The organism is Pseudoalteromonas sp. KS88 (genome assembly GCF_004766475.1).
GTDB lineage: Bacteria > Pseudomonadota > Gammaproteobacteria > Enterobacterales > Alteromonadaceae > Pseudoalteromonas.
In genome coordinates, this window is the sequence record NZ_PYHV01000020.1 from 1 (window position 1) to 57,671 (window position 57,671).

The 57,671-nt window shown below is 41.0% G+C and carries 52 protein-coding genes (1 of these 52 running past the window's edge); 16 read left to right on the forward strand and 36 right to left on the reverse strand.

Annotated elements, in window-relative coordinates; all coding sequences use genetic code 11:
• Positions 1 to 245 precede the first annotated feature (245 nt).
• Complete coding sequence (gene envZ, locus C7Y70_RS13910) at positions 246 to 1,544, reverse strand: two-component system sensor histidine kinase EnvZ (RefSeq protein WP_099295576.1); 1,299 nt, start codon at positions 1,542 to 1,544, stop codon at positions 246 to 248.
• A 6-nt stretch (positions 1,545 to 1,550) separates the two neighbouring features.
• The gene (gene ompR / locus C7Y70_RS13915) at positions 1,551 to 2,270 is read right to left on the reverse strand and encodes a two-component system response regulator OmpR (RefSeq protein ID WP_058561494.1); all 720 of its coding nucleotides are present in this window, start codon (positions 2,268 to 2,270) and stop codon (positions 1,551 to 1,553) included.
• Positions 2,271 to 2,434: 164 nt separating this feature from the next.
• Here ompR and greB point away from each other — a divergent pair, with 164 nt between their 5' ends.
• The 4 genes from greB to C7Y70_RS13935 all read left to right on the forward strand — a co-directional run bounded on the left by greB (position 2,435) and on the right by C7Y70_RS13935 (position 6,491).
• Entirely contained in the window at positions 2,435 to 2,914 is a 480-nt protein-coding gene (gene greB / locus C7Y70_RS13920; RefSeq protein WP_099295575.1) for a transcription elongation factor GreB, read from the forward strand.
• A gap of 143 nt (positions 2,915 to 3,057) precedes the next feature.
• Entirely contained in the window at positions 3,058 to 3,369 is a 312-nt protein-coding gene (locus C7Y70_RS13925) for a hypothetical protein (RefSeq protein ID WP_135475349.1), read from the forward strand.
• A gap of 50 nt (positions 3,370 to 3,419) precedes the next feature.
• Complete coding sequence (locus C7Y70_RS13930; protein ID WP_099295573.1) at positions 3,420 to 4,001, forward strand: CBS domain-containing protein; 582 nt, start codon at positions 3,420 to 3,422, stop codon at positions 3,999 to 4,001.
• 156 nt (positions 4,002 to 4,157) lie between these two features.
• On the forward strand, positions 4,158 to 6,491 hold the full coding sequence (locus tag C7Y70_RS13935) for a Tex family protein (protein ID WP_135475350.1): 2,334 nt from the start codon (positions 4,158 to 4,160) through the stop codon (positions 6,489 to 6,491).
• Positions 6,492 to 6,552: 61 nt separating this feature from the next.
• Here C7Y70_RS13935 and C7Y70_RS13940 read toward each other — a convergent pair whose 3' ends face one another.
• From C7Y70_RS13940 to bioH, 4 genes are all read right to left on the reverse strand, one after another.
• Positions 6,553 to 7,281 (reverse strand): outer membrane beta-barrel protein, encoded by a 729-nt coding sequence (locus tag C7Y70_RS13940; protein ID WP_135475351.1) that lies wholly within the window; start codon positions 7,279 to 7,281, stop codon positions 6,553 to 6,555.
• Between the two features lie 134 nt (positions 7,282 to 7,415).
• On the reverse strand, positions 7,416 to 8,273 hold the full coding sequence (locus C7Y70_RS13945; RefSeq protein WP_135475352.1) for a putative metalloprotease CJM1_0395 family protein: 858 nt from the start codon (positions 8,271 to 8,273) through the stop codon (positions 7,416 to 7,418).
• 6 nt (positions 8,274 to 8,279) lie between these two features.
• Entirely contained in the window at positions 8,280 to 8,588 is a 309-nt protein-coding gene (locus C7Y70_RS13950) for a hypothetical protein (protein WP_087532549.1), read from the reverse strand.
• A gap of 102 nt (positions 8,589 to 8,690) precedes the next feature.
• Positions 8,691 to 9,428, reverse strand: a complete 738-nt coding sequence (bioH, locus tag C7Y70_RS13955; protein WP_135475353.1) for a pimeloyl-ACP methyl ester esterase BioH — start codon at positions 9,426 to 9,428, stop codon at positions 8,691 to 8,693.
• 58 nt (positions 9,429 to 9,486) lie between these two features.
• On the opposite strand from bioH, the gene C7Y70_RS13960 reads away from it, so the two are divergent.
• On the forward strand, positions 9,487 to 10,188 hold the full coding sequence (locus tag C7Y70_RS13960; protein WP_135475354.1) for a phosphoribosyltransferase family protein: 702 nt from the start codon (positions 9,487 to 9,489) through the stop codon (positions 10,186 to 10,188).
• A gap of 1 nt (position 10,189) precedes the next feature.
• Here the strand turns inward: C7Y70_RS13960 and C7Y70_RS13965 are convergent, their stop codons facing one another.
• Positions 10,190 to 12,739, reverse strand: a complete 2,550-nt coding sequence (locus C7Y70_RS13965) for a M14 metallopeptidase family protein (RefSeq protein WP_135475355.1) — start codon at positions 12,737 to 12,739, stop codon at positions 10,190 to 10,192.
• Positions 12,740 to 13,152: 413 nt separating this feature from the next.
• On the opposite strand from C7Y70_RS13965, the gene nfuA reads away from it, so the two are divergent.
• The 3 genes from nfuA to C7Y70_RS13980 all read left to right on the forward strand — a co-directional run bounded on the left by nfuA (position 13,153) and on the right by C7Y70_RS13980 (position 15,774).
• Positions 13,153 to 13,728, forward strand: a complete 576-nt coding sequence (gene nfuA / locus C7Y70_RS13970) for a Fe-S biogenesis protein NfuA (RefSeq protein WP_099295567.1) — start codon at positions 13,153 to 13,155, stop codon at positions 13,726 to 13,728.
• Positions 13,729 to 13,733: 5 nt separating this feature from the next.
• Entirely contained in the window at positions 13,734 to 14,003 is a 270-nt protein-coding gene (locus C7Y70_RS13975) for a hypothetical protein (protein ID WP_135475356.1), read from the forward strand.
• A 145-nt stretch (positions 14,004 to 14,148) separates the two neighbouring features.
• Positions 14,149 to 15,774 carry an endonuclease gene (locus C7Y70_RS13980; RefSeq protein WP_135475357.1) on the forward strand — a complete coding sequence of 542 codons (1,626 nt, stop codon included), beginning with the start codon at positions 14,149 to 14,151 and terminating at the stop codon, positions 15,772 to 15,774.
• Positions 15,775 to 15,864: 90 nt separating this feature from the next.
• On the opposite strand, the gene C7Y70_RS13985 is transcribed toward C7Y70_RS13980, so the two are convergent.
• The 12 genes from C7Y70_RS13985 to rpsJ all read right to left on the reverse strand — a co-directional run bounded on the left by C7Y70_RS13985 (position 15,865) and on the right by rpsJ (position 21,874).
• Positions 15,865 to 16,629: a hypothetical protein gene (locus tag C7Y70_RS13985; protein ID WP_135475358.1), complete on the reverse strand. Its 765-nt coding sequence runs from the start codon at positions 16,627 to 16,629 to the stop codon at positions 15,865 to 15,867.
• Between the two features lie 278 nt (positions 16,630 to 16,907).
• Positions 16,908 to 17,165 carry a 30S ribosomal protein S17 gene (rpsQ, locus tag C7Y70_RS13990; RefSeq protein WP_135475359.1) on the reverse strand — a complete coding sequence of 86 codons (258 nt, stop codon included), beginning with the start codon at positions 17,163 to 17,165 and terminating at the stop codon, positions 16,908 to 16,910.
• A complete protein-coding gene (rpmC, locus tag C7Y70_RS13995; protein WP_004588692.1) occupies positions 17,165 to 17,356 on the reverse strand; it encodes a 50S ribosomal protein L29 in 192 nt (63 codons plus the stop codon). Before rpmC ends, rpsQ begins: the two co-directional genes overlap by 1 nt.
• Complete coding sequence (gene rplP, locus C7Y70_RS14000) at positions 17,356 to 17,769, reverse strand: 50S ribosomal protein L16 (protein ID WP_054206129.1); 414 nt, start codon at positions 17,767 to 17,769, stop codon at positions 17,356 to 17,358. The genes rpmC and rplP overlap by 1 nt, the downstream gene beginning before the upstream one ends.
• 12 nt (positions 17,770 to 17,781) lie before the next feature.
• Complete coding sequence (gene rpsC, locus C7Y70_RS14005) at positions 17,782 to 18,483, reverse strand: 30S ribosomal protein S3 (protein ID WP_004588691.1); 702 nt, start codon at positions 18,481 to 18,483, stop codon at positions 17,782 to 17,784.
• Positions 18,484 to 18,494: 11 nt separating this feature from the next.
• The gene (gene rplV, locus C7Y70_RS14010; protein ID WP_087532558.1) at positions 18,495 to 18,827 is read right to left on the reverse strand and encodes a 50S ribosomal protein L22; all 333 of its coding nucleotides are present in this window, start codon (positions 18,825 to 18,827) and stop codon (positions 18,495 to 18,497) included.
• A 14-nt stretch (positions 18,828 to 18,841) separates the two neighbouring features.
• Positions 18,842 to 19,120, reverse strand: a complete 279-nt coding sequence (gene rpsS, locus C7Y70_RS14015; RefSeq protein ID WP_004588689.1) for a 30S ribosomal protein S19 — start codon at positions 19,118 to 19,120, stop codon at positions 18,842 to 18,844.
• 15 nt (positions 19,121 to 19,135) lie between these two features.
• Positions 19,136 to 19,960: a 50S ribosomal protein L2 gene (gene rplB / locus C7Y70_RS14020; RefSeq protein ID WP_004588688.1), complete on the reverse strand. Its 825-nt coding sequence runs from the start codon at positions 19,958 to 19,960 to the stop codon at positions 19,136 to 19,138.
• Between the two features lie 17 nt (positions 19,961 to 19,977).
• Positions 19,978 to 20,280, reverse strand: coding sequence for a 50S ribosomal protein L23 (rplW, locus tag C7Y70_RS14025; protein ID WP_099295563.1), 303 nt, complete (start codon positions 20,278 to 20,280; stop codon positions 19,978 to 19,980).
• A complete protein-coding gene (gene rplD / locus C7Y70_RS14030; protein ID WP_058561416.1) occupies positions 20,277 to 20,882 on the reverse strand; it encodes a 50S ribosomal protein L4 in 606 nt (201 codons plus the stop codon). Before rplD ends, rplW begins: the two co-directional genes overlap by 4 nt.
• Before the next feature lie 17 nt (positions 20,883 to 20,899).
• Positions 20,900 to 21,535 carry a 50S ribosomal protein L3 gene (rplC, locus tag C7Y70_RS14035; RefSeq protein WP_058561417.1) on the reverse strand — a complete coding sequence of 212 codons (636 nt, stop codon included), beginning with the start codon at positions 21,533 to 21,535 and terminating at the stop codon, positions 20,900 to 20,902.
• Between the two features lie 27 nt (positions 21,536 to 21,562).
• Positions 21,563 to 21,874, reverse strand: coding sequence for a 30S ribosomal protein S10 (gene rpsJ, locus C7Y70_RS14040; protein ID WP_002957900.1), 312 nt, complete (start codon positions 21,872 to 21,874; stop codon positions 21,563 to 21,565).
• A 389-nt stretch (positions 21,875 to 22,263) separates the two neighbouring features.
• Here rpsJ and plsB point away from each other — a divergent pair, with 389 nt between their 5' ends.
• Positions 22,264 to 24,702 (forward strand): glycerol-3-phosphate 1-O-acyltransferase PlsB, encoded by a 2,439-nt coding sequence (gene plsB / locus C7Y70_RS14045; RefSeq protein ID WP_135475360.1) that lies wholly within the window; start codon positions 22,264 to 22,266, stop codon positions 24,700 to 24,702.
• A 61-nt stretch (positions 24,703 to 24,763) separates the two neighbouring features.
• Here plsB and tesB read toward each other — a convergent pair whose 3' ends face one another.
• Entirely contained in the window at positions 24,764 to 25,621 is an 858-nt protein-coding gene (gene tesB / locus C7Y70_RS14050) for an acyl-CoA thioesterase II (RefSeq protein ID WP_135475361.1), read from the reverse strand.
• A gap of 74 nt (positions 25,622 to 25,695) precedes the next feature.
• On the opposite strand from tesB, the gene C7Y70_RS14055 reads away from it, so the two are divergent.
• The gene (locus tag C7Y70_RS14055; protein WP_135475362.1) at positions 25,696 to 26,193 is read left to right on the forward strand and encodes an EVE domain-containing protein; all 498 of its coding nucleotides are present in this window, start codon (positions 25,696 to 25,698) and stop codon (positions 26,191 to 26,193) included.
• A gap of 16 nt (positions 26,194 to 26,209) precedes the next feature.
• On the opposite strand, the gene C7Y70_RS14060 is transcribed toward C7Y70_RS14055, so the two are convergent.
• Together C7Y70_RS14060 and C7Y70_RS14065 are read right to left on the reverse strand one after the other, a co-directional pair.
• Positions 26,210 to 26,425: a hypothetical protein gene (locus tag C7Y70_RS14060; RefSeq protein WP_099295560.1), complete on the reverse strand. Its 216-nt coding sequence runs from the start codon at positions 26,423 to 26,425 to the stop codon at positions 26,210 to 26,212.
• Positions 26,425 to 27,492, reverse strand: coding sequence for a potassium channel family protein (locus C7Y70_RS14065; protein ID WP_099295559.1), 1,068 nt, complete (start codon positions 27,490 to 27,492; stop codon positions 26,425 to 26,427). Before C7Y70_RS14065 ends, C7Y70_RS14060 begins: the two co-directional genes overlap by 1 nt.
• Positions 27,493 to 27,661: 169 nt before the next feature.
• Here C7Y70_RS14065 and C7Y70_RS14070 point away from each other — a divergent pair, with 169 nt between their 5' ends.
• Both C7Y70_RS14070 and C7Y70_RS14075 read left to right on the forward strand, forming a co-directional pair.
• On the forward strand, positions 27,662 to 28,612 hold the full coding sequence (locus C7Y70_RS14070; RefSeq protein ID WP_135475363.1) for a chemotaxis protein CheV: 951 nt from the start codon (positions 27,662 to 27,664) through the stop codon (positions 28,610 to 28,612).
• 78 nt (positions 28,613 to 28,690) lie between these two features.
• Positions 28,691 to 30,004, forward strand: a complete 1,314-nt coding sequence (locus C7Y70_RS14075; protein ID WP_135475364.1) for a TIGR00366 family protein — start codon at positions 28,691 to 28,693, stop codon at positions 30,002 to 30,004.
• A gap of 58 nt (positions 30,005 to 30,062) precedes the next feature.
• Here the strand turns inward: C7Y70_RS14075 and C7Y70_RS14080 are convergent, their stop codons facing one another.
• Entirely contained in the window at positions 30,063 to 31,079 is a 1,017-nt protein-coding gene (locus C7Y70_RS14080; protein ID WP_135475365.1) for a site-2 protease family protein, read from the reverse strand.
• Positions 31,080 to 31,223: 144 nt separating this feature from the next.
• Here C7Y70_RS14080 and C7Y70_RS14085 point away from each other — a divergent pair, with 144 nt between their 5' ends.
• Positions 31,224 to 32,435, forward strand: coding sequence for an EAL domain-containing response regulator (locus C7Y70_RS14085; RefSeq protein WP_099295555.1), 1,212 nt, complete (start codon positions 31,224 to 31,226; stop codon positions 32,433 to 32,435).
• A 2-nt stretch (positions 32,436 to 32,437) separates the two neighbouring features.
• Here the strand turns inward: C7Y70_RS14085 and C7Y70_RS14090 are convergent, their stop codons facing one another.
• Positions 32,438 to 33,508, reverse strand: coding sequence for a hemolysin family protein (locus C7Y70_RS14090; RefSeq protein WP_135475366.1), 1,071 nt, complete (start codon positions 33,506 to 33,508; stop codon positions 32,438 to 32,440).
• A gap of 82 nt (positions 33,509 to 33,590) precedes the next feature.
• On the opposite strand from C7Y70_RS14090, the gene C7Y70_RS14095 reads away from it, so the two are divergent.
• Both C7Y70_RS14095 and C7Y70_RS14100 read left to right on the forward strand, forming a co-directional pair.
• The gene (locus C7Y70_RS14095; protein WP_135475367.1) at positions 33,591 to 36,086 is read left to right on the forward strand and encodes a S9 family peptidase; all 2,496 of its coding nucleotides are present in this window, start codon (positions 33,591 to 33,593) and stop codon (positions 36,084 to 36,086) included.
• Between the two features lie 148 nt (positions 36,087 to 36,234).
• Positions 36,235 to 36,939: a response regulator transcription factor gene (locus tag C7Y70_RS14100; protein WP_099295552.1), complete on the forward strand. Its 705-nt coding sequence runs from the start codon at positions 36,235 to 36,237 to the stop codon at positions 36,937 to 36,939.
• 16 nt (positions 36,940 to 36,955) lie between these two features.
• Here the strand turns inward: C7Y70_RS14100 and C7Y70_RS14105 are convergent, their stop codons facing one another.
• From C7Y70_RS14105 to dinF, 6 genes are all read right to left on the reverse strand, one after another.
• Positions 36,956 to 38,467 (reverse strand): YifB family Mg chelatase-like AAA ATPase, encoded by a 1,512-nt coding sequence (locus C7Y70_RS14105; RefSeq protein ID WP_099295551.1) that lies wholly within the window; start codon positions 38,465 to 38,467, stop codon positions 36,956 to 36,958.
• Between the two features lie 35 nt (positions 38,468 to 38,502).
• The gene (locus C7Y70_RS14110; RefSeq protein WP_135475368.1) at positions 38,503 to 39,117 is read right to left on the reverse strand and encodes a trimeric intracellular cation channel family protein; all 615 of its coding nucleotides are present in this window, start codon (positions 39,115 to 39,117) and stop codon (positions 38,503 to 38,505) included.
• Between the two features lie 72 nt (positions 39,118 to 39,189).
• Positions 39,190 to 39,561, reverse strand: coding sequence for a hypothetical protein (locus tag C7Y70_RS14115; RefSeq protein ID WP_135475369.1), 372 nt, complete (start codon positions 39,559 to 39,561; stop codon positions 39,190 to 39,192).
• Between the two features lie 47 nt (positions 39,562 to 39,608).
• Positions 39,609 to 43,115 carry a hypothetical protein gene (locus C7Y70_RS14120; protein ID WP_135475370.1) on the reverse strand — a complete coding sequence of 1,169 codons (3,507 nt, stop codon included), beginning with the start codon at positions 43,113 to 43,115 and terminating at the stop codon, positions 39,609 to 39,611.
• A gap of 578 nt (positions 43,116 to 43,693) precedes the next feature.
• The gene (locus tag C7Y70_RS14125; RefSeq protein ID WP_135475371.1) at positions 43,694 to 47,707 is read right to left on the reverse strand and encodes a two-component regulator propeller domain-containing protein; all 4,014 of its coding nucleotides are present in this window, start codon (positions 47,705 to 47,707) and stop codon (positions 43,694 to 43,696) included.
• A 107-nt stretch (positions 47,708 to 47,814) separates the two neighbouring features.
• Positions 47,815 to 49,149 (reverse strand): MATE family efflux transporter DinF, encoded by a 1,335-nt coding sequence (dinF, locus tag C7Y70_RS14130; protein WP_135475372.1) that lies wholly within the window; start codon positions 49,147 to 49,149, stop codon positions 47,815 to 47,817.
• On the opposite strand from dinF, the gene C7Y70_RS14135 reads away from it, so the two are divergent.
• Positions 49,126 to 50,157: a polysaccharide deacetylase family protein gene (locus tag C7Y70_RS14135; RefSeq protein ID WP_099295545.1), complete on the forward strand. Its 1,032-nt coding sequence runs from the start codon at positions 49,126 to 49,128 to the stop codon at positions 50,155 to 50,157. The genes dinF and C7Y70_RS14135 overlap by 24 nt on opposite strands.
• 44 nt (positions 50,158 to 50,201) lie before the next feature.
• Here the strand turns inward: C7Y70_RS14135 and C7Y70_RS14140 are convergent, their stop codons facing one another.
• The 6 genes from C7Y70_RS14140 to C7Y70_RS14165 all read right to left on the reverse strand — a co-directional run.
• On the reverse strand, positions 50,202 to 51,239 hold the full coding sequence (locus tag C7Y70_RS14140) for a chemotaxis response regulator protein-glutamate methylesterase (RefSeq protein WP_099295544.1): 1,038 nt from the start codon (positions 51,237 to 51,239) through the stop codon (positions 50,202 to 50,204).
• Between the two features lie 9 nt (positions 51,240 to 51,248).
• Complete coding sequence (gene cheD / locus C7Y70_RS14145; RefSeq protein ID WP_099295543.1) at positions 51,249 to 51,866, reverse strand: chemoreceptor glutamine deamidase CheD; 618 nt, start codon at positions 51,864 to 51,866, stop codon at positions 51,249 to 51,251.
• Positions 51,859 to 52,680: a protein-glutamate O-methyltransferase gene (locus C7Y70_RS14150; protein WP_135475373.1), complete on the reverse strand. Its 822-nt coding sequence runs from the start codon at positions 52,678 to 52,680 to the stop codon at positions 51,859 to 51,861. The genes cheD and C7Y70_RS14150 overlap by 8 nt, the downstream gene beginning before the upstream one ends.
• Before the next feature lie 373 nt (positions 52,681 to 53,053).
• Entirely contained in the window at positions 53,054 to 55,747 is a 2,694-nt protein-coding gene (locus C7Y70_RS14155; protein WP_135475374.1) for a methyl-accepting chemotaxis protein, read from the reverse strand.
• 40 nt (positions 55,748 to 55,787) lie between these two features.
• Positions 55,788 to 56,273, reverse strand: a complete 486-nt coding sequence (locus tag C7Y70_RS14160) for a chemotaxis protein CheW (RefSeq protein ID WP_099295540.1) — start codon at positions 56,271 to 56,273, stop codon at positions 55,788 to 55,790.
• Positions 56,270 to 57,671: the 3' portion of a chemotaxis protein CheA gene (locus C7Y70_RS14165; RefSeq protein WP_135475375.1), read on the reverse strand. Its footprint extends 683 nt past the window's final position; the window shows 1,402 of its 2,085 coding nt (coding positions 684-2,085); the start codon falls outside the window, past its right edge; its stop codon occupies positions 56,270 to 56,272. The genes C7Y70_RS14160 and C7Y70_RS14165 overlap by 4 nt, the downstream gene beginning before the upstream one ends.

The following is a 57,671-nucleotide window of genomic DNA, read 5'->3' on the forward strand; positions in this document are numbered from 1 at the left end:
ACACATTTCAGGACAAGACAGGTAATATAGCAAAAAAAGCGGCTTCGCCTCAAAAAACCTGTATTAGCGAAAACAAAATAGCTGTTGAAACTCCCCAACCAAGCACACCATATACAAAGATATAATGCCACTTACCTTTGCCCATTAGCTGCTTTAATTTAGTAAATTTACCATCGTCGATTTTGTCTACAACCCCGGTATATACATGAATACTCCATCAGGTTACGTACCTGAGTTTAAATCACTCATTTAAAAGGGAGAAAAATCTGTGCACTTAACCCCCCTTGAGGGCGGTTCACTAATTTTACTTTTCCGTCATGCATATCAATAATTCGTTTGATAATAGCTAAACCAAGCCCACTGCCTTCACTCCCTCGGGCTGTGTCGCCTTGTTTAAAGGGCTCAAACACTGTTTCAAGCTCACTTTCTGGAATACCTGGGCCATGGTCGTTAACCATTACAATGGCATACTTTTTATCGTGACTCAGCGCGGTTTCAACCTCTATATCGTCATCAGAGTAACGAATGGCATTTTCAATCATATTGGTTACTACGCGCTTAATTGCCACCATACTTAACGGTACGTTATCGAGATTTGGATTTTCAATAAAGCGAATATTACGTTGATGCTTTTGTTCAGAATGCACCACTTCAGAGACAATCGCATTTAAGTCTTCGAGCGCAAGCTCTTCACGTTTATGGTGGCGTAAATATTCAATAAATTGGTCGATAATGGCATTCATGTCTTCGATATCGTAGATGATCCCCTCTCGTAGGTAATCTTCTTCTGCCGACATCATTTCGGTGGCAAGGCGAATACGTGTAAGTGGTGTGCGTAAATCATGAGATACGCCCGCCATTAATAATCGTCGATCGTTCTCAAGCGCAGCGATACCACGCGACATTTGATTAAAGGCTCTGGTTACTTCCATAACCTCAATCGATCCATGCTCTTCAAGCTTGGTCGAAAAATCCCCTACACCCACCTTCACTGCAGCCTGCTGTAGCTCTTTTAATGGTCGATTCAAATGTCGTGCAAATAGCCACCCACCTAACACACTTAAAAAGCCAATACTTGATAGGTAGAAAGTTAAAAATTCGAGGTTATTATCTTTGAATCCTGTCAGCGGAACTTTGACCCAATAGCCAGGGGCCTGAGGTGCTTCAACCCAATAAACCAAAGGACCTATTTGACTGATCCGCACTCTGGCTGAGCCGTTTAACTGCTCAGACATACTTCGCGACAGCATCGGGTATTCACGAGTTTGTCCCAACCCTTCAGACATTGCTTGGCGCTGAGTCATTACTTCTATACCAGTGATCTCGAAAAACTTATTTGATACTTCATTGCTAATTTCGACACCGTCTTCCCAGTCAATAAACACTGTTTTAACTTGTTTAGCTAAAATAAGATTTACCTGCTCGATCGTCGGCTTAACGACATACAGACTCACCGTGATGTACGACACAACTTGGTTTATAAGCAATAATGCCGCCACCAAAAACACCGTTTGACCAAATGCACTTTTGGGAAACATACTCATAAAAGGTTATTTTTCACCGTCTGGAACAAACACATAACCTAATCCCCATACAGTTTGGATATAACGGGGATTAGCAGCGTCTTCTTCAATCATTCGGCGCAATCGTGACACTTGTACATCAATGCTACGCTCAAGCGCGCTGTAATCTCTGCCTCTCGCTAAGTTCATTAATTTATCACGGCTAAGCGGCTCTCTTGGGTGAGTAACCAACGCTTTTAACACTGCAAACTCACCACTGGTTAACGACATTGTTTTGTCGCCATGAGTCATCTCTCGTGTAGCGAGGTTTAGTGCAAATTCACCAAAACTAATTTCATTCTCTTCAGCGGCAGGCGCGCCGGGTACTTCTTTTGCGCGACGGCGTAAAATTGCTTTAATACGTGCCAATAATTCACGTGGGTTAAAGGGCTTGGGGATATAATCATCAGCGCCGAGCTCTAATCCAATAATACGATCAACTTCATCACCTTTAGCTGTTAGCATAACAATAGGAATTTCATTCTCTTTTTGACGCAGACGCTGGCAAATAGATAAGCCATCTTCACCAGGCAACATTAAATCAAGTACCATTAAATGAAAGTTTTCACGCTCTAAAAGCCTGTCCATTTGCTCTGAATTAGCGGCGCTGCGTACAATAAACCCTTGCTCAACTAAGTAACGCTCTAATAAACTGCGCAATCGCATATCATCATCGACGACTAGTACTTTTGTAGTTTCGTGTCCCATAACTTTCATTCTTGTTGTTTTTGACTTGTTAATAGTTAATATAAATGAAACTTTACGAATAAAAAACTAATTGCTTAATTAGATTGTTACACAACATTTCAAACAACTAGGACAAGTCAGGCTGATTCTTATCCCTTTTTGATTAAATATTTTGAGAAAAAACAGTGAAAACCAACTTAATCACCCGCGAAGGGTACTCACAATTACAACAAGAGCATGACCACCTTTGGAATGTTAAACGCCCTGAAGTCACAAAAATCGTAAGCTGGGCAGCGAGCCTTGGTGACCGTTCTGAAAATGCAGATTATCAATACAATAAACGATTACTTAGGCAAATAGACCGCCGAGTACGTTATTTACGCAAGCGTATGCCTGATTTGCAAATCATTGATTATTCACCAGAGCAAGCCGGCAAAGTGTTCTTTGGCGCGTGGGTCGAAGTCGAAAACGAACAAGGTGAAGTATTAAAGTTTAGAATTGTCGGTCCTGACGAAATTTATGACCGTAAAGACTATATTTCTATCGACTCCCCAATGGCACGAGCTTTACTAAAAAAACAAGTGGATGATGAGTTTTATGTCACTACCCCACAAGGCAAAAAAGAATGGTACATCAATCATATTGAGTATCCAGGAGAAAAATAAGCAAGCAAACACTGAGCTAACTGTGAGCTAGGATAATTCAGATAAGGTTAATAATTGATTGTATATTGTGTGTTAGTGGACTATAAATAAAGTTACTCAAGTAAAGCATTTTGCACTTGATGTTGTATTTGGAAGGTCGTGTTATGTCAAACTTAATGCATCGCTTAATTAATAATGCCGTGTTATTTACACTCTTAATGAGTGTGAGTTTGTCTATTTTTGCTCACGATTTTGATGACTCTGAAATATCAACCACCCACTCAATACACTTTATTGCTTGCGATATTCCCGACCAAGCAAACCTTGACGTTGACATCGATACACATGCCAACGGATTCAATTTAGGGGCGCTTCAACCACCTCCTGAATTAATACTCTCACATTATGTGAAACCTCAATTAGCCACACTTTTTAATCGCGCCTCGGTACGAGGGCCGCCAAGTCATTTAATTTAGTTAATCACTTTTCTCACTAACAAATTAAATAAACTTAAATGGTGGCTATTATGTCTAATTTTAAAGAATTACGTACCCAAGATGTATCTAAAGGCGTGTTATCTCATGTTTATAGCGAAACACAACCGCTTATTGATTTAACCTCTCCAGCGCTAGAAATGGTTAATAATTTTACGCAAAAAGATCCACTGCGTGCTCACTTTGATACCAGCATTATCGATGCTCTATATCAAACAAGCAGCCAGCACACGGACTTTATTTTGGTTGTTGATGATAATGAAAAACTCATAGGGTTAGTATCTAGTGCTGATTTGCAAAGCGCTAAAATTATGATGCTTGCACAACGTTTAAATGTTAATCGTGCTGATGTTAGCTTACGCTATGTGATGACCCCTATTTCTCACTTAACAGGCGTTAGCATGCAAAGTTTAAGCTACGCCTGTATTGGTGATGCTCTGCAAACTATGGAACATCACGGCGCTATGTTCTTATTAGTAACGACGGCAAACAATGAAATTTGCGGCTTAATTTCAGCCAGAGAAATTACTAAAACATTTTCAATCCCATTGCACATTAGCCCGATTGCACATACGTTTAGTGAAGTTTTAGAGCATGTGGATCACCCACATTAACTACTCTTTTTGTGCGTTGTGACAGTGATTTTAATAAGGCCTTAAAAGCTCAGCTTTTAAGGCCTTTCCATTGCTTAGTACTGTGATATTATTCAACCAGTCTATTGTGCCAGTAGAGTAATACTGGCTTTATTTTTCGTTTGAAAAGGTTTATGCATGAGCACACTCTCTGCACGTTTAGCCACTGAGCTAAATGCTCAACAGCAACAAGTTGTTGCTGCAATAAAGTTACTTGATGAAGGCGCGACTGTGCCTTTTATTGCACGCTATCGTAAAGAAGTAACCGGTGGCTTAGATGACACCCAATTACGTTTATTAGAACAGCGCCTATCTTATTTACGCGAGCTTGAAGAGCGAAGAACGTTTATATTAGCTACCATTAAATCGCAGGATAAACTCAGCGCTAGCCTTGAAGCTGATATCAATAATGCAGATAGTAAAACTGAGCTTGAAGACCTTTATCTTCCTTACAAGCCAAAGCGTCGTACTAAAGGTCAAATTGCCATTGAAGCGGGTATTGAGCCACTCGCTGACAGCCTATTTAAAGACGCATCACTAAATCCTGAACAACAAGCAGAGCAATTTATTAATAGTGATGCAGGGTTTGCAGATACCAAGGCTGTGCTCGAAGGCGCGAAATTTATTCTGATGGAGCGCTTTGCTGAAGATGCAAAACTGCTCGCTAAATTCCGTAGTCATATCAGCCAACACGGCCAAATTGAAGCTCGCGTGATTAAAGGGCAAGAACAAGCTGGTGCAAAGTACCGTGATTACTTTGAACATCAGGAGCCGTTAAAGAAAACCCCTTCTCATCGTGCACTTGCTATGTTGCGTGCACGCAATGAAGGTATTTTACAACTAAGTATTAATCCTGAACCAAGCGCCGAAGATGCTGCGATTGTTTGCGCCATCATGATTGCCGACCATTATCGCTTAGATATAAAAAACCAAGCGGCCAGTGCTTGGTTAATGACAGTGGTGCAATGGGCATGGAAAATTAAGCTGAGCTTACATTTAGAAAACGAGTTTTTAGCTGCTATGCGTGAAAAAGCAGAAACCGGTGCGATTGATGTTTTTGCTAAAAATTTAAAAGACTTACTAATGGCTGCACCTGCGGGAGCACGCACAACACTTGGCCTTGATCCTGGCCTTCGTACTGGTTGTAAGGTCGCGGTGGTTGATAGCACAGGTAAGTTACTTGCTTCGCAGACTATTTTTCCTCATGCTCCACAAAATCATTGGGACAAATCACTGCGCACTTTAGAGCAGTTGTGTCGTCAACATAAAGTGGAACTTATTGCGATAGGCAACGGAACGGCTTCTCGGGAGTCTGATAAGTTGGTTGCTGAGCTAATCAAAGCCAACACCGAGTTGAAGTTAAATAAGATCATTGTCAGCGAAGCCGGTGCATCGGTGTACTCAGCGTCTGAGTTTGCGGCTAAAGAGTTCCCTGATTTAGATGTATCTATCCGTGGTGCGGTTTCTATTGCCCGTCGCTTACAAGATCCACTAGCAGAGCTTGTTAAAATTGAGCCTAAGTCAATTGGTGTAGGTCAATATCAACACGATGTTTCACAAAGTCAACTTGGTCAAACGCTAACGGCTGTTGTTGAAGACTGTGTAAACACGGTTGGTGTTGATTTAAACATGGCGTCTGTTCCTTTGCTGACCCGTGTATCTGGATTAAATAAAACGCTTGCGCAAAATATTGTAAATTACCGTGATGCTAACGGCTCATTCGCTAAACGTTCAGAGCTTAAGAAAGTTGAGCGCTTAGGGCCTAAGGCATTTGAGCAAGCAGCGGGTTTCTTAAAAATAAGCAACGGTAAAGACCCTCTGGATAACTCATCTGTTCACCCTGAGGCTTACCCTGTCGTGAAGCGAATTAGTGAACAAACTCATTTAGATATAAACAGTCTGATTGGTAATTCTGAAGTACTCAACAAGCTAGTTGCAAATGACTATATTGATGACAAATTCGGCCTACCCACCGTCACTGATATTATCAGCGAGCTCGACAAACCAGGCCGTGATCCACGTCCTGAATTTAAAACCGCTGAGTTTAAAGCCGGTGTTGAAAAAATCTCTGACTTAAAACCAGGTATGATCTTAGAAGGTGTTGTATCAAACGTAGCTAACTTTGGTGCATTTGTAGATGTAGGCGTACATCAAGATGGCCTTGTACATATTTCAGCGATTACTAATAAGTTTATTTCTGATCCACGCGAAATCGTGAAGGCCGGTGACATAGTTAAAGTTAAAGTCGTTGAAGTAGATGCTGCACGTAAGCGTATTAGCTTTACCATGCGCTTAGACGATGACATTGACACTAGCAATAAACCGGCAGCTGCTGCTAAGCAAAAGCCGCAAAATAACTCACGTAGCACTAACCATCAAGCGCGTGCCGCAAAGCCTAAGCGCGATACGGGTAATGCGATGATGGGCAATGCGTTTGCCGATGCGTTTGCTAACGCTAAAGTGAAAAAGTAAACCAAAAATGCCGCAACGAATGTTGCGGCATTTTAAACACTTTAAACGCGTTGTTTATGTATTAAAAATTATAACGTAACGTAACGCTCAAATCAGAATACTCATTAACATTGCGATATGCCGCACCTACGATTGCTTTTTCAGTAAATGCGTAGTTAAAGCCAGCTTTTAAAACAACGTTATTATCACTCTCGTCATCATGTAGACGCTCATAGCCTAAGCCTGCATTCACTTCGAACTGTTCAGTTAATAAATGTCTTACTTGTACATTCGCAGAAAGAATATCTGCGCTATTTGAGTCCGAACCGCCATCAGAGTATGAATCAAATGCTACTCCATTAAACCTTTCTTCGACTACAAAAGCATTTTTCGATTCAAACTTAAGTCTGCCTAAATTAATGCTGTAGTCTAAACTTGTCACTGCTGATAATTGTTGGATATACCCTAAACCAAGCTCTAAGCGCGTAATATCAATTTCTATACTTGATTCTGTGTACAAAGTTGAATTACCAACATAATCACCATTTTGAAAAAGCTCACGATAATCCAGCGATTCGCTCTCAATAAGATCATCTGATGTGCTGGCGTATAAACCTGTTAGATACCAATTATCGCTTACTTGCTTGCTAAGCTTTACAACATAACCATCAAAGTTAAGCTTATCAATGTCATCTACGTCCATTTTAGCGTAGCCTGCTTCAACATAATCATAACTTAAAAGTGATGTTTCATTTGCGGCGGCGGTGATTGAGAAAAGAGATAAAGCCCCTGCTAATACTGCATATTTCATTTAATTGTCTTCCTTAATAAAAATCGCAGGGAAAATAGCAGTTTGATAATATTTAAACAACTGAATATGCACTCAAACGTAAACAAATGTGAAACTGAATAAGTAAAGAGAAGGGATTGATAAAGCAATATGGCTTATATTGTCGCTGAAAACCCTGATTGCCCATAGGGTGAAGTAGCTCCTTGATAAAACTGCGCAACTCTTACAGCACGAGCGTCAACATCGGCGTCACGCTTTGCAGTTGCTGTTTCAGGGCTAGAAGTTTTGATAGCTTGGTCATCATCCGTTAATGCACTGTCAACTTTAAACGTTGCCCCAGCTTGCTCGCTTTCGTCATCATTGGATTTACTTGTGAGCTCAACTTGAGCTGCTGACAGTTTTTGCGTGGCATCAGCGGCAATGGCTCTGTCAGCACCTGAAGGCTCTGCTGGCGCAAGCGCTGCAGCTCGCACGGTTTGCATTTTTTCGATCGTTGCTTGCGGGTCACCTTCTATTTCAGCAACGTCGATTTGTACTTCACCACCAACAGCATAATTTTGACCGTCAGGGCCACGCTGATATTCATAGCTTGGGGAGCCTGCATATTGACCGCCAACGGAGGCATGAGCTTGCTCATGAACTCGCACTTCGGTGTCACGTGCTTTTAGTTCTTTAATCTGTGCAGCATCAAGTTCTTCTTGTTCTGTGGCTTGCTGCTCTTTTTTTTCTTCTTTTTGCTGCTCATTATCATCAGGGTTTTGCTCACCTTGCTGACGTTCCTGAATAACGCTTTCATCAGCTATTTTGCCTTTAGCATCATAGGTGGCATTATCAGCAGAACCCGGTAACTTTGCCTTTTCGTTGTCACCGAGCGCTTTGTTTTCGGCATTACTTGGTTTTGTTGCAGCAGGGGGAGGGATGATTTCGCGAAGCTGATTGTCACGCCGAGCACTTTCCGTATAAACATTCGCGCTGTTTATATTTACATTAGGAAATGGCGTGACAATGTTCATACGTAACTAAACTCGCACATCAATAAGCGTGCCTAACACTTCATCCGCTGTTTGTATTGATTGCGTATTTGCTTTAGCGTTAAATTCTTCAACCTTCAAATTAACTAAGGCTTCATCTATTCGAGCAGGTTGAGACACAGGGGCTGTGACGGCCTCTTCTGGGCGCGCAGCCTGCAATTGACGTTGCTGGGCAAGTTGCGCATCATCTTGTTGATCAATACTGGCACGGTTAATCTCGGCGCTGGCCTTTTCAATACCTTGGCTAGCACGGTTAAACCCTTCTACTCCATTATTAAATACGGATCCGATTGGCATATTACACCTCCACCAATGATAGACTTACTTTAATTATCGCTCATAAAACAAACAAAATAAAGTATAAACCCCTTATATTTACTGGGTTGTGGTAGTTAAATTTTAAAGCATTGATTTGATGGCAGATAAAAATTCATCTTTATGTGAGATAAATGGCGCATGTGATGCCTTATCTAACACTTCGTATTCAAAGTCATCGTTCAATGCCTTAATCTTACTGATTACACGATACGGAACCAATGCGTCAAGGCGGCCAAACACGCCCCTTAAAGGGACCGAGATATCTTTAAATAAATCGCGCAAGTCATCTTGTTGTAAAATATCAAGACCAGCAGTTAATGCAGTATTTTTAGGTGCGGGATGCTCATTTAATAGCTGCTTTAGTTTTTTTATATCATCGCGGGCGCTGTGACTACCCATCGCTTGAATTGCTAAAAAGCGTTCAATGGTTTTTTCTCGGTGTGTCACCAATTGCTCTTTAAAGGCATTCAACACATCCGGTTTAATACCTAGCCAGTCCGCTTGCTCGGCGAAAAAAGGGGTCGATGCAACTAAAATAACCTTCGCAACTTTGTCAGGCCAATGTTTTGCAATATACAGTGCAAATAAACCACCTAATGACCAGCCCATCAAAGTGGAGTTGTCTTTTAGCTGCTCACTTATTTGCTTAGCAGCCTCATGCAACGTATAGGGCGACGGGCAATGCTGATTTTCACCATACCCCGGTAAATCAATGCATCTTACGGTACTGCCATGTAAAAACTCTAACTCAGGTAAGATGATTTGCCACACTCCTTGGTTCATCCCCCAGCCGTGCAACAACACTAGCTCATTTTGCATTTTTACCATTCCTCATCCAAACTTAGCGCTCATAATAGCGTTTAAAGGAATGAATGCAATGACAAGCTTAAATAACCAAGCAACCGGTATCCTTGATTGGTTTTTTCCGTCTTTTTGTGTGCGATGCAAAATCCCCGTTAGTGCTCATGTTGGGATTTGTCAGCACTGCCTTACTGATTTGCCCCTATTTGATTTAAGCACTTACCCAAATTTACTTTACCGGCCAGACATAGCAGAGCTATTTCCAGACTGTCAATTTGATCACTTAATGGCCTGTGCCTGGTATCGCCCACCCTTTGATGGTTGGTTAAGTCAACTTAAGTTTAGTAACCAAATTTTTTATAAGAACGTACTACAACAAATAATTACTCAACAAGTAAGTACAGTAAAAACGCATTGTGAAAAGTGGCCAGAGCTTTTTATTATTATGCCGTTGCATCATAAACGCTTTTTACAGCGAGGCTATAATCAAGTTGCTCAAACATGGATTAACTGTTTACCCACCGAAAACGTCAAAATTGACTATTTAGTAAGACACAAAAAAACCAATGCACAGTCTTCATTAACCAAAGCGAAGCGCATTAAAAACCTGCAAGATGCATTTATTTGCCATCAAAATTTAGAAGGGAAGACTGTGGCGGTTGTGGATGATGTTATGACCACAGGTGCAACACTCAATGCTGCAACAGTGGCCTTAAAAAAAGCTGGCGCTAAACAAGTTTGGGCATTTGTTACTTGTTTAACGCCACTCGGTCACTAACTTATTCGCTGCTAGCTCTAAATGCGTGGCCAAAGAACAACGCGTTACTTAATAAACGGCTAGTGCCATACCAGTACCCGCGAAATACAGGATTATCTGTCATACCAATAACATTACCACGGCCGTATGAGTGCGCCACAAGGCCTGCTGCACCCGCAACCTGCTCAACATTAATATCATCAGTGAAACCTGCTAATAAAGGCTTTTGGGTATACTCTAGAACGTTTACAAATGGTGCTTTAGAGGCTTCTAATAACCATGTGCTATTTTTGAATACGGGTAGTGTATTACGCTCTAACGAATACGTAAGTGGATGAGTTAAATCAACACTCGTGTTAAAAATAGCGCCTGCAATACGCTGCCTACCCGCTAAGTCATCTTTATCACCATAACTGAGTCCATCCGTCTTAAACGCACTCGCAATATCTTGACGAGACAGGTAGCTTGTTTTTAACAGTTGCTGATCAACTAAAAACTTAGCGCCCCCTTTGTGACCCCAAATAACACCACCTTTACGTACCCATGTTTTGATAGCTACCTTGTCCGCATCGCTCAAGCTATTATAGTTGCCATGTGCCAGCACTATATGGCTGTAATCACTGAGCTCTAAGCGACCTAAACGCTGCATTTCAACAATAGTAGGCGCAACCCCAACAAAACGGTCAAGGTAATACCACACTTCACCCACTTCATATTGGCTAGTTCCTCTGCCTCCCACTAATAACACTTTTGGTGCTTTAACAACCGCCAGTGAGCGTGAGCCCAAATCGGCACCTTTTGAAGTTAGCCCAGAAGTAATAGGGGTTATTTCAATACCAAATTCATTTTGCGCTGCATTTAATAATTCAACCCAATTGTCTTGATCCTGAATACCTGCAGGAACAATAATGCTGCCTGCTGAAAAATCGACACTGCTGGACACTGATTTAGCCGATAGTGGGTTAAGTGCTACTCGTGCCTTTACGCCTTGGCTCAATAGCGTGCTAAGCATTTTTGGTGCTAAATAGTTATCCCACTTAAAACCAAACGCATACTGCTTAGTCAGCGGAGAAAAAGTCGCTTTGTCTTGTTGCTGCCACGCGGTAGTGCCTACATCAAGCCCCCAGCTACTTTTAACGGCTGCAAACTCAAGATTAAATGCATGTGCTAATGTCCAACCCGATACGTCATAAAACGTATTATCAACGAAGCGTTTTTGCTCACTAAATACAGCCTTTACTAAACGAAATTGCGCCTGTGCTAAAGGAATAAAATAACTTTGCTCTGAGAAGCGCTTACCTTCAACTTTGAGTGCTTTATTAAGTGGGTAGGCAGTAATTTTATGTTGCTTTAAAAGATCTAAAAACAGTGAAAAACGTGCAGCGTCTTTTCCTGCATCAACAACATACCCTTTAAAGTCTTCTTCATTTGCCAGATCCACGGCCTGATTATAAAATTTAGCTTGGTAGTCGAGTAACGCTTTACGATTATCAATCGCGGCTTGGAACGTAGACATACTCGTTAGTAGCTGGTTTTTGATAGTAAAAGGGAAAGTTAAAGTACCATTTTGCGTTTCTTGCACATGACCACGAGAACTTGCTTGTTCAAATAAAATGCCCACGCCACCATTTACGTCAGGGTAAGTAGAACCTTTACCATAGTAAAAGTCATCGAAGCTTTCCTCAGTAAAATACAATGCATTGTTTTCATCTAAAGTTTTTGCGTGATAATTTGCAATCGCCTTGGTTAGACTGACATTCTCATCAGGGGTAATAGGGTGCTTACGAGTTGGAATACCTGGCTGAAAGAAGTAGGTACTGTTTGGGCCCATCTCATGAAAGTCAGTTAAAATATTAGGTTTCCAATGATGGAATTTAGCAATACGTGCACGCGATTCAGGGTGCTGTAACAACAACCAATCACGATTTAAATCAAACCAATAATGGTTCGTACGGCTACTTGGCCAACTTTCTACGTGCTCACGAGTCTGTGGGTCTGACGATAAGTTCATTCCACGATTACTATTTGCCCAATTCGCAAAACGCGCGAGGCCATCTGGATTAAGTGATGGATCAAGTAGAATAACCGTGTTGTCTAACAAGGTTTCAACTTCTTTACCTTGTGCAGCAGCGAGATAATAAGCTACCAGTAACGCTGTATTACTGCCTGATGATTCATTACCGTGAACACTGTAACCCATCCACACAACAGCGGGCTGATCTTTATCTGATGTTTGCTTGCCTTTTAAACGTGCTAAATGCGCTTGGCGAGTCTGCTCTACGCTAGCCAATTTATCTGCCGACGTAATTGTCAACATTACCAAAGGACGTTGCTCATGGGTGCGGCCAATGACTTCAAAGTTAATACGGTCACTTTTTTCTGCAACCACTTCCATGTAACGAACAAGCTGATCATGACGAACATGCCATTCACCCACTTCATACCCTAATACTTCCTTTGGCGTTGGGATCGCTGGGTCAAATTTTACGTCGTCTTCAAAATAATACGACAGCGGCTGAGCGATACTTGAAAAGCTCAAAAGTAGTGTAAAGATTGTTATTATCAAACGCATATAAAACACTCATAAAATGATCAATGTTTGCACGCTAACATTGCTTAAATTAGATGCCAACTTTTTACGCTCAACACTGGCGACAACGCAATGAGCGGAGTATGATACTCAGTATCCGAGTAATGAAGAGCGTATTGACCTTTCAGGATTGGATTTGTTCAACCTAGGAATTCCTTAATCGCGGCGCGAGGGCTGTAGCATAGTTTTTCTATGTAAAGTCCGAGCAACAAAGAGTAAGGCATTCCTAGGCAGAACCCTTAGGGCAGTGCGTGTTTGGCTTTTATACTGCGTTATCACACGATTTAAGTAGAGCAACTACACTTCACGTGTTCCGCCTTGCCTAAAAACCAAACACACTACTGCAAAAAGCAATCTCGAAAGGTCAGTACGCTCTAAACAAGTATAGTTGTTTTATGATATCTATTTCCGAAACCGCACAATCACATTTTGCAAAATTATTAGCTGACCAAGCTGAACAAACCAATATTCGCGTATTTGTTGTTAACCCTGGTACATCACAAGCTGAGTGTGGTGTTTCTTATTGTCCTGAAGATGCTGTTGAAGCAAGCGACATTCGCTTACCATTCAATGGTTTTGATGCAGTTGTTGATGCTGAAAGCGCACCGTTTTTAGAAGAAGCTGAAATTGATTTTGTCACTGACAAAATGGGTACACAATTAACACTTAAAGCTCCGAATGCTAAAGCCCGTAAGATTGGTGATGACGCCAGCCTTAACGAACGCATTCAGCACATGCTCGAAACTGAAGTTAACCCGCAGCTGGCTAACCATGGTGGCCAAGTAAGCCTAGTTGAAGTAACAGCTGAAGGTATTGCTGTTCTACAATTTGGTGGCGGTTGTAATGGCTGCTCTATGATCGATGTCACTTTAAAAGAAGGCATTGAAAAAGAAATGCTCGCTAAATTTGAAGAAATCACTGGCGTTGCTGATATTACAGATCACCAAGCTGGCGATCACTCTTACTACTAAGTATTGTGATAAAGCCGCTGATATATCGTTTAGGCTCCAATCCTAAGCTCAGCTTAAAGCGCTTTTTACGCGGCCTAGCACTGTTTGTGCTGGCCGTTATATTTATAGCGCTGGGCTACTTTAGCCACTACACTCTTCAAGTCATTGGTTTGGTTATTCTTCTTGTCGCCCTGTTTTTTGCAGCTTGGGGGTATGTTGGAATATTTGCCAATCGCTTTTCACAAGTCTTAAATAAAACCACGTCTAAACATGAAGACCCCGATCTTTGGAAATAATCTTCGCTATCCTTTTTTATACTCGGTATTTTAATTAACTATTTTGTAACATTGTTCCTATAAGGTATATTGGTATTGCTCATTTAGAGCAACAATCACAACTGTATTTTATTCAGTTGTTCCAACCACGTTACAAGGAATAATTATGTTACACGGGACATATAAAAAAAATACCCTTGCTGCAGCGCTATTACTAACAACAATACCAAGCTACGCGGTAGTTTCTAACGGGAGCTTCGAAGATTGGACTGATAATACACCTAATAATTGGAGCACCATTGATTCAGGTATCACTGTATCAGCAGCCAGTAATATTGTTAATACAGACACGCTTGCTGCAAGAGTTGTTGTTACAACTGGCAGTCAAAGCAACACCGATTTATTGCAAAATGTGCAATTAGAATCAGGCCAAAGCTATACCTTTTCAACTTGGGTCTATCACACTGAGGGAGGTGTTAAGGCTCGCTTATTGGTTAATGGCTATCAAGGATACTCAAATCCTGCATTATTGAATCAATGGCAAAAAGTCAGTTATCAATATACAGCCTCTGCAAATGAAACAATTGCTGTTGGGCTTCGCTTTTATGATGTTACAGGTTTTGATGGCAACGAAACTGTTTACGTTGATAGCTTTAATCCAAGTGTTATGTCCAACCCACCCAGTAATGGCTGCACTGATAACACTGTTGATATATCATTCCTTACTGATAATTATGGCGAAGAAACCAGCTGGCAAATAACCAATAGCCAAAATATGAATGTTGCCACTGGTAATGGCTACAGTGCTAACACTCAATATGAAGAGCAAGCTTGCTTAACCGATGGGAATTACACCTTCACTATTTTTGATAGCTATGGGGATGGTATATGTTGTACTTATGGTAATGGCAACTATGCACTAACCAGCAATTCAAAAGTACTGGCAAACGGAGCTAGCTTTCAAAGTTCAGAATCAACCCCATTTACTCTCGGTTCAGGCTCTGGTGGTGGAACTGCGCCCCCTGAACCTACAGGCTATTATGTTACTACTCAAGGGTTAACCGGGTACGCTTTAAAAACTGAGTTATACAACATCATTAAAGGCCATAATTCGCAAGGGTATTCGGCTATTTGGAATTTTTACGATAGTGCATCGCGCGATACATCGTTCGAAAACGACAATTCAATCCTCGATCGTTATTCAGAAAACCCAACTGGACAAGATAGCTTTAGCTATGTTGCGGTCAGTGACCAATGTGGTACATACAGTAATGAAGGCGATTGTTACAACCGCGAGCACTCTTTCCCTAAAAGTTGGTTTGGTGGCAAAGTAGAACCGATGAATTCAGATGTTCATCATATTTTTGCAACTGATGGCTATGTAAACTCTAAACGCAGTAACTTCCCATTTGGTGATGTAGCCAGCGCAACTTACACTTCAAGCAACGGCAGCAAACTCGGTTCCGCAACGAGCTCATTAAATTACTCTGGTACCGTATTTGAACCGATTGATGAATTTAAAGGTGACTTTGCCCGCGCATATTTTTATATGGCAACTCGCTATGAAAATGTAATAGGAAGCTGGCAAAACAATACAACATACAGTGATGCTGTACTCAATGGCACATCAAACCAAGTATTCGAAAGTTGGGTTGTGAGCATGCTTATTCAATGGCATACAAATGATCCCGTAAGCCAAGTAGAGCTTAACCGTAATCAAGCGGCCTTTGAACATCAAGGCAACCGCAACCCATTTGTTGACCACCCTGAGTTTGTAGAGATGATTTGGTAACCCACCCGCTTAAGCCCTCTTCCAAAGGGGGCTTTATTCACTTACGTATTGCTGCTTAATAACATATTGGGTAAATAGCGCAGCTACTTGCTATTGTTTTTTGTTCCACTTATCCATTATTTTATCGAATAAAATAGCATCGTTATCTTTACATGGTCTTGGTGACCCTTGTGGTAAACCTACTTTGCCCATCACACCATTGAAGTCAATTTTGTAGCACATACCTTTATACATTTCCATGCGCTTACTTCCATCAGCGTTTTGCCATAATATCTCTGATTCAAATGAACTTGAATGTTCTTTAGGGACTGTTACCCTCTGCTGTGTGTTTTTAATTTTTTCGCTAAACTGTTCTGAGAAATCAAAGGAGACTGTTGCTGTAGTTGAAGGTGTAAAATTAGGTATAGGTACATAGGGATTCAGCTTTTTAAATGATTGCTGTAAGCCTTGCTGATCAACTTCTCCCTTTTGGTTATCAATCACAACTTGGGCCACTGAGCTCTCAACCCTAGATGAGCTTGGTCGCGGGTTTACCTGAGTGTTTGCTTCACCCATAACCGATGTCGCATCCGAGTGCACCGGAGCCTTATGTTTGGGCTGCTGAGCTTCTGGTTGCTCCCCTGATTGCTCCCCCTCACTTAATTTTGCCTCATTTTCAAGGACGGTGGCTGCAAAGGCAGGTTGCATACTACTGTTAATCTCTGGCATTGTTGTAAGATCAACCATGACGTAGGCTTGCATGACTTTCACTTTTTTAGGCTGCTGAACCGCTACCGTTTGCCTTGAGACTAAATAAATAATAACGACATGCAAGCCAATAGAAATACACCACGCTTTATAGTTATTTTTAAACACGTAAGCTCCCTGTGAACAGTTTGCTTTTTGAGTGTTTAAATACAGATTTAGTTCAATGGGCTGAGCTTAATTAGGGTACAAAGCTAAAGGCTTTTATCAATGTATGAATAATTGCAGCATATTCGTGGCGTTCTTATTTCCTCGGGTTTCGTAATACTAAACCCAAGCTACGGGGCTTAAATTCACTGCGACTAGCTGATGCTTGAAAGCTTATCGCTGTGAAAACAAAAAGCCCCAGCTAATGCCGGGGCTTTTTAAAAAGTAAACTTAATTAAAAATTAAGCTTTCTTTGGACGCTCAACAACGTCTACTAAAGTCCAAGATTTGTTCTTAGAAATAGGAGCACACTCACGGATAGTAACTACGTCACCAGCCTGAGCTTGATTGTTTTCGTCATGTACGTGTAACTTAGTCGTACGTTTGATGAATTTCCCATAGATTGGGTGCTTCACGTAACGTGCGATAGCAACAGTGAAAGATTTTTCCATCTTGTCGCTGATTACACGGCCTTGAAGAGTACGGATTTTATCGCTCATTATTGACCTGCCTTCTGGTTAATAATTGTTTTTACACGCGCGATATCGCGACGTACTGTTCTTAGCGTGTGAGTCTGAGCTAACTGACCAGTGCTTGCTTGCATGCGCAGGTTAAACTGCTCACGAAGAAGTCCTAGAAGTTCAGCATTAAGCTCTTCTACGCTTTTGTCTTTTAGTTCGCTAGCTTTCATTACATCACCGTCCGAGTTACGAAAGTTGTTTTGAATGGTAATTTACGTGCTGCAAGGTTAAACGCTTCACGAGCAAGCTCTTCAGAAACACCTTCCATTTCGTAAAGTACTTTACCAGGCTGAATTTCAGCAACCCAATATTCAACAGAACCTTTACCTTTACCCATACGAACTTCAAGCGGTTTGTTTGTAATAGGCTTGTCTGGGAATACACGAATCCAGATTTTACCTTGACGCTTGACGTGACGTGTCATAGCACGACGAGCTGCTTCGATTTGACGAGCAGTCATGCGGCCACGACCAGTAGCTTTCAAACCGAAAGTACCGAAGCTTACTTTGTTACCGTTTTGCGCAAGACCACGGTTGCGGCCTTTATGCGTTTTACGGAATTTTGTACGTTTTGGCTGTAACATTACTCGCTACCTCTACTTAGCACTTTTCTTGGCTTTCTTTGGTGCGCGTTTAGCTGGCTTCTCTTGCTCTTGTACTAGTGGTAAACCACCAATAACTTCGCCTTTGAAGATCCAAACTTTAACACCAATGATACCGTAAGTGGTTAAGGCTTCAGAAGTTGCGTAGTCGATATCAGCACGAAGAGTATGTAGAGGTACACGACCTTCACGATACCATTCTGAACGTGCGATTTCTGCGCCGCCAAGACGACCGCTAACTTCAACTTTGATCCCTTTAGAACCGATGCGCATTGCATTTTGTACCGAACGCTTCATAGCGCGACGGAACATAACACGACGCTCTAGCTGAGAGGCAATGCCGTCTGCTACTAGTTGTGCATCTAATTCTGGTTTACGTACTTCAGAAATATTAATCTGAGCAGGTACACCTGCGATCTTAGTTACCGCTTGACGTAGCTTTTCAACGTCTTCGCCTTTTTTACCGATAACAACACCCGGACGAGCCGTGTGGATTGTTACGCGGATTGATTTTGCTGGACGCTCAATAACGATTTTAGACACAGAAGCCGCTTTTAATTCCTTTGTAAGGAAAGTACGTACTTTGTGATCGCCAAAAAGCTGATCAGAGAAATCTTTAGAACTCGCGTACCAGGTAGAAACCCAAGGTTTAGATATACCTAGGCGAATACCAGTAGGATGAACTTTTTGTCCCATTACTTATACTCCTAGCTATCTGAAACCACAACAGTGATGTGGCTTGTACGCTTAAGGATGCGGTCTGCGCGTCCTTTAGCACGTGGCATAATACGCTTCATTGTAGGACCATCGTCCACAAAAATCGTGCTTACGCGAAGCTCATCAATGTCAGCACCTTCGTTATGCTCTGCGTTAGCAATAGCAGACTCAAGTACTTTTTTAACTAATACAGCCGCTTTCTTTGGGCTGTACGCCAGGATTTCTAGAGCGCGATCGACAGGTAACCCGCGGATCTGATCTGCAACTAGACGAGCTTTTTGCGCCGAACCAGAGGCGAATTTATGTTTAGCTAATGCTTGCATTTATCATTCCCCTCTTAACGTTTCTTCGCTTTCTTATCCGCAGCATGGCCACGGTAAGTGCGAGTTGGTGCAAATTCACCTAGTTTGTGACCGATCATTTCGTCAGAAACGAAAACTGGTACATGCTGGCGACCATTATGGACAGCAATGGTCAATCCGATCATGTTAGGTATGATCATTGAACGACGGCTCCAAGTTTTAATTGGCTTCTTTTCACCGCTTTCCAAAGCTTTCTCTACCTTCTTCAGCAAGTGTAGGTCTATAAAAGGACCCTTCTTGAGAGAGCGTGGCATGGCTATTCCTCAATATTACTTAGTACGACGACGTACTATAAATTTATCCGTACGCTTGTTCTTACGCGTCTTAGCACCTTTAGTAGGCTTACCCCATGGAGACACAGGATGACGACCACCAGATGTACGACCTTCACCACCACCGTGTGGGTGATCTACCGGGTTCATGGCAACACCACGAACTGTCGGACGAATACCACGCCAGCGATTTGCACCTGCTTTACCAAGTGAACGAAGCATATGCTCAGCATTGCCTACTTCACCTAGTGTTGCACGACAATCAGATTGTACTTTACGTACTTCGCCAGAACGAAGACGTAGAGTTACGTATTGACCATCACGCGCAAGGATTTGAACGTATGCACCAGCAGAACGTGCGATTTGAGCACCTTTACCTGGTTTTAATTCTACGTTGTGAACAGTCGAACCTACAGGCATGTTACGCATAGGTAATGCATTACCAGGCTTGATTGGTGCATCAACACCAGACTGGATTGCATCGCCAGCTTTTAAGCCTTTAGGTGCGATAATGTAACGACGCTCACCGTCTGCATATAATACAAGAGCGATGTTTGCGCTACGGTTTGGATCATATTCCAAACGCTCAACAGTGGCTGGAATGCCATCTTTAGTACGTTTAAAATCGATTAAACGGTAATGATGCTTATGACCACCACCGATATGACGAACCGTAATACGACCATTGTTATTACGACCACCTGATTTAGAGTTTTTCTCTAATAGTGGTGCGTAAGGTTTACCCTTATGTAAATCTGGGTTAACCACTTTAACTAGGTGACGACGACCCGCAGAAGTTGGTTTACACTTTTGAAGTGCCATAATTCTAACTCCCCTTATTACTCGGCGCCGCCGACAAAGTCTAGCTCGCTACCTTCTTTAAGAGTAACGTAAGCTTTTTTCCAGTCGCTACGACGACCGAAACGTGCGCCAGTACGTTTTGTTTTACCCTTAACGTTTAGTGTGCGAACACCAGTTACTTCCACTTCAAAAAGCTTCTCAACAGCTGATTTGATCTCAGCTTTAGTTGCGTCATTTGTTACTTTGAAAACAATCGTGTTGTTTTCTTCAGCAGCAATTGTGCTCTTTTCAGAGATATGTGGAGCAAGGATCACTTTTAAAAGACGTTCTTCACGGATCATGCTAGCGTCTCCTCAAGTTGCTTAACAGCAGCAGCTGTAATAAGTACCTTGTCGAAAGCGATTAAGCTTACAGGATCGATACCAGCTACATCGCGCGTGTCAACCTTGTACAGGTTACGTGCCGATAAGAATAGATTTTCATCTACTTCTTCAGTCACGATAAGAACATCTTTAAGCTCAAGTTCTTTAAGCTTAGAAACTAGTTCTTTAGTTTTTGGTGCTTCAAGACCAAAACTTTCAACAACGATTAAACGCTCTTGACGAACTAATTCAGATAAGATGCTTTTGATCGCACCGCGGTACATTTTACGGTTTACTTTTTGGCTGTGGTCTTGTGGTTTAGCTGCGAAGCTAACGCCACCTGAACGCCAAATTGGACTACGGATTGTACCAGCACGTGCACGGCCAGTACCTTTTTGAGCCCATGGTTTTTTACCACCACCGCTTACTTCAGAACGTGTCTTCTGAGCACGAGTACCTTGACGAGCACCTGCTGCGTATGCAACAACTACTTGGTGTACTAATGCTTCGTTAAACTCACGTCCAAAAGTAGCTTCAGAAACTTCAAGAGCGCCAGAAGCGTCTTTAATTGCTAATTCCATCACTAAATCTCCAGGACTTATGCTTTAACAGCTGGTTTAACGATAACGTCACCGCCGATAGCGCCAGGTACTGCACCTTTAACTAAAAGCAAATTACGCTCAGCGTCAACGCGAACTAGTTCTAGGTTCTGAGTTGTTACTTGCTCATTACCCATTTGACCGGCCATTTTCTTACCTTTAAACACCTTACCAGGTGATTGGTTTTGACCGATTGAACCAGGAGCACGGTGAGATAGAGAGTTACCATGTGTAGCGTCTTGCATGCTGAAATTCCAGCGCTTAACACCACCTTGGAAACCTTTACCTTTAGAAGTACCGGTTACGTCAACTTTGTTGATTTCGTTGAATAATTCAACAGTAAGCTCTGCGCCTACTTCAAAATCGCCTTCACCACCATTTAGGCGGAATTCCCACAGACCGCGACCCGCTTCAACACCAGCTTTAGCGAAATGACCCGCTGCTGCTTTGTTTACACGGCTTGCTTTTTTAGTGCCTGCGGTTACTTGAAGTGAGTTATAACCGTCTGTTGCTTCAGATTTGATCTGAGCAATGCGGTTAGGTGTCGCTTCAATAACTGTCACAGGGATAGATACACCATCTTCAGTGAAGATACGTGTCATACCCACTTTACGACCGACTAGACCTAATGCCATTTTCCTAAAACCTCTCTAATCTTCCGATTAACCCAGGCTGATTTGAACATCAACACCAGCAGCAAGATCTAAACGCATAAGAGCGTCAACAGTCTTGTCAGTTGGTTCTACGATGTCGATCAGACGTTTATGGGTGCGGATCTCGTACTGATCACGCGCGTCTTTATTAACGTGCGGTGAAGTAAGTACAGTAAAACGTTCAAAGCGTGTAGGTAGTGGAATTGGACCACGTACTTGTGCGCCAGTGCGTTTCGCAGTTTCCACGATTTCCGCCGTTGATTGGTCAATCAAACGGTGGTCAAAAGCTTTTAGGCGAATACGAATGCGTTGATTTGACATTCTTAAACCTCAATATAAAGAGCATTTAAAGAGCATAAAAAAACGACCGAAACAATCTTAATAATTAAGATGCCGGTTGTTGATTTATATCTACGTTGAGTTCCAAATCGGAACTCCTGTTTTATTAGCTTGAAATCCAAGCTTAATGTTCCTTCCAAGTTCCCGGGGGAATTTTGAAAGCCTGCGTATTATAGTGATATTGGTGATAAATGCAACAACTATTTCAATATTACCCCTACCATATTAAATTGTTCATTAAAAACACAATAAACTCAACGCAGTATTGGCTATAATAGATACGAGCGATAACTATCTTAATGGTCAGTCCAGTTATAACTTGGTATTATCCTCGCTTATTTTGCTTTTTAACCCTTAACTTTGGTGAGTTGATGCGTATTTTTAGTCGTTGTTTAAACTTTTTCTCTATGGTGATGAACCGCTTACTAGTTAAAAGTAAGGTGCTGCCTGAAAACCCAATCGAACAATATAGTCTCGACCCGTCATCGCCCACCTTTTATATTGTTAAACTCAATGCGCGCTCTGACTTAGCCGCACTCGCTCGCGTTTGTAAAAAACATGGCTTGCCAAATCCAACCGAGCAACAGTTATTAGGTAATACTGAACTAGACCGTTTTATTGGACTGCAAAATCCACCACCATTATTTGGTGATAAAGCAAAACCAACCGATGCCTTGCAAAAAGGCAAACTAATTATTGAGCAGCTGATTGCCAGTAACGAGCAAAACGTACAAGTTATCCCTGTCACTATTTTATGGGGCCGCAACCCCGGTAAAGAAAAACCAGGTTTGGGGACTTTAGTATCTCATTCGTTAACACCAAGCTGGTTTCGCAAGTTTTTTGTGCTGTTGTTTTCAGGGCGTGATAACTTTGTAAGGTTTAGTCAACCTCTCGACTTATCGTTGCTTGTAAATGAAAAAGCAGATGTTGATGAGCTACCGCATAAACTACTGCGCGTAGCGCGCGTTCACTTTCGTCGGCAAAAGCTGGCGGCAACGGGGCCAAAAATGCCCTCTCGTGAGCAGCTATTTAGTTCGTTACTCGCTTCGCCAACCATCAAAAAAGCCATTCAGACAGAAGCAAAAGAAAAGAATATTAGCCATGAACAAGCTCGTCAAAATGCGTTAAAACTACTTGATGAAATTGCCGCAAACTACAGTGATGCCACTATTAGGGTTGCAGATCGCGTCCTTACTTGGCTTTGGAATAAACTGTATAACGGTATTGATATTAAATACACCGAGCAACTGCACGACTTAACGAATAAAGGCCATGAAATAATTTATATGCCGTGCCATCGCAGCCATATGGATTATTTATTACTTACCTACTCTATTTACCACCTAGGCTTAGTCCCGCCGCATATAGCAGCAGGCATTAATCTTAACTTTTTCCCAGCCGGTGGCATATTCCGTCGCAGTGGTGCGTTTTTCATTCGCCGCTCGTTTGCCGGCAATAAGCTTTACTCAGCGGTATTTAAGGAATATTTAAGCCAGCTATTTATTAAAGGCTATTCAGTTAAGTTCTATACTGAAGGTGGCCGTAGTCGAACTGGGCGCTTATTACCGCCTAAAACAGGTATGTTGGCAATGACACTGCAAGCTATGATGCGCGGAATAGACCGACCAATCTCTATAGTGCCCGTGTATATCGGCTACGAGCACGTAATGGAAATTAATACCTACCTTAAAGAACTGGCTGGCAATGATAAAAAAGGCGAGTCTATATTTGGTATATTTAAAGCGATTAAAAACCTTAAGAATTATGGCCGAGGCTACTTAAATTTTGGCGACCCGATTTCTGTTAATCAATATCTAAACGAGCATCAACCTGATTGGCGTGAGTCTATCCATCCTACCGATGTTCAAAAGCCACAATGGCTTGGTCCACAAGTAGCAAATTTAGCTGATAAAGTAATGGTAAACATCAACAGTGCAGCTGCACTGAACGCTGTAAATTTATTGGCAATGATTTTACTGGTAAATGATAAACAAGCATTGAGCAAACCCAAGCTATTAGCGCAGCTAGACTTTTATTTACATTTGCAAAAAAGTGCCAGCTATAGCGATAAAATTAGTGCTCCTGACGAAAATGCAGAGCAATTATTAAACCATGCTTTAAAGCTTAATAAATTTGATGTAATAAGTGATGAATTTGGTGAAATCATAGCCATTAATGATAAAGAAAAAACCCTCTTTAATTACTACCGTAATAACATTTTACATGTGTTTGCCGTGCCAAGTTTACTTGCACTGCATATATTTAAAAGCCATAAAACCACACTTAATCAATGCCAAGAATTGATCAGTCGCTTCTACCCATTATTCGCTAAAGAGTGGTTTTTAAATGAATTGGACGAAAATTATATTTCTCGCATATTGGCAAGCTTTGTTGATCAAGAGCTAATTGAAATAAATGGTGACGAGATAAAAATTACCAACAGCAATGACTGCCTAGCAAAACTTGAGATGTTGGGTCGTGCTCTTAGTTTAACTTTACAACGCTACGCTATCGTCATTGGTTTTATTCAAACAAGTAAAGGGATTGATCGCGCCGAGCTTGAACGTGAGAGCCAAGTATTAGCGCAACGACTGGGCACATTACATGGCATTAAAAGCCCTGAGTTTTTCGATAAGAAAGTGTTGATAGGCTTTATTAACAATCTTCGTCAACAAGCGCTTATTAGCGAGTCAGATGCTGGACTGCAAGGCAGTAACGACCTGTGTGAAGTTTATATGCACCTCAAAGCGTTATTACCTGCCCGTATTTGGCAATCAATTACTGACATTGTTCAAAACCAAAGTAGTTAAGACATTAGAAGGTTAGGTGTTGCTACACCTAACCTTTTGCTTCACGTATTTATAGCGCTGCTTAACGCTGTCGCATCACACCTTCTTGTATCGTTGAAGCGACTAAATTGCCTTGGCGGTCAAAAAACTGTCCACGCACTAAACCTCGCCCCGAGCTCGCACTTGGGCTATCGATAGTATATAAAATCCAGTCATCCAACCTAAATGGGCGGTGAAACCACATTGCATGGTCAATGGTTGCAACCTGCATATTAGGTTGCATAAATGACACGCCATGCGGTTGCAGCGCGGTAGGTAAAAACTCAAAATCAGACGCGTACGCCAATAAGTAGTTATGAATCCGTTGATCGTCCGGCATATCACCATTGGCTTTAAACCAAATATGCTTCACCGGTTCTATCACTTCAGGCTTAAATGGATTATGAAAAGTGACCGGACGCATATCGATCGGTACTTCACGAATAAATTTATTTCGGATAGCCTCAGGAATATGATTAGCATTTGCTTGATAAAATTCTAGCGATGATTTTAGCTCTTCAGGTGCTGGTACATCGGGCATAGTGGCTTGATGTGAAAGCCCTTCTTCAACACATTGGAAAGAGGCCGTCATATAAAAAATAGGCTTGCCATATTGAATTGCTTTTACACGGCGCGTACTAAAACTTTTACCGTCACGAATGTTTTCTACATCGTAAACTATCGGTTTTGCAGCATCTCCAGGGCGGAGAAAATAAGAATGCAAAGAATGAACTATGCGCCCCTCAGGCAATGTTTCTTTAGCCGCAGACAGCGCTTGCCCCATTACTTGGCCACCAAATACTGCTCTAAACCCTAAATCTTGACTTTGCCCGCGATACAAGCCCTGCTCAATCTCTTCTAAAGTTAATAACGACAACAAATCATCTAAAACTTGGCTCATTTTTATATCCTCAATCCCGACAAGGCTCTCATAATACTATAGACTATAATTATGTAAATCTTAGGGAGATAACAATGGCTTATTGGCTATTTAAAACCGAGCCTGATGCATTCTCAATTGCTGATTTAAAAAATGCGCCACAACAAACAACGCAATGGGAAGGTGTGCGAAATTATCAAGCACGCAACTTTATGCGCGACAAGGTTAAGGTGGGCGATCAAGTGATGATTTATCATTCTAGCTGCAAACATATTGGTGTTGCTGGATTAGCAACTGTTACACGCGAGGCCTACTCTGATCCCACTCAGTTTGATTTAAGCAGTGATTATTTTGATGCCAAAGCAACGGTAGATTCACCCCGCTGGATGGTTGTTGATGTGACTTATCAGCAGCATCTAAATAAATTAGTTAGCCTTAAAGCAATTAAAGAAAACGATGCAATCACTGACATCGCATTGAAAAAAGGGGGACGCTTATCAATAATGCCAGTGACCAAAAATGATTGGGATGAGATAACTAGAATGGGACAAGCTGTAAGCGATAAGCTGCAGATAAAGACCGAAAGACCATAAAACTAAGGGCTAAAATCTAAGTTTTTCGCTTCTTTTCTCGGCCTTTTTTCTTTTTATGGCCATGCTTTGGCACAATAGCAAAGTACATGACAAGCGCTAACCACGAGAAAAAGATAATGCCTATAAGCCAGCCGTTCTTTTCATGACCTTGCGTTCTTTTACTGTTTAATACCAGCACTATAGGCAAAATGTATGCGCTTAATATAATAATTAGAAACGCTACTTCATTCATTACTTCGTCAACTTCTGCCAATCAACTTCATTACTTAACACCCGGTCAATCGCTATGTAATGAAGTATATCACCACTGTTTACCGGGTAGTTGAGCGGCGGATTCAAATCCATATTTTTAGCACTCAGGTTATGTGCAACACCGAGTAAAATGGCATCGTGATCATGTTTAAAATGATGAAACAACTTACCAAATTCCATTTGTGCTAAATCAGCAGGTATCACCAAGCTAAATTGTGTATCACCATGCAATGTTGATAACAGCTCTTCCTGCACTCGGCTTGAGCCTGGATCTTGCATCGAACGCACTAAAATTTCTGCTGACTTTGCACTTGAACATTCCACATTGTGGCAATGCTCTAATAGCATTTCTACTTTACTCTCATCGTTAAAGTGCGCACTAATATGCCCGCCATCCTTAACTAGTTTGCTAATACGTAACGCCGTGGTAAAGGTTTGATCGTCATCTTGACCATCAATAATCACTTTATCAGCATGGCTGATAGCCACCCGTTCAAGTTGCGTACAATCAGTAAAGCTGCTTAAACGCACAAAATCGACGTGCTCATTAGTCAAAAATGGGTGCTCCATTTGCTCTGTCACTGCTAATAAAATCCGTCTTTGTGTGCGTTTTTGATCTGCTAAAATGTAATCAATCATCTTTTTTGTTCGTGTTTGGTGCCAACCAAAAATAATGATGTGATTATTAAAATGCGAAAAGTTTTTATCACCTGTCATAGCGCGCCTAATTAAATATGTCACTGTTTGCCCTGTTTTACCCAACAGAACGCCAAATAAAGCTAACCCAAAAGGGATTTGTACAAGTGCAACAACCCACCGCCCTAAATCTGTAGTGGCGCTAAAGTCGCCATATCCTACAGTTGATGTTGTCACTATATAGTAATACACAAATGTACTTATTGGAGTGAGCGCCCCCTCACCTGCTAAAATAAGTAATAACCAAGTCAGGGCCATATGTACCAGAGTAGCCAAAGCGACCGCCTGCCAACTAACTTGATCAATGTGACTTCTCACTAATAAAAAAAATCGTTTAAATATAAAAGGCATGCCCACACTTGGTAATTCTGCTATTAATTATCTGATAAGTTACTGTAATGGCGAAATGATGGCAATGGTTGAAACATGTATAAGGGCGAAGATTATTTTCTAGGCTGCTTTTTTAAAGCAGAACAGTGTAAGCTATACTTGTTTTATTAATTACAAAGACGGGTGTGTTATGTCGGGTGTATTAGCTTCTGTAGATCAACGAACTCAGCTGGTCGGCGAAAATCGTCTTGAGCTGTTGCTATTTTATTTACATAGCCGTCATCTTTTTGCGCTTAATGTATTTAAAATTAAAGAAGTTGTGAAACTTCCTCACTTAAATATAATTCCCCACGCTCACCCTAAAATATCTGGGGTTGCCAATATAAGAGGCGAATCTATTCCTGTTATAGATTTACGACAGGCGATTTGCATGCCCGCGGCAAAAAATACCGAGGACAGTAATCTAGTTATCACCGAATACAACCGAACTGTGCAAGGCTTTTTAATCGGTAAAGTTGACCAAATAATGAATATGACATGGTCAGATATTATGCCGCCCCCCACATCCGTTGGCAAAAACCATTACCTTACTGCACTGACAAAAATTCAGCGTGATGGGCAAGAGCAGCTAGTTGAAATTATAGACGTAGAAAAAGTACTGGCCGAAATTGTTGAATATGAAATCCACATATCGGATGAAGTACTAGATAAAACAATTGTTGATGAATTTGCAGGCCGTAAAATTTTACACGCTGACGACTCACCAACTGCGCGTAAACAAGTAAGCGATACGTTGTCCCAGCTGGGCATTGAAATTATTCCCGCAACAAATGGTCTTGAGGCATTAAATATGTTGAAAAGCTGGGCAGATAGAGGTGATAACGTAGAGCAAGACTTACTTATGGTGATCACCGATGCTGAAATGCCCGCAATGGATGGGTACCGACTAACGCATGAAATCCGCAATGATGACCGCCTGAAGAATTTACACGTTGTGCTAAATACATCGTTAAGCGGCAGCTTTAACCAAGCCTTAGTTGAAAAGGTAGGCTGTAATGCCTTTTTATCTAAATTCCAACCCGACTTACTTGTTGAAGAGGTTCAAAATCGCTTAAAAGCAGTATTAGATAAAAACCGCTAATACAGTGACCTACTTGCCAATTAAGATCTTTCATGCTTAATTGGCTATACGTGACAATAACAACAATACACTCTCACTATGCTAAATCGTGTTGCAAAACCCTTTACTCAATTAGTTGAACGCTACCTACCCGACCCCTTTATATTTGTTATTCTATTAACCCTGCTTAGCTTTGTAATTGCGAGCCTATTCACTCCAGCAACTTCAGTAGAAGTACTCGTGGCATGGGGAGGTGGCTTTTGGAACTTACTACAATTTGCGATGCAAATGCTATTGGTGCTACTCACCGGTTATATGCTAGCAAGCACCCCTATCGTCAACCGATTGCTCGCTAAGTTAGCCAGTATGGCCAACACGCCAGCCAAGGCAATTATTTGGGTCACGCTAGTCGCATTGTTGGGCAGCTGGCTTAACTGGGGGTTTGGCTTAGTAATAGGCGCTTTGTTTGCCAAAGCAATAGCAAGGCAAACAAAAGTGGACTACCGATTATTAGTGGCCAGTGCTTACTCTGGATTTATTGTATGGCATGGTGGCTTAGCAGGTTCAGTACCTTTGACCATTGCCACCACAGGGCATTTTTCAGAGCAAAGTATTGGCGTGATAAGTACTGCTGATACGCTATTTTCAAGTTTTAATATCGCAATCGTGGTTGGCTTATTTATCATTATGCCGCTGGTAAACCGCGCTATGCTCCCTTGCGATAAAGACAGCGTGTACGTTGATAAAAGCAAACTCATAGAGCCTGAAAACAAAGATGTCACATTAACTCGCCCAGCAGATCATATAGAGCACAGCCGCGTGCTAGGTATGACCACAGGCTTACTTGGCCTTGCATATTTAACGTATTATTTTATTTTCAATAATGGCTCAATTAATCTAAACAGTGTTATAGGGCTGTTTTTATTTGCAGCAATATTATTACATCAAACACCCCATAACTTACTCAATAGCTTACAACAAGCAGTGCCCAGCGGCGCAGGTATTATTATCCAGTTCCCATTTTATGCAGGGATCATGGCAATTATGATTGATACCGGTTTAGCACAACAAATTTCACAAGGCTTTATCGCCATAGCCAGCGCAGAGTCATTGCCCTTCTGGAGCTTTTTGAGTGCAGGCCTTGTGAATATATTTGTACCATCAGGTGGTGGCCAGTGGGCGGTGCAAGCACCGATAGTAATTCCCGCCGCAGAGGCGCTAGGTGCTGATATGCCCCGCGTCGCCATGGCGGTCGCGTGGGGAGATGCTTGGACTAACCTGATTCAACCCTTTTGGGCGCTCCCTGTACTTGCCATTGCAGGCCTAAAAGCCAAAGACATTATGGGTTTTTGTTTAGTGCAATTAATTATTACCGGTGTATTTATTGCGTTGATGCTGACTTACTATCCGTAAAGAAGTGACATTAAAGCGCAACATCGCGTTGCGCTTTGACAGTTCAATATGCACTACATTAACTCGATAAGATTTTCATCGGTAAGCTTAATATCGGATTTTCAGAATCGGCAAAGTGCATCATCACCGCGACATGCCCTGCAACGACAAGTGCATACATTACCGCAGAGAACCCTTGGCCGTATTTATCCAGCGGTACTAGGTGTGAGAAGTGACGACCGCGCCATTCAAACACAATTTCCAGCGCGCCAATAAATAAAAAGAACACTAATAGCATTAAACCAAAGGTGTAGCTGAGCCATAAGCCAAACAATACGCCTAAGATACAAATACTCAATCCCACCCAAGAGCGCATGGAAAAGCTGATACTTTTTAATACATGTCCCCCATCGAGCGGTAGAATAGGCAGTAAGTTAAATAAATTAAGCAATGCACTGAGTACCGCAACACCGGCAAATATTTCCATCTCGGTGGCGTAATAAAGCACCACCCCCAATACAGAAGTGATTAGACCAAACGCGGGTCCCATTAAAGAGATCACTACATCTTGCCAGCGAGTGGTAATCTTTTCATCTGATACAGCAAGGCCACCTACAAAAGGAATTAAGTAAATCCCTTTGGTTTTTATGCCAAAGTACTTCATTGCTCTTACATGCCCGTATTCATGAATGACTAAACACGCAATAAGCATCAAAGCAAATTCAAAAGTAAAAAGCCACGCATAGCCTGCAACTGACGCCCCTGCTAATGCCGCCTTAACCACTTTTGCACTCTTAAATACCTTAAAGCCTAGGGCAAATAAACCCAATAGTCCTTGCTTAGGCTTGGCTTTTTGTACTTCAGGGATTGGGAGCTTTTGTACCAGATGGTCATTAATATACAGCAATAGCATTTGCTCATGGACTTCGCTGGTATCTATACCAACTCGATTCCCCTCTAGCTCAAATTCAACGTAGTGTGTTCGTGGGTTATCAAAACTAATTGCTTGGTCAGATTGAAAAATTTGCACAATTTTTTGCTCTGCAAGCATTAACCTAAATGCCTGCTCTGCAAGAGTTAATTGTATTTGAATCATAATACTTAAAGCCTAAAAAACAGTGGCGTTAGTATACCTAGTTTTCGGTTTTAATTTGTGAAATTATTTTATCCTAAATACTGACTTTTTCTTGGTTAGCAGCTACTTTTATACTAATACCTGCTTTAAATTCAAGGAGTGAATATGACCAAATTAGCCAAAAATATTCTCGTAGTTGATGATTCCAAAGCTATTTTAGTGGTGATGGAAGCTATTCTAAACGAACTTGAAATCCCCAATATTACAACATGCTTAAGCGCGCAAGAGGCATTGTATAAAGTAAAAAACGCCTCATTAAAATATGACGCGGTTTTCACTGATCTTAATATGCCTGATATGGATGGAATGGAGTTGATTAGGCACTTAGGTGATATGAATTATCCTGGTGCGATTGTTATTATTTCTGAAATGGATCATAAAGTTATTGATTTAGCAGCAGATCTAGCAAAAAGAAGTAATGCACATTTAATCGGTAACATAGTAAAACCAGTGCAGCTAACTCAAGTGCACACATTACTTAAAAAACTAGACCATTTAGCTTCGCACATAGAAAAGCCCATTGAATCTATAGATGAATCACAGTTATTACATGCCATTAGCCACAATGAAATAACCCCCTTTTATCAACCAAAGATTAACCGCTACAAAAATAAAATCACCAGTGTCGAAGTGCTCGCGCGAATTGTCACTGCAAACGGGCAGCAGTTATTACCCGATCATTTTATTAGTGTTGCTGAAGATCTTGATTTAATTAATTTAATCACGTTTCAGCTGTTTGAAAAAGCCACTACAGATTTTATCGCGTTGAAAGAATGCTTAGGTTATAAATTTAAGTTAGCTTTCAATTTGTCGCCTTGTCAGTTAGAAGATTTAAGCTGCCCCGACAAGCTAGCACTTATACTAAAGCTTAATAATTTAACGCCTAGCGAAATAATTTTAGAGATAACAGAACAGCACGCTCTCTGTAGCAGCGCGCAATTAGAAACCTTGAATCGATTAAGAATTCGCGGTTTTGATATTTCTTTAGATGACTACGGCATCGGCTTTACTAATGTAAATCAACTTAAAACCTTGCCCTTTAGTGAAGTGAAAATTGATAGGACTCTAATTAGCCATATTGAAACCGACCAATTCTCTCAAGTAATCACCAGTAGCTTGGTTAATATTGCCATACAGGAAGGAATTTCAATTGTTGCAGAAGGCATCGAGCGTATAGAAGAGCTCGAATACTTAGACCGCTTCAAAGAGTTTATCTTGATGCAGGGCTTTTTAATTTGCAAACCTAAATCAAGATCTGAATTCACTGTATGGGCAAAGTCATGGTTACAAATGGTTAAGGACGCAAATCAACACTGACTTTATTTTTTATCGTCGTCTTCGTCTTCGCTAAGTAATTTGTCAGTATTGGCTAAACGCTGCCGCCAACGTTGCTTAGCGACCATTTGCATATCCGCCGATTGGTCACGTTCATCCATAATATTAAGCCCCATTAATGACTCAATCATGTCTTCGAGGGTTACAATACCTTGCACATCGCCATATTCGTCAATTACCAAACAAATATGCGTTCTTTGTGCCAGTAAGGTGTGCAGTAATGTAGGCACATAAAGTGTCTCTGGAACTGTATACAAAGGTTTAACTAACTTACTTATCTTGTAGTCTTCACCCAGTCGATGGTATGCCAACATAATGTCGTTTTTATGCACAAAACCAATAATATCATCGCCATCTTTATCGTAAACTAACACGCGTGAAAATGACGAAGAGCCATGTTCAGCCAAGTATTGGTGTACAGTGATATCTTTATGAACTTTGAATAAAACAGTACGCGGCGTCATTATTGAATCGAGCGTAGCATGCCTAAAGTGCAACAAACTACGAATAATTTCGGACTCTTCTTGATGTAGCGCGCCCGACTCAGTGCCAATATCAGCCATTGCTTCAATTTCTTGTCGAATATAAAACGCTTCATCGTAGTTACGTCCCATCAAATTCGTTAGCTTTTCAGCAAACCATACAAAGGGTTTTAATAAAATGACTAAATACACCAGTCCTCGAGCTACAACTGGGGTCAATGCACGCCAATAATTAGCACCGAGTGTTTTGGGGATTATTTCTGATAATACCAATACAAGTAGTGTCATTATGGCTGATGCAATACCTACCGCTGCATCAGAGAAAACAACAGCTGCTTGCGCTCCTACACCAGCAGCACCTGCGGTATGCGCAACAGTGTTTAAAGTTAAGATAGCTGCTAATGGTTGATCTACATTCTTTTTTAATTTTTCAACACATTTAGCCAGCTTTGGATTTTGTTTACGCAACAAAGCAACATAGCTTGGGGTGATGCTCAATAACACGGCTTCCATAATAGAACATAGGAATGAAATTAAAATAGCAACACACATGTAAACAATTAATAACGTCATTAAATCACTCTCATCGTTGGACTAATGAGCATCCTACCAATACATGATATATTTATCCAAATTATCGTTCGAAGGCTTAGCAATGACTTTCAATTTGTCTGCAAAATTATCAAATAAACGTGTGTTAAACGCATTCAGTGCACTGGCTTTATACTCTGTCTCAAGCTCTGCTTTGGCTGCAGTGTTGGATAAGGATAACATCGCTTTTGTTGGCCCTTTGGCTGAACAAATGCAAGTAAAACCTTACCAAACTCCCCACCATGATGCGGCTATTAAAAACCTACTCCCGAGTTTACAAGCTAATAGCTCTCACATTTCAGTCTTTGGTGAGCAGCATAAATGGCAAACATTGAGTAGTATAAATGCGCTTACACTCGGTGGGATACAAGCATTAAAATTTACTATACACACTGAACGTTTTAGTGAAGGTGCACTTAAGCTTAGCGGAATTGAAAAAGCCAAGTTGTTTATCGATGGCGAAGAGCTAACTGCCACCGAGCATACTTATCAACTGGCATTAAGTAATGGCGAGCATCAAATCCTGATCATTGCAGAACAAGTCGCTAATTGGAATGAGGTGTCACTGGATTTTGAGCCTAAGTCAGAACATGACAAAATCACCATAAGTCAAAACGCGAGTAAAACTCTCTCTGCAAAGCAATTATTTGATGCGCCGACTATAAGCATGCTGTCACTGTCACCTGATGCAGAACACTATATTGCCAGCACTCGCTCTTACAATGATGCTGCAGGCAATCAAGCACAAATAACAACGGTGCTTAAAGATCAAGACAGCACAGTGCTTTATCGCTTTGAATCAGGCCAACCAAGTAATGTAATTTGGAGTCCTGATAACAAATCTGTTGTGTACTTAATTGACGGTAAATTAAAGAAATTAAATCGCAAAAACTTAGCACTTGATGTTATTGCTGAGAACTTAGAGGGCGCGAGCGGCTTTGCGTTTTACAACAACGATAGCTTAATTTTTACTTGGTCTAAGTATCCCAAAGCCGATACCAGCTTAACCAAGCATTACAGGGGTCTGCAAGATCGCTGGTCATATGCTCGCACCACTTCACAAGCTTATCTACTTGATATCAATTCTGGTTTAAGCAAAGCAATCAGCGAAGGTCCTTTAAGCCATAGCATAGAAGACTTCAACAGCGAACAAGGTACGGTCTTATTAAGCCGAAGTGCTCACGCTATGGAAGCATCTACTCATCCTATCGCAGAGCTAGTTGAAACAACCCTTGCGACAGCAAAACACAGTGTTTTAGGTCAATTTAAAACCTTTAATCAAGCTAAGTACACCGATGAAGGTATCTATGTTGTTGCAGGACCTGACTTTAAAGATGGTTTAGGCCGTAACATCCCACAAGATATGCTCGCCAATAACTATGATGGGCAGCTATATTTACTTGACTCTGATGGCAAAAAGGCCAAAGCATTGAGCAAAAACTTTGACCCTGCTATAGGTCAACTAAATGTGCTTAACAACGGTGATGCTGTTCTAAAAGTTACAGAGCAAGATACCCAACAACTGTATTTATTTGATTTAAGTAAAAACCGATTTAGCAAACTAAACACTAAATTAGATGTTGTTGAGCAATTTAGTGTCTCTAAAAACCGCTCACCCGCTATTTTGTTCAGTGGTACAACAGCATCCTCACCACAGCAATTAAAATATTTAAAGATCAGCAAAAATAGAGCAAGCAAACTATGGGATTCGAAACCTTTAGCCTATGCGAATACGCAAATTCCAACGCTTGAAGAGTTTAACTTCACAAATAAACAGGGCGTTGAAATAAAAGGCCGCGTCTATTTACCAACCAATCTAGATAAATCTAAAAAGCATCCAGCTTTGATCTATTATTATGGTGGTACATCTCCGGTTTCGCGTGGTTTTACTGGTCGTTACCCATTTAACTTTTGGGCAGCTAATGGGTATGTTGTCTATGTTGTTCAACCAACTGGAGCAACAGGGTTTGGTCAAGAATTCTCAGCTAAACACGTCAATGCATGGGGTGAACATACCGCTGAGGACATTATGCAAGGCACTCAGGCATTACTTGCGCAGTACTCATTTATTGATAAAAATCGTTTAGGTAATTTAGGTGCATCCTACGGTGGCTTTATGACCATGTTATTAGCGACTAAAACCGATATGTTTAGCGCGTCTATTGCCCATGCAGGTATTTCTAATATTACCTCGTATTGGGGTCAAGGTTGGTGGGGCTATTTATATTCTGGAGAAGCATCTAAAGGCAGCTTCCCGTGGAATAACAGTGAACTTTACAGTCAACGAAGCCCTGTTTTTCATGCAGACAAAGTAACGACACCACTGCTTTTACTACATGGAGACTCCGACACTAATGTGCCAGTTGGCGAAAGCCATAACATGTATACTGCACTTAAACTTCTTGGTAAGGATGTTGATCTGATTGAGTATAAAGGTGCTGATCATCAAATTTTTGCTCGCGATAAACGCTTTGATTGGTGGAGCACAATGCTTGCCTACTTTGATAAGCATTTAAAAGATGAACCGCAATGGTGGCAATACTTATACCCTGAAAAATAATAAGGTATGAAAGAAAGGAAACAAAGCTTTCCTTTCTTCTATTATTTGAGTTTATGCAAAGAAACTATCATAAACAGTACTTCAGTTGTTCTCTCCTTACGCTAATGAGTGCTAATATGGAGACATCAATATAGGTAATTAAGATACTATGACTATTAATGTTTTACTGGTTGAAGATGATGAACTATTGGTTAAACGCATCATTAAACACTTTGCCCAGACTGAATTTCACATTGAAAATGATGCAACAGGTGCTCAAGCGCTTGAAATTGTTAGCTCACGTGAACATAGCAATAGTGCCATTTCACTTGCCATTGTTGATATTGTTTTACCTATGCGTGACGGGCTCCATTTAGCTAAAGAGCTCAACACCTTAACTGATATCGGTGTGATTATGCTTTCAAGCCGCGACTCACAAGCCGATAGAATTGCAGGCCTTGCCCAAGGCGCTGATGATTATATTTGCAAGCCAGTTGATCTTTTAGAGCTAGAGTTACGCATGCGTGCACTGCACAAAAGGTTAAAAGGCAGCACTGATAATGACGAAAGTGAAGAGTTTATTGAATACGCCGACTTTAAACTTCACCCAGATAATCGCACACTGATTACTGCAAATGGCATTGAATCACGTTTAACTGAAGCAGAGCATAAAGTCCTTATATGCTTAATTTCGAACGCAGGTAAAGCGACACCTAGAGAAAAAATATCAGAAGAAATCGGTCAACCTGATTGGAGCCCCAACGATCGTACTGTAGATGTTCTCGTTGGCCGTTTACGCAAAAAGCTCAGCGATGAAAAAGACCAAAAACGCATCGTAACTGTACGTGGTAAAGGGTACATGCTATCAATTTAAGCAGAATATCCAGCCGCTAATACTGTGATAACTGCGAAATCAAACGCTCAAAGGCGCGATAATTAAGCGCCTCTTTCAATTGCGCTAACCCTATATTTTCCTGGCCTTTTAAATCACTAATTGTGCGCGCAACCTTTATTACCCGATGATAAGAACGTGGTGACAATGACAGCTTTTCACTGGCTTTAGCTAAAAACTGTAACTCCGCGGGTGCTAATTCGCAGAATTTACTCATTTCTTTATTATTAAGCCGTGCATTCACTTTGCCTTGTCTGGTGAGTTGAATATTATAAGCAGCTTCAACCCGCGCTCTCACCTGAGCACTGCTTTCTTCAAGCTCAGTACTTTGTAATTGATTGCTACTCAAGCGAGGCAATTCTATTTGTAAATCAATCCGATCAATAAAAGGGCCTGACACTCGGGATAAATATCGCATAACTTGATCTGGGGTTGCCCGTTTATCATTATGACACCCTGTAGGACTTGGATTTAAAGCAGCAATCAGTTGAAACTGGGCCGGAAACTCCATTTGCCGCGCAGCCCTTGAAATAGTAACCGTGCCGGTTTCCATTGGTTCGCGCAGTGAATCCAATACTTTTCTTTCAAATTCAGGCAGCTCATCTAAAAACAACACACCATTATGAGCCAGAGATATTTCGCCTGGTTTAGGGTTTGAAGACCCCCCAACCAAAGCGACAGCTGAACACGTATGATGAGGACTACGAAACGGCCTTTTACGCCAATTGGTTAAGTCGATTGATTGACCAATAATAGAATACAACGCGGCACTAGAAAGGGCTTCTTCATCAGACATACTTGGCATAATGGTGGGCATACGCTGAGCAAGCATTGACTTACCTGTGCCAGGAGGCCCTAAAAAAAGTAAATTATGACCCCCAGCGGCAGCTATTTCCAATACCCTTTTAGCACCCGGCTGACCTTTAACATCACTTAAATCGTGAATAAAATGAGTGCTTTGAACACGCTCTTCATACTCAATGTTCAGTGGCAATGGTTGCTGATTCAGTAAATCATTCCACACATCCTGTATTGAGTTAACTGCTTTTCGTGTTACACCATTCACCAAGCTAGCTAAACTGTCATTAACAGCAGGCAGAAAACAACAACGCCCTTGCTCTTTAGCGGCCAATACCGAGGGTAAAATGGCGTTCACACCTCTAACTTCGCCATTTAACGCAAGCTCACCATAAAACTCATAGCGCTCTAATTCATTACAAACCACTTGCCCTGAAGCGACCAAAATCCCAACTGCAATAGCTAAATCAAAGCGGCCACCCTCTTTTGGTAAATCTGCAGGCGCAAGGTTGACCGTAATTCTTTGATCAGGGAAACCGAACTGAGAGTTTTCGAGCGCACTTCTTACTCTGTCTTTTGATTCTTTAACTGAGGCCTCTGGCAAGCCGACAATATGAAAGGCTGGCAAACCATTGCCTAAGTGAACTTCAACCATCACCTCTGGTGCTTGAATTCCCACCTGCGCACGAGAATAAATACGAGCTAACGACACATCCTTTGTCCCTGTAATGTACTTTTTATTACAGTCTAGTCAGGATATTTAAAAATATGTAGTGTAAGTTGCCATTTCATTGCTGCAAGACGTAATAGTAAGGTCGTTAGCATTGCTAAAACCATCGCAATTTCAGTCATCGCATTCAATGAAACACTCTGAGTATAAACTAACCCACCAGCAATACACGTAATGGCGTAAAGCTCACCTTTTAACAACATCGGGATATTGCCAGCCAATACATCGCGTATCATGCCGCCAAAACAGCCTGTGATTATTCCCATAATTATGGCTGTGGTTGCAGGCATGCCTGCAAGCAGCGCCTTTTGCGTACCCATAACAGCAAAAAACGCCAATCCAAATGCATCTGCAATTTGTAAGTGGTAAAGCGGAATCGATTTTTGCTTGTTGATCAATCTAGCTGTAATAAATACAGCGGCAAAAATAGCAATAAAATAACTTTGATCGTGCAGCCAAAATACAGGGACATCCAAGATCAAATCACGCACTGTTCCCCCACCAATAGCCGTAACAGTGGCGAGTACAAAAACTCCAAAGCCATCCATTTTCTTATCGTAAGCAATCAACGTGCCTGATACTCCAAATACGGCAACGCCAATTAAATCAAACCAGTGGTAAAGTTCAGTCATAGTTGTCGCTAAAAAGTGAGCTAGGGATGTGTTTTAACACAATCACCTGTCACTTTTAAACAATCTTAATAATTAATCTGCTTTTGCCGTCAGTTCGATAAACTCAAGACTATGCGTCATTATATTTTCGGCTAATGTACCATCTGAAAAAATCGATTCTTTATCAGCTGCTGAATCAGGGTTTGCGACCAGTTTTTGATAATCACTTTCAAGCTCAGCCCACACGCTTCGCTGCTGTGCATTTAGTGAAGTCGTTTGCTTTCTTACCTTGCTTGCTTCTAAATAAGCTTCCTGTGCTTTTTCATATGCATTGACGGCATCCTCTTCACTGCCTGAGTTGGAAAACAGATTATCACTAAATGCACTGACATCCTGCTGCACAGACTCAACTGTTTCACAGCCTGTAAGTGCGACAGAAAACATAACCAATAAGATTTTATACATTTTCTCAATCCTTAAAATAAAACGGAGCCGTTAGGCTCCGTTAAATGTTATTGCTTTATAAAGCTACCCATTACACTGATGTGCAGGTTTGGATCCTCTTTATCTGGATGATTACTCGGTACTGTGACGCTAAAAGCAGCGACTTCAAAGCCACCCGCTACAACTGAGTGTGGGGTTATAACCATTCCATAAGTCGCATCTTGTGTACTTGATTCAGGACTAACCAATTTTAAGCTCCCTAAATCAATTGACCACGTTCCTTCTCGCGTTTCTCCGGCTAATGTAAAGCTTGTAGTGCCGTCATTGCGCACCACAATAGTGTGTTCCATACTGGCACCTTGGTCCAGATAACTTAATACATGCTCTCCCACTACATCAGCTTCAACAAGCTCAATGGGGTCAACAATATTAGTAACTCGCTGATCGACACCAAAGTCGTTTCCATCAAGCCACACCAATCTATTACCCTCCCCCTTAATCACAACATAAGGTTCAATTTCCTCTAGCTCATCAGCTTGCATCTGATTAAGGTAGTAATCCAAGGTGACACTTAACAGTTCAGGATCGCCAGACGGGTCAGCAGTATAAGTGTAAGTACCCGCATTAATTGCTGGTGTAAAACCAACCTCATGATCAAACTCAGTGAAATAACCATCCCCTTTAAACACTGCTAAGAAAAAGTCATTATTGGCAATTGAACCACTAAAGTAAGCACCTACATGAGGCTTACTGGGGTCATAAATACGGGTAAATCTATAATCCCCTTCACCTTCGACTGAAAAAGTCAGTTCATCTGCATTAACCGTAATTTTTAATGGCTCGTCGCTGTCGTAGCCAAATGCCCCATTAGTGTCTTCAGTTAAATTAACAGTAAAATCTCCTGTTGCTTCATTCCAAGTAAAATCACCTATTTCATAACCAGGAAAAGCGTCAGTCTCTCCTTCTACTGCTATTGATTGAATTTGAATCCACTTGCCATCACGCAAAACCAGTACTACATCAGGTTCATCGGCCAACTGCCATGCACCATCGAGCGGATGTGTAGGTTGCGGACGAACAGCTTGTACATTTTCAGCTGCCATTGCTTCATCAAAGTACCAAGCTTGTGTATTTGCCTCATTACACACCCCGCCCTGAGCATAAATACACACAGTGAGGAAGTTGCGTTCAAAGTCCTTTATTTCGATTTGTTGATCACTAAATAAAAGTTTCCCAGAAGCTAAACTATAATCATACGACTGTGTAACACCTGCGTTAGTAAAGCTAATTGTGTAACTACTAGGCTCGCCTTGCTCGTTATAGTTTGTCGCAATAGTGATTGCTTCTACACCTTTGCTATTGGGCGTATACAGTTCGATATAATTTACATTGGTTGGGTATCCGTTTTCGTCAAAGCCTGGGTTCTCTTGAATCCAATAGGGTGCAAAACGTGTGACACCATACTCACCATTTGCAACTGAGAAATTACGAAGATGGGAGGAGTAATTTTGCGGTCTTTCTGAACCATCAAAGTTATAGAACCGGTATTTACGATAGGTAAAGTTTTGGTCATTGGCTGTTGCCAATAAACGTTGTGAAAACTCGCTATATACTTGGCAGGTTTGGCCTTCAGGACACACTGGTTGAACACCGTTATCAGTGAAGTAGTTATAACGTAAAAACTCACCCTCACTGCCGATTTGCCACGAACGATAATCTTGGTTTAAATTAAAGTTCATTAAGCCATCATCATAAACATCGTAATGTAAATCAGTCTGTGGCGCGTTGTACCCCTGATAGATTGTCCACTTGCCCAGTAATTCGCTTGTAGTAAATGCTAATTGATTATCTTTGACCATTAAACCAGATGAAGTACGTGTTGATTCATCTGCTTTGGCGTTTAGTGATGACACAAATTGATACCCTACTTGAACATCCTTGATCAACCAAAACTCATAATCAAACACGGCCTCTTCATTGGTGTTGGTAATCACTAAGCGATTATCAATTATTTGCCAAGTGATACTAACAGGTGCTTTATCATTATCTCTGAGCGTTCCCGCACCGCCAGCAAGTAAATCAAATGATACGGCACTTCTTAAACCTTGAAATTCACTTGCACCATCAACAACCCAGGTGCCTATGAGTTTATCGGCCGTAATGGCTATCGTCTGTTGCTTTTCAATTAAACTAAAGTTGGTTGTGCCTTCATATGAATCGTGAACATCACCTGTGCTGCTCCAGCGTCTTTCAAACTTTCTATACAGTTCAACGGTTTTATTCACATCGTTCTCAAGGAGTATGGTCATCCCTAACTCCACTAGGTACTGACAACTCTCCTGCTGCTGATTATTCTCATCCATCATCATGGCGCAGCTCTCTAAAGCGGCCTCATCAAGTACCATGCTTATCGAGGGTCCAGTTTGTTGCCAGGTAAAGTTCGTTTCAAAACCAGTAAAGCTAATGTAACCCTTTTCCTCATCAAGCAGATGTAATTGCGCCGCAGCTGCGCGGTAAGATTGTGGCATTGTCAAAATGAATTCACCTGTTACATCACCAATGGTTTTGTCAATCAGGTCATCATCGTCTTTAATCGCTTTTTTAGTGGCCTCGATTAAGTCAGGGTCTTGACTATCAACAGTGTTCACGAAGTTGTCAATATCGTTTGCATTAGATACTAACGCCAATGTTGAATCCACGCCTTCTGGGAGTGTGTAGTTTTCATCATCCACTATAATTTTAATTAAAGATGCTAGTAACAGCTTTTCATTTGCATCAACAGCTAACAACGCATTTGAAAGTGAAGCTTCGTCTTGCACATCACCATTATCACGTTTTACCAAAGCATATTCAGCAGTACTCACATTGGTAATGTTAACGCCGAAGTTTTCATTTTTTGTCAAGGTCGCATCATCACCCGCTTGTGTAATTAAGGTTGCAACTGACTTTAACTGCGATACAAATTCAACTTCTGGGTTGATAGCGTTGTTCCCCAGTGCCACTAACCTTACAAGCTTATTAGCAAACGAGTCATCCACTTCAACTTTCACTGTGTATTGACCCGTTTCATCGGCGGTGACTTCAAAAAGGTCATCACCCACTTGAACAGCTATATTTGAAGAGACAATAGGCTCATCTGTGACAATTCCTGTAATAGTCACACTGAGCACTTCACGCTTTATATTAACCGTGATTTGAGCACTTTTGGTCGCACCTTCATTATCAGTCACCGTCACTTCAAGTACTAAATCGGTATCTTCTTCGATATTAGGCGCAGTAAAGCTAACATTTTCACTATCACTACCTGCTAACGTGACTGTAGGCCCTGAAATAGCTTGCCATGCGTAGCTTGTGATACTGCCATCACTGTCGCTGGCAACAGCGGTCAAGGACAACTCTTTTCCCTCGTTAACTTCTGCGTCACCAGAAATGCTCACAGTTGGGCTGTTATTACTTATAGCTGGGGGCGTGGAGTCGCCACTATCGCCGCCTCCGCCGCCACAACCTGTGATAATAAAAGCACTTGTCAATAGTGCCAAAACACCCGAACGATGAAGCCTATTTGATACACTCATTTTATTTCCTTTTTCCCTGTTGCTGGCCCTATGTAAATCAATAAAACTGATTACACGACACAGATAAGCCAAATGAATAAATCAATAAATGAAAATAGAATGACGAGATACATCTTTTGCAAAATTAATTGGCAAATCCACTTATGCAATTGAGCCGCTATTCCATTACTCAGGTATCAATTTTTGGAGCACCTTTTCTACAAAAAGTAACTGGGATGATTCTAGTTTAACTTACTAAACACGGTGACTACATATGCGACCAATTTGTACTCATTCCCGACAAGTTTATAATTTTCAATATGATAGAGGCGTGAAATACTTGTGATATGAAATATTCTAATCAGGTATTGGCAAAGCAATAAAAGAAAAATAGCAGAGGCTAGCCTACTCTCCAGCCTCCACTTAAGGAGAGAAATTCGATGATTTATACATATTTACTATATGTAAGTGTCAGACCCATTAAAGCGAAGGGAGTTACATGCTAAAAAGGATGAATAAAGCATACCGCAAGACGCAAAAAAAACAGCGTCCATATCCGACCAATTTGTCTCCTCACACGACAAAGTAATAACTTTCAACTAATTAGATAACTGATACTCCTTTGCTGTCATCCCATATTTAGCTTTAAAGGCCTTAGAAAAATAAGAACGCGAGGTAAAACCGACATCTTCTATTACTAAATTTATCTGCCGACCCTGCAGTAATAAGTCTGCAGCCTTAGTAAGACGAAAATCTCGGATGAACTCAGTTGGGGAAAGGTTAATAAGCACTTTCAATTTTCGCTGAAATTGACGTTCACTAAGCGCTAACTCTTTTGCGCAACGTGGCACCGTCAGCTGCGTATCCGAGTAATGTAGATCTAGAAACGCATTTAAATTAACTAATAATTGTGTGTCTTTGGGATCTCGATTCACCGTACCACTTTTTGTTGATTCAGCTTGAATCTCATGTGGAGTATGTTGATGATATGTATTTATCCATGCAATCCAATTATCGACTTTAACCAATAGCTCATCACGGTCAAAAGGCTTAGTAATGACATCGAGCGCAAAATGATTAAGTCCTTTTAAGCGGCTTTCGTGATCGCCTTTAGCGGTTAAAATAATAGCCGGAATATGGCAAGTAATACGACAGTTATGCGCTTCTTTTAATAGAGCAAATCCGTCCATTTTTGGCATCATCAAATCTGTAATTAATAAATCAGGTACATGCTTTTGCATTAATTCCATCGCAACTTTACCATTACTGGCCATCAGCACCTGATATTTAGCAGCTAACTCATTGTAAAGGTAATGCCTTAATTCATCATTATCTTCAGCAACTAACACGGTTGCCAAATCATCTTCGTTAAGATGTTGCTTAGTTTTGATTTGAAGATTATGTTGACTTTGCAATTGCTTAGGAGCACAAACCAGAGCGAATTTAACACTAAATTGAGTGCCTTTGAGCAATGTACTTTGTAGCTCAATTTGTCCAGCGTATTTATCTACGAGCTTTTTAACAATAGATAAGCCTACACCGCTGCCTTCTACATTTGTATTGCCTGCTGTTCGGTAGAACAAATCATAGACTTTACTGGCTTCCACCTCAGCAATACCCCGTCCAGTGTCTTTAAACTCTATTACTGCCTGTTGCTGCAAAGCATAAACCTTTAACTCAACTCTACCTTGTGTAGTAAATTTGAATGCATTGCTTAGCAGGTTATTAAATATTGTGATTAACCCTTCTCTGCTAGCGTGGATATAAAGAGCTTCTTCAATATCATATTCGAACACAATATCTTGCTCACCTAACACACTAAACTGCTCAGCAACCTCTCTGGCTATTGCCGACAATGAAATAGTTTTTAGTTCTTCATCATTGCTTTGATCAAAGCGCGTTAACGTAAGTAACTTATCTACTAATCCCTCTAGCCGTCGTGAATTGCGCAAAATTAAATCCAGATTAGCTCTTTTATTAGGGTTACTCTCATTCGTTAACAATGCCTGTGTTGGTGCAACAAGCAAGCTAAGCGGGGTTCGTAGTTCATGGGATGCATGAGTAAAGAAGCGAACTTTGCTTTCTAACGTGTGCCCAAGCGCAGTAGCTTGCTTTTCAATCACTGACTTTTGCGACTCAATCTCTTGGGTTCTTAATACCACGCAACGCTCTAGTTCACTCTTTTGATTACGTAATCGCTGTGTCCATAGACTAATACATATCCAAACAAATATTGCACACAAGAGGCAATAAATAAAATAAGCCAATGAGCTTTGCCACCACGGAGTAAGTACATGTAGGTTTAACATCAACGGAGCGAGTGCTTTCCCACCTAAATGTGAATTTGCTTCAACAACAAGCTGATAATTTCCTGCCGGTAAATTTGTATAATCAATCGAAAGGCTTGCTCCTTTCGCTGAACGCCATTGTTGTTCAAAGCCAATTAATCGATAGCGATAGACATTGGTTTTAGGTTCTGAGAAGTGCAAAAGGTTAACGGCAAGCGAAATACGCTTTACTGAGTGAGGGATCTCCAGTTGACGATTTTTCTCAACCTCATAATGCATACCTAATTGGCTACCCATGCTGTTGCGTAGAGGCTGGTCATCAAACTTTAGCTTGGTTAATGCTAGTTTAGCAGGTAGTTGAGGTTGGTATTCATCGGACGAAAAAACGGTTAGGCCTTGTGTTCCGCCAAAAATGACTTTTCCTTGCCGCGTTTTGAGATACGCCCCTGCATTAAACTCATTTCCTTGAATGCCATCTTTTGCTTTAAAGTGCCTAATGAGGCCAGTCGAGCTATTAACTTTAGCAAGGCCATTGTTAGTACTGAGCCAAACCGATTCCTCGCCTTGTGCAACCAAACCATATACAACTTGGTTAGGTAAGCCATCATCCAACCCGATGTGTGTAATTTGCCCTGTGCCTGCTTTTATAATATTGACCCCATTAGAGGTTGCCAGCCACATATCTCCATTATCACGTAGTAAGAATGCTCGAACTGTATTGTGGCTTAACCCTTCGCCTGAAGGACGCTTTGTAAAATGGGAGAGGGAATCTAACTCGGTATTATACTTATAAGCACCAAAGCCATCTGTCGCAATCCAAAGCTCATTATTTTGCCCGTGATAAAGGCTGGTCACTCTTGGGGCATCAATGAGCAAAGTTGTATTGGGTTGCGGCTTACTGTAGCTAATAAATTTTTGCGATTGAATATCAAATTTGAATAACCCCCCACCATTCGTTCCCACCCATACATTGTTGTTACTATCGGCTAATAAGCTATAGATACTATTCTCATACAACCCATGCTCCCCCTCCTCTGCATGATATGCGATCAATTCACCTTGTTTGGTGATAACATTAATGCCGCGCTCCCACGTTCCAATCCACGTATTGCCTAACCCATCTTGGGTAATGACTTTGATTGCGTTGCTTGATAATGCTATTGGGGATGAATGTTTATCTAGGTGGTCTACACGGTTAAAGTTTTTATCAAGGATATCAATACCGGCCCCCCAACTCCCATACCACAGCCGCTGCTTAGAGTCTTCATGAAGAGCCCAAGCATCATTACTAGATAGAGGGGCTGGTTTACGTAATTTAGTAAAGCTCAACGAGGCTGGATCTAACTTGCTAATACCATTCGCTGTACCAAACCACATAATACCTGATTGATCTTTAAATACACTGTACACACGATTATGCGCTAAGCTGTAGCGATCAAAAGGGTCATGTTTTAAATGAGTGAAGCGCTGTGTTTGCTGGTGATAAATACTGACGCCACCACCACGTGTTGCAAACCAAGTTCGGCCTTGCTCATCGAATTCAATATCACGGATTTGGTTACTTGAAATGCTCTCAAGATCTTGTTCACCATGGCGCCAATTGGTAAATATCCGTTTTGTTAAATCGATTTTATAAGCGCCGCCTCCTTGGGTTGCAATCCATACGTGAGCATTAGCATCTTGCTTAATGGCATAAATACTTGGATAGATAGGCTCAGCTTTAAAGATGTCTTCTAACATAGCTGGCAATAAGGTGTCGGTTTGTAAATCATAGTGGGTTAAACCGCTACCATTACTGCCAATCCATAGAATATTATCTATTTTTTCAAGTGCGTAAATCGGCTTTTTTAGATTATCGACGAGCGTATCAATTTTTGATGAGTCACGGTTTATACGATACACAACACCGTCAAACGTACCAACAAACAGCCATTTTTCATAAAGGAGTAGTGCAGTAATGCGCTTTTCATTTAACAAAGGAGTAGAAAAAGCGTAATTAAATAAGTTTAACTGATTAACCCCCCCATAGCGCGTGCCAATAACTAACTGATTTTGATTATCTAGGGATAATGGGTAAATGTAATTGTTTGCCAACGAATTACTATTTTTATCCGAAGCCTTAAACACTTCGAAACGGTCCCCATCAAAACGGTTTAAACCATCTTGTGTTGCAAACCACATAAAACCAAGTTCATCTTGCTCTATGCTAAACACTATACTTTGAGACAAGCCATCTTCTATTGTGTAATGCTCAAAAGCCGCTAAGGCATTACTTAATTTGAGTAAGATTAATACACCAAGTAAAAACCCTAGCTTTAACCGCATCAAAAACCCTTTACTCTACTCATTCCATATAGATAAAGCTTAGCCGATACTTTTTATTTACACACGTAATTAAATGTGATTAAAGCAAAGTTACCCGTATTGAATACTTAGTGAAGTAAGCACCCCGCTTTCTTTAGCTGCCTATAACGTACAATTAATGTAATACCTCTTAAGAGCATAAAGCAGGTCATTGCTAGCCATAAACCATGATTTTGCCAAGAGTGAAAAACCAAAAATACGCCCGCAAAGCCGACACTCGCTGACAATAACATACTATTGCGCATGTCTTTTGCCCGCGTTAACCCAACAAATACACCATCAAATAAAAAACAACTCATTGCCGCAACGGGCAACACGACAAGCCAAGGCAAGTACAGTGTAGCGGTAGCAATAACCTCAGGTACATCAGTTAGTAAAGCGATAATGTGCTTTCCTAATAAGGCAAAGAATACACTATATGCTAAAGCAAACATTGCTCCCCAAAATAAACTAACTTTAACCCATAAGTGTATTTTGCGTTCACTATTTTGACCCTTAGCTTGACCGACCTTTGCCTCGCTTGCATAAGCAACTCCGTCAAGAGCAAAGCTCACCAGCATTAAAAAGTTAAGCAATACAGCATTTGCAGCCAAGGTTATATCGCCTATACGCGCCGCATAAAAGGTCATAAAGCTAAAACACAACTGCAAAATAAGAGAGCGAATAAAAATATCACGGTTTAAACTTAGTAATGCCACCATCTGCGAAGCACTAAACCAACCACTAATAAACAATGGCACCGACTTTTTAGCGGCTAAATTTAAAACCAAAACAGCAGCAAATATGAACGCGGTATAATCTGCAATCACTGAGGCCCATGCCGCGCCCGCCACTTGCCAATCTAAGTAAACAACGAAATAAATATCGAGCACAATATTAGTAATATTAGTTGCTAACAGTAAATAAAAAGGTCCTCGGCCGTAATGCACGCCCAACATCCACGCCAATAAAACCAAATTACATAACGCAGCGGGCGCACTAAAAATACGAATATCAAAATAAATATACGCCTGCTCTAGCACTGCATCACTGGACCCTGATAAATACGCAATTAAATCTTTTATCCACGGTGATGCAGCAAGTAAAGTAAACGCAACAACAAGGGCTAACAATAAACTGCGTTTTAATAAGCTTGCCAGCAGTGCTTTATCCTGACTGCCATACGCTTGAGCAACCAAGCCTGTGGTACTCATTCTTAAAAAGCCTGCCAGCCAAAACAATAATGAAATGACTGTCGCGCCCAGTGCTATACCTGCAAGATAATGCGCACTCCCTAAATGCCCAATGACAGCTGTATCAACTATTCCTAACAGTGGCACGGTTATATTTGATAAGATCATCGGACCCGCTAATAACAACAAGCTTTTATGGTGTGCTTTATGAACTTTAAGAAATTGTTTCACTGTGTTTTATTTATCCTTTTTTACCTATCGTTTTCTGTAAAAAGCGCGATTATTTTACAGTATCATCATGTTAGCGAAACGCTGCCCGCAGTTACTAGCATCAGTGCTAAAAACTTTGAAGCCCATTTAAGCTACCTTAAACAACATGACTTTAATGTGATTCCATTAAATGAATTAGTAAACTCTTTACAACAAGGCAAAAGCTTACCTGATAAAACGGTCGCAATTACTTTTGATGATGGTTACAACAACAATTATGACCAAGCCGCTCCTATACTTGAAGCATTTAATTACCCTTATACCATTTTTGTAAACCCAAAATTGATTGATGAAGGCAAAGGGTATGTTATGGGCTGGGATAAACTTAGAGAGCTTGCCAAAAAAGGGGCGCTGATCAGCAATCACAGCTCACAGCACGATTACCTGCACCAACGCCAAAGTGGTGAAAACGACGCGCAATGGAAAGCACGAATAAAAGACGATATTTTATTTTCGCAAAAGCGCATTAAAGAGGAAATTGGTCATGATTTTAAATATTTAGCTTATCCTTATGGTGAGTTCAATAACCAGCTTCAAGAGTTGGTAAAAAGCCTTGGTTTTATTGGCATTGGCCAACACTCAGGAGCCATTGGCGTAAACTCTGATTTTACCCGCCTGCCACGCTTTCCAGCATCGGGATTTTATAGCAAATTGGATACTCTCAAAACCAAACTTAGCTCTCGCCCATTTACAATTAAAGCGCTTACATACTCTGATAGCGTAACTAACGAAAATCCACCTATCATCAGTATTCAATTTGAAATGGGTGACTTTCATAAAAGTCAATTAGCCTGTTACGTGTCTGGTGTTGGACAAGCTCAGCTAGATTGGGTTACAGCTGATACAGTAAAAGTAAACTCTCCTAAAAAGTTAAATTTAGGTCGCTCGCGGTTTAACTGCACAGCTCCATCAAAGACACATAAAGGAAGCTATTACTGGTTTTCTCAACCATGGGTACTTACAGAGTAAACAAAATGGGTTAACTTGAGCTAAGAGCATAAAGCTCAAGTTACTTATTTAAGCTGTTTTTGCGCTTTTTTCAATAGATGCTCTGCCACTTTTTCTAGTGGCAAAACATCATCAGCAGCCCCCAATTCAATAGCCGCTTTTGGCATCCCCCACACGACTGATGTGAGTTCATCTTGTGCAATTGTATAAGCCCCACAGCCCTTGAGCGCTAATAACCCTTTGGCGCCATCATTACCCATACCTGTAAGTAATGCCGCCACGGTATTTTTAGGATGTATGTTTACTAGTGAGTTAAACAGCACATCGACAGCAGGGCGATGGCGATTAATAGCAGCCGACTCATCTAAGTGACAGATTAAATGGCTACCACGCTTTACTACACTCAGGTGCTTACCTCCTGGAGCTATGAATGCCCAACCTGCTGCCAACTTATCTCCATGCTCAGCTTCTTTAACATTAATTGTGCAAGTTTTATCCATTCTTAGAGCAAACGAGCTGCTAAATACAGGCGGAATATGTTGTGTAATTACAATAGGAGGGCAATTTTTAGGCATCCTAATCAACACTTCTTTAATCGCTTCCGTTCCACCTGTTGATGCGCCAATGGCTAAAATAGCAGAAACATTAAAGTTTGAAATTACGCTAGGTTCTATAACCTGGTTACTTGAAGGTTTGCACGGACGTACTCTTGCGCTTGCCGCTGTACGCACTTTTTGCTGCAGCACCGCCGCATATTGGTTAAATTGCTCCGATAAATTGACAGTGGGCTTAGCTATAAAGTCAACAGCGCCAATCTCTAATGCCTCTAAAGTAACAGGGGAACCTTTCTGAGTTAATGTTGAGATCATAACGACGGGCATTGGACGTAACCGCATTAAGTTTTTTAAAAAACTAATGCCGTCCATTTTAGGCATTTCAACATCGAGCGTTAATACATCAGGCTTTAACTGCTTGATCATTTCTCGTGCTTGATAGGGATCTGCTGCACACCCAACAACCTCCATATCGGCTGGCTCGCACAAAATATCTGTTAATATTCTCCTTATCAAGGGTGAATCATCAATAACTAAAACTTTGATCATGAAGAACTCCTAAAACAGCTCGATATCTGTATTCGAGTCTTGTTTTTCAATATCATGCAAGTAGCGCACTTCACGCTTTTCTAATGCATCGCTGTGCATTTCTCGTAATTTTTTAACTTGTGCCCTACCCGTCTGAGGATTAAAGTTGACCTTTCTAGGCCAAGGCCCCCCCACATCATGGGAAACAAGGTCAAGCTTCTCTTCCTGCACATAGGAATAGGCAAAACGAATATTACCTAAGCCTATGTCTGTCATAGAACGAATAATTTTTCCACCACCAAACAATTTAATTTTTAAGTTACTGCGAGAGCCTCCATTTTTCAGCACTTCATTAATTAAAAATTCCATTGCCCAATTACCATAACGACAGTTTAAGCTGTGCGCATTTGCTTGCTCAACTCCTTTCTCTGCAGGCAGCATAAAATGATTCATACCACCAATCCCTAATTTATCATCGTAGACACACGCAGCAATACATGAACCTAATACAGTACTAATTAATTCGTCATTTTTGGATACATAAAACTCACCCGGTAATACCTTTGCAACTACATGTTGCTGTCCAGCATCCCAGAACCGCTTTACGTGCTCAAAACCAGGCAGCACGGTTTTAAATTGGTTACTCATTAGCCACCTTTTGATACATTGTTTTACCTAGGTTTCTAAATTCACTGTGCTCCTTACCCATACTTTCTGAATGACCTAAAAATAAATGGCCTCGGGGGGCTAAAATGTCACAGTAGCGTTTAAACAGTTGATCTTTTGTTTCTTTATCAAAGTAAATAACCACATTTCGGCAAAAAATCACATCAAATGAACCTTTCATAGGCCACTTTTGCAATAAGTTAAGCCGCTTAAAATGCACTTTTTTTTGTAACTCAGGCTTCACTTTAAACGTTTCACCATCTTTGCTTTTCAAAAACCAGCGCTTTAAATGGTGCGACTCAAGGCCATTTACATTCGCCGCGGTATAGCTGCCCAGTTGTGCCTTATTTAATACATTAGAATCTAAATCGGTCGCTAAAATTTTTACATCCCAATCGCTAGGGAAAACACCATCTAAGGTCATTGCTAATGTGTAAGGTTCTTCTCCAGTCGAGCAGCCAGCAGACCACACTCTCACTCTTTTTGTTGACCTATTAGATAGTAATAGCTTGGGGATAATATCTGACTTTAAATAATCGAAATGATGTGATTCGCGAAAAAAGGAAGTGAGGTTAGTCGTTATTGCATTAATAAAATCGCTAAATTCTTGCTCTTCATGTGCTTCTAAATAGGCTAAATACTGCTTAAAATTATTTAACTGCAAAGATCGAATACGTCGTGCTAAGCGTGAATAAACCATTTCTCGCTTATGATCACCGAGCACAATCCCGCATGCATCATAGACTAGTTTGGCAATAGTCTTAAAATCATTATCTGTCAGCAAAAATTCTTTCATTGAACATTCCCGCACTTTAGAAAACTAAATTAGTGTCAAAATCCATTTATACCAATTCGCTTAATTAAGTGACCTATTTTGAGGGTAGAAAAACGTGTTGATAGCAAGGCAAAAATTCGCTATTTAGATATCCTAAATGAGAATTTTTTAACGCAGGTAGCGACACGTCTAGCCCCGCAAAATGATTAAGTATTATTGCGGATTGGTATTATATACAAGGTAGCTGCGACATAACGAGACAGGACCACCTAAGCACGGCATAAATAGTTAATAGGGCTTAAAACTGTATAAAAGGAATGAGGGTCGCAATATATGAAACCCTCTTAGGATCAATATCCAAACAGCTTTACTAATTAACTAGCACATAACCTATTTAAAACTCTTCCCACTCATCTGATGAATCAGCAAAGTCATTACCTCTAGGAGCACTTCTTACTTTACTAGTATGCAATGTTGGCATTGGTTCAAGGACAGGAGGCTCTGTTTTAAGTGGTGCCTCTTGTTGATTCAGAGAAAAGAAGGTGAGTAAGCGGCGCATATCGTTTGCCTGCTCTGACATCGACTCTCCCGCTGCTGATGCCTCTTCAACTAATGCTGCATTTTGCTGCGTCATTTCATCCATTTGCGAAATCGCTTTATTAACTTGCTCAATGCCGGAGCTCTGCTCAACTGACGCTTCTGCAATATCAGAAATCATTTCCGTTACTTTTTGCACTGAGCTGACAATATCTTGCAGCGTTGCACCTGACTCATTCACTAACAATGTACCGTCTTCTACTTTACCGACACTGTCTCTAATTAATTCTTTAATCTCTTTCGCTGCACCCGCTGAGCGTTGTGCTAGATTTCGCACTTCACCAGCTACAACAGCAAAACCACGGCCTTGCTCACCCGCTCGAGCCGCTTCCACTGCCGCATTCAGTGCAAGTAAATTGGTTTGAAAGGCGATTTCGTCAATCACACTAATAATATCTGCAATCTTTTTACTCGATTCATTAATTGCTGACATACTCGCTACAGCTCGGTTAACAACCTCACCGCCTTCTAATGCTTTGTCGCGGGTTTCTTCGGCCAATCCATTCGCTATTTTTGCATTGTCAGCGTTTTGACGCACGGTACTTGTCATCTCTTCCATGCTTGAAGCGGTTTCTTCTAATGAAGATGCTTGCTCTTCTGTGCGCTGACTTAAATCGGTGTTGCCCTGCGAAATTTCCTCTGCACCACTTGCAACCAAGGTCGCCGATGAGTTTATCCGATGCATCACTTCTGTGAGTTTATCAGCCGTGGCATTTGCGTCTTTTTTAAGCTTATCAAAAGAGCCTTGATAATCCTGCTCAATACGTTTTGATAGATCCCCTGTAGCCATTGCACTGAGCATCAGAGCAGTATCTGAAACTGCATCGTCTACGATACTAACTAAGCTATTTAAGCCAACGGCTAAGCGCTTAAAGAAGCCATCTTTATCTTGCTCGCTAATTCGTTGGTCTAAATCACCACGCCCTGCAGCCTTTACAAGGTCATTGACTTCCTTCTCTATGGCAACCTCACCGGTTCTGTCCTCCCATTCAACAACAGTGCCTATTCTTTCGTTTTCTGGTGTGAATATAGGATTTGCCACCAAGCCAAATGTTCTTCCCCCAACTACAATTTCCGCGCTATACGTATCCGTTAAGGTATTTAATAACCCCCTTTGATGCGATGGATTTTTATGGAATACATCTATATTTTGGCCTAATAAATCATTACAGTTAAAGTTCGGTAAATCTTTACGTAAATCTGATTCTGCAATACGCATCATATTCTTAACAGATTCGTTGAGGTATATAATATTGTTGCCCGTATCAGCAATCATTGTATTTGTAGCTACTCGATCTAAAGCGCGACGAACACGTAAATTCTCTTGCGCATTCTTTTTCTCTTCTTGCGCTTTTTGCTCGCTCTGCGTTATATCTTGCCACTCAACAATTGTACCTAACCGTTTGCCATCATCATTTATCCATGGCGTTGCAATCAGCTCAAAAATAAGTCCTGCTAATGTTAAACGAGCATGATGAGGTTGCTTAAGGTCTTTTAAAAGCTGACGCTGATGAGATGCTTGCTTGTGAAAGTCATCAACACAAGTACCAATTAAATCAGCGACAGAGAAACTAGGTAGCACAGTCTTTAATTGTGCTTCTCTAGCACTGAGCATTTTTTTAACTTCTTCATTCACAAAAATAATTTTAAGGTCATTATCTGCAATCATTACATTGGCTTGGCACACTTTTAATGCGCTTGCTAAATCAGCACTAATACGCGCTTTTTCAGATATTTCTTTTTGCTCAGAAATGTCGCTCGCATACTTAATCACTTTAACAGGGTTGCCATTTTGGTCAAAAATTGGATTGTATGACGCTTGGATCCAAACTTTTTTCCCTCCTTTGCCTAAACGCAAATACTCACCTGAATCAAAATGCCCATTACCCAGTTTCTGCCAGAATTTCTGATATTCTTCTGTCTTAGCGTAATTAGGATCAACAAACAGACTGTGATGCTTGCCTTGTATTTCAGATAAGCTATAGCCGACGGTCGCTAAAAAATTATCATTAGCCGTAATAATGATGCCATCTAAGTTGAATTCGATAACCGCTTGAGACCTATTAATGGCTTGTACTTTACTTGTGGCGTCCACAGTCTCTTTTTTAAGAGCAGTAATATCTGATGCGAGTAGAACTATTTTAGTAACATTTCCCTGCTCATCTATAACAGGGCTGTAATTTGCCTGAAGCCAAACTATCTTTTCATCATTGGCTAAAAAGCTAAATTCACCGTTAATTGGCTCACCGCTTTTCACTCGTTGCCAAATCGCTTCACTTTGATTTTCTTGTGTTTCATTAGCAATAAATACACTGTGATTTCGGCCTTGTAACTCTTCTAGGCGATAACCCATCATATCTAAAAAGTTATTATTTGCTGTTATCACTGTGCCGTTTGGCTCGAACTCAATAGCAGCCAATGATTTTTTTAATGCAGCTATTACTAAATCATTTTCTGATTTTGGCTGCTTTGAATTACTAAACCACCCCATGCCCATCACCTTTTATTGCTTCATTAACTAAAATGAACAGTTAAATATCCATCGTTTTTTTCAGATCTAATAACGCAACCATCTTTTCACCAACATTAACCAGTCCTGCAACAAATTCTGAATTATCTGAATCTGTAAATGTTGGAACCATTTTGGCGTTTTTTTCGATAATGCTATAAACATCAGATACCGCATCAACAACCATACCCATTATTTTTGTTTTCTGTCCTAAATCAACCTTTATCACAATCACGACTGTGAGTGCGCCATATTCGATTCTTGGCAAACCAAATCGCAATCGCAAATCTAAAATTGGTACTATGGTGCCTCGAATATTAATGACTCCTTGAACATAATCTGGAGCATTAGGTATAACGGTTATTTCTTCCCAACTGCGGATTTCTTTCACCGTTAAAATATCAACCCCATACTCTTCTTCGGCCATAATAAAAGTTAAAAATTGCCTAACCCCTTGCTCTTCTTCAAGGGTCAAATTACTATTTAACTCATTCAGCAAAGCGCTCATGACGCCTCCAAATTAGCTTGCGATTCAATAATTAATTCTTGGCTACCTGGCTTTCTGAGCCCTGACATTTTTATTAATCCGCTAATATCTACTATCAGTGACACTCTGCCATCACCTAAAATTGTGGCACCTGAGACACCATCAACTTTCTGATAATTGGCTTCTAAGCTTTTAATGACCACTTGCTGCTGTGATAATAAATCATCCACCAACAGTCCAATTTTTTGGTTGTCACTCTCCACTACGACTAATAGCGTTTTATCTAATGTTTCAATCGCTCCTTGATGTTTAAAAATGTTGTACAACCGCAAAATAGGGATGTACTCATCACGAAGTCTTAATACATCAAGGTCTTTACCTACTCGGCTCACTTTTGTTACATCAATCTGTAACGACTCTACAATCGAAATAAGTGGGATAATATAAGTATGCTTTGCAACTTTAACGAGTTGTCCATCCAAAATCGCAAGTGTTAGCGGTAATCGAATCGTAAATGTTGAACCTACGCCAGGCGCTGATGCCACTTCTACAGAGCCGTTAAGTGACTCTATATTACGCCTCACGACATCCATACCTACCCCTCGGCCTGATAAGTCACTCACCGCGTCGGCAGTAGAAAACCCTGCTACAAAAATAAGCTCATTTATTTCTTTATCTGATAACTCGTCTGTCTCAGAAATCACCCCATTAGCAATCGCTTTTTCTTTTATTTTTTGCGTATTAAGTCCTTGGCCATCATCCATAATTTCAATAACAATGTTGCCGCCTTGGTGAAATGCATTTAGTGTTACAACACCAACAGGGTCTTTTCCTGCGGCTATTCTTTGATCAACCGTTTCTAAACCATGGTCAAGGGAGTTTCTAACTAAATGCACCATTGGGTCTGATATTTTTTCCATTACCGTTTTATCAAGCTCAGTTTGTTCACCCAGTAATTTCAATTCAACTTGCTTATTTAATTTTTGCGAAATGTCTCTAACCAACCGAGGAAATCGGCTAAATACAAAACTGATTGGCAACATTCGAATGCCCATTACGCTCTCTTGGAGATCTCGAGTGTTGTGAGCTAATTGCGCTAACCCTTCTTGTAAGGAAGCAAACGTTGCTTCTGTAACTTCCTGTTCGCCAAGCTGGCTTAACATTGCTTGTGTGATGACAAGCTCGCCTACCATGTTGATTAACGAATCAACTTTATCTATCCCCACACGTATAGAGGTTGACTCTGAAGATGATGCCCCTGAACTTTGAACTTTTGCAGAGGTGCTAGGTTTAGCTTTGACTGCCGTTGCCGCTTTGGCTGAAGTATCAGCTGGTTGAGATTCTTTCTTATCTTCGCTTTCAACAGGGTTTTCGTCTAAATCTTCAAATAAACCTCCGCATAGACTTATGGTGATATCT

Bases quoted from the DNA above. Each gene is read 5' to 3' on its own strand.
- C7Y70_RS14095 (WP_135475367.1), top strand. From the start codon at position 33,591: ATGACTTTCAATTTGTCTGCAAAATTATCAAATAAACGTGTGTTAAAC.
- bioH (WP_135475353.1), bottom strand. From the start codon at position 9,428: ATGCAAAATGAGCTAGTGTTGTTGCACGGCTGGGGGATGAACCAAGGA.
- rplV (WP_087532558.1), bottom strand. From the start codon at position 18,827: ATGCAAGCATTAGCTAAACATAAATTCGCCTCTGGTTCGGCGCAAAAA.
- C7Y70_RS14080 (WP_135475365.1), bottom strand. From the start codon at position 31,079: ATGATTCAAATACAATTAACTCTTGCAGAGCAGGCATTTAGGTTAATG.
- rpsQ (WP_135475359.1), bottom strand. From the start codon at position 17,165: ATGAGCGATAAAATCCGTACTCTTCAAGGCCGTGTAATCAGCGACAAG.
- C7Y70_RS14125 (WP_135475371.1), bottom strand. From the start codon at position 47,707: ATGCGGTTAAAGCTAGGGTTTTTACTTGGTGTATTAATCTTACTCAAA.
- rpsJ (WP_002957900.1), bottom strand. From the start codon at position 21,874: ATGTCAAATCAACGCATTCGTATTCGCCTAAAAGCTTTTGACCACCGT.
- C7Y70_RS13980 (WP_135475357.1), top strand. From the start codon at position 14,149: ATGTTACACGGGACATATAAAAAAAATACCCTTGCTGCAGCGCTATTA.
- cheD (WP_099295543.1), bottom strand. From the start codon at position 51,866: ATGAGTAACCAATTTAAAACCGTGCTGCCTGGTTTTGAGCACGTAAAG.
- nfuA (WP_099295567.1), top strand. From the start codon at position 13,153: ATGATATCTATTTCCGAAACCGCACAATCACATTTTGCAAAATTATTA.
- C7Y70_RS14140 (WP_099295544.1), bottom strand. From the start codon at position 51,239: ATGATCAAAGTTTTAGTTATTGATGATTCACCCTTGATAAGGAGAATA.
- rplP (WP_054206129.1), bottom strand. From the start codon at position 17,769: ATGTTACAGCCAAAACGTACAAAATTCCGTAAAACGCATAAAGGCCGC.
- rplB (WP_004588688.1), bottom strand. From the start codon at position 19,960: ATGGCACTTCAAAAGTGTAAACCAACTTCTGCGGGTCGTCGTCACCTA.
- C7Y70_RS14075 (WP_135475364.1), top strand. From the start codon at position 28,691: ATGCTAAATCGTGTTGCAAAACCCTTTACTCAATTAGTTGAACGCTAC.
- C7Y70_RS13940 (WP_135475351.1), bottom strand. From the start codon at position 7,281: ATGAAATATGCAGTATTAGCAGGGGCTTTATCTCTTTTCTCAATCACC.
- tesB (WP_135475361.1), bottom strand. From the start codon at position 25,621: ATGAGCCAAGTTTTAGATGATTTGTTGTCGTTATTAACTTTAGAAGAG.
- C7Y70_RS13960 (WP_135475354.1), top strand. From the start codon at position 9,487: ATGACAAGCTTAAATAACCAAGCAACCGGTATCCTTGATTGGTTTTTT.
- rpmC (WP_004588692.1), bottom strand. From the start codon at position 17,356: ATGAAAGCTAGCGAACTAAAAGACAAAAGCGTAGAAGAGCTTAATGCT.
- rpsC (WP_004588691.1), bottom strand. From the start codon at position 18,483: ATGGGACAAAAAGTTCATCCTACTGGTATTCGCCTAGGTATATCTAAA.
- C7Y70_RS13935 (WP_135475350.1), top strand. From the start codon at position 4,158: ATGAGCACACTCTCTGCACGTTTAGCCACTGAGCTAAATGCTCAACAG.
- rpsS (WP_004588689.1), bottom strand. From the start codon at position 19,120: ATGCCACGCTCTCTCAAGAAGGGTCCTTTTATAGACCTACACTTGCTG.
- C7Y70_RS14060 (WP_099295560.1), bottom strand. From the start codon at position 26,425: ATGAATGAAGTAGCGTTTCTAATTATTATATTAAGCGCATACATTTTG.
- C7Y70_RS13950 (WP_087532549.1), bottom strand. From the start codon at position 8,588: ATGCCAATCGGATCCGTATTTAATAATGGAGTAGAAGGGTTTAACCGT.
- envZ (WP_099295576.1), bottom strand. From the start codon at position 1,544: ATGAGTATGTTTCCCAAAAGTGCATTTGGTCAAACGGTGTTTTTGGTG.
- plsB (WP_135475360.1), top strand. From the start codon at position 22,264: ATGCGTATTTTTAGTCGTTGTTTAAACTTTTTCTCTATGGTGATGAAC.
- ompR (WP_058561494.1), bottom strand. From the start codon at position 2,270: ATGGGACACGAAACTACAAAAGTACTAGTCGTCGATGATGATATGCGA.
- C7Y70_RS14100 (WP_099295552.1), top strand. From the start codon at position 36,235: ATGACTATTAATGTTTTACTGGTTGAAGATGATGAACTATTGGTTAAA.
- C7Y70_RS14135 (WP_099295545.1), top strand. From the start codon at position 49,126: ATGAACTTTAAGAAATTGTTTCACTGTGTTTTATTTATCCTTTTTTAC.
- C7Y70_RS13965 (WP_135475355.1), bottom strand. From the start codon at position 12,739: ATGCGTTTGATAATAACAATCTTTACACTACTTTTGAGCTTTTCAAGT.
- C7Y70_RS14120 (WP_135475370.1), bottom strand. From the start codon at position 43,115: ATGAGTGTATCAAATAGGCTTCATCGTTCGGGTGTTTTGGCACTATTG.
- C7Y70_RS13930 (WP_099295573.1), top strand. From the start codon at position 3,420: ATGTCTAATTTTAAAGAATTACGTACCCAAGATGTATCTAAAGGCGTG.
- rplC (WP_058561417.1), bottom strand. From the start codon at position 21,535: ATGGCATTAGGTCTAGTCGGTCGTAAAGTGGGTATGACACGTATCTTC.
- C7Y70_RS14090 (WP_135475366.1), bottom strand. From the start codon at position 33,508: ATGACGTTATTAATTGTTTACATGTGTGTTGCTATTTTAATTTCATTC.
- C7Y70_RS14070 (WP_135475363.1), top strand. From the start codon at position 27,662: ATGTCGGGTGTATTAGCTTCTGTAGATCAACGAACTCAGCTGGTCGGC.
- C7Y70_RS14150 (WP_135475373.1), bottom strand. From the start codon at position 52,680: ATGAAAGAATTTTTGCTGACAGATAATGATTTTAAGACTATTGCCAAA.
- C7Y70_RS14115 (WP_135475369.1), bottom strand. From the start codon at position 39,561: ATGTATAAAATCTTATTGGTTATGTTTTCTGTCGCACTTACAGGCTGT.
- C7Y70_RS13945 (WP_135475352.1), bottom strand. From the start codon at position 8,273: ATGAACATTGTCACGCCATTTCCTAATGTAAATATAAACAGCGCGAAT.
- C7Y70_RS13925 (WP_135475349.1), top strand. From the start codon at position 3,058: ATGTCAAACTTAATGCATCGCTTAATTAATAATGCCGTGTTATTTACA.
- rplW (WP_099295563.1), bottom strand. From the start codon at position 20,280: ATGATCCGTGAAGAACGTCTTTTAAAAGTGATCCTTGCTCCACATATC.
- C7Y70_RS14160 (WP_099295540.1), bottom strand. From the start codon at position 56,273: ATGAGCGCTTTGCTGAATGAGTTAAATAGTAATTTGACCCTTGAAGAA.
- C7Y70_RS14065 (WP_099295559.1), bottom strand. From the start codon at position 27,492: ATGCCTTTTATATTTAAACGATTTTTTTTATTAGTGAGAAGTCACATT.
- rplD (WP_058561416.1), bottom strand. From the start codon at position 20,882: ATGGAATTAGCAATTAAAGACGCTTCTGGCGCTCTTGAAGTTTCTGAA.
- C7Y70_RS14085 (WP_099295555.1), top strand. From the start codon at position 31,224: ATGACCAAATTAGCCAAAAATATTCTCGTAGTTGATGATTCCAAAGCT.
- C7Y70_RS14055 (WP_135475362.1), top strand. From the start codon at position 25,696: ATGGCTTATTGGCTATTTAAAACCGAGCCTGATGCATTCTCAATTGCT.
- C7Y70_RS14155 (WP_135475374.1), bottom strand. From the start codon at position 55,747: ATGGGGTGGTTTAGTAATTCAAAGCAGCCAAAATCAGAAAATGATTTA.
- C7Y70_RS14110 (WP_135475368.1), bottom strand. From the start codon at position 39,117: ATGACTGAACTTTACCACTGGTTTGATTTAATTGGCGTTGCCGTATTT.